This window comes from Burkholderia sp. CpTa8-5 (assembly GCF_017815045.1).
GTDB lineage: Bacteria > Pseudomonadota > Gammaproteobacteria > Burkholderiales > Burkholderiaceae > Burkholderia > Burkholderia sola.
This window is the reverse complement of the sequence record NZ_JAGIQD010000001.1, coordinates 340,455-398,125: the sequence shown is the minus strand read 5'-3', so window position 1 is coordinate 398,125 and position 57,671 is coordinate 340,455. Positions and strand designations below refer to the sequence as shown.

The following is a 57,671-nucleotide window of genomic DNA, read 5'->3' as shown; positions in this document are numbered from 1 at the left end:
CCCCTCCCGCACGACCAGCACCGGCCGGTCGGCGGTACGCACCAGCGATTCGGCGACGCTGCCGAGCAACGCGCGGCGCATGCCGCGACGGCCATGCGTGCCCATCACGATCAAGTCCGCGTCGCATTCGGCGGCCGCTCGCACGAGCACCGACGACACGTCCTCGCCGCACGCATCGATCGTATGCGCGGTGCCGCGGACGCCGCACAGGCGAAACGCCGTCTCGGCATCCGCCACCGCGATCGCGGCCTTGTCCGCATCCAGCCCGGCCGGGTCGCGCCGGTCGATATAGCCGCTGTCGACGTCCGTCAGCCGCGGCGCGTCCGATACCACGCACACGGCGACGACCAAGCCGCCCGACGCGCGGGCGAGCGCGATCGCCTCGTCGAGCGCGAGCCGCGCGCCGCGGCTGCCGTCGAGCGCCGCAAAGATTCGTGCATACATAAAGCCTCCCTGTTGCCGTTCGGTGTCGATTGGCCTGCCCAACCAGTCTGGGCTCGGCGCACACCGTCCGGTTGACGCCGGTCAAGCCCGCGCGGCGACGGCCGTCCGCATCGGTCCCGATTGGCGAATACCGGCAAAACGCGCACAATCTCGGCGCATCGGACGCGCTTTTGATGCGACCCTTTGAAGAGACATCGTCCGTTCATCGACGGCAGTCATCATGTCCGCCGTTCAGAATCGGCCGATTGCACCGTTCCGGTCGGAGCCGGATCGACGAACGCCGGCGGGCGCCTGCCCCGCGCGAGCCGGCAAAGGATGCACGCCATGATCCGGGTACTCATTGCTGACGATCACACGCTCGTCAGGGACGGCCTGCGGCACATCCTGCAGAACGCCCACGATTTCGTCGTGGCGGGAGAAGCCAGCGACAGTGCATCGACGATCGCGCTGACGCGCGGCACCGAGGCCGAGGTGCTGGTGCTCGACCTGTCGATGCCCGGCCGCAACGGCATCGAACTCATCAAGCAGATCAAGGACGAGAAACCGGCCCTGCACATCCTGGTGTTGACGATGCACGCCGAGCAGCAATATGCGGTGCGCGCGTTCCGCGCCGGCGCATCGGGCTACATGACCAAGGAAAGCGCGAGCGCGGAGCTGGTGGCCGCGCTGACGAAAATTGCCGGCGGCGGCGTGTATGTCAGCCTGTCGATGGCGGAGCAATTCGCGCAAAGCCTCAACGAGCCGACCGACCTGTTGCCGCATCAACGCTTGTCCGACCGCGAGTTCGACGTGTTCCGGCGCGTGACGTCCGGCGAGTCCATTTCCGAGATCGCGCAGGCGTTGTGCGTCAGCGTCAAGACCGTGAGCACCTACAAGACGCGAATCCTCGAGAAGATGCAGATGGCCAACGATACGGCGCTCGTCCGGTACGCGATGCGCCACCGGCTGTTCGACGACCCGGACGAACTCTGACCGCGACAACCTGCCGCACCCTTGTAGGAATCGTCCTACAAACCTTCCCTAACACCTACCGCATCTTCAATTTCCGCTGATTTCAATCAAGCGTCCGGCTGTCCATACTCCGATCAAGAACAACACACCGGCGTGCCTTCCGGAGCTGCCCGGCCTTGCCGTCCCGTCGCGACGGCTGCCGGCCCGCCGATCCGATGGGCGCCGATTCGACCAACCAGGCGGCGACGTTCGTGTCCGCCTGTACGACGGCCAGCGCAACCGCGACGATGCGACCCGCTGCCGCCCCAACCGGAGCAGATCATGCAGAGCCATGCCGACATCCCGACGACGGCGCCGTCGCGCCCGTTCATTCCGCTGCATCCCGTCACGCGGACGGACCAGCCGAAGCGCACGTCGTCGCGCTGCTCGTCCTGCACGTTGCGCACCGTTTGCATGCCGCGGGAAATGACGCCCGACGAGTTCGCCCGGGTGGACGCGATGATCTGCACGACGCGCCACGTCAAACGCGGTGAAACGCTGTTTCGCGCGGACGACGCGTTCCACAGCATCTATGCGGTCAGAACCGGGTCGTTCAAGACCGTGATGATGCATCGCGACGGCGACGAGCAGATCACCGGCTTCCAGATCGTCGGCGAAGCGCTCGGGCTGGACGGCGTGCACACCGGGCGGCACAACGGCGACGCGATCGCGCTCGAGGACAGCACGGTCTGCATCATTCCGTTCGGCCAGCTCGAGCAGATGTGTCGCGAAGTGCGGCCGATGCAGCATCATGTCTATCAGATGATGAGCGGCGAAATCGTCCGCGAATCCGCGCAGATGGTGCTGCTCGGCACGATGACCGCCGAGCAGCGCGTGGCCGCCTTCCTGCTGAACCTTTCCACCCGCTTCAAGGCGCGCGGTTACTCGGCCGCCGAATTCGTGCTGCGGATGACGCGCGACGAGATCGGCGAATATCTCGGGATGAAGCTCGAAACGGTCAGCCGGATGCTGTCGAAGTTCCAACGCAACGGGCTCGTCGCCGCGCAAGGCAAGCAGATCCGCATCGTGGATCCGGAAGGCCTCGGGCGCATCTGAGCAGAACGCGCGGATACCGGGCGGGATCAATCGCGCATGCCGAGCACGGCGGCGCCGGACACGCGCCCGCTGCGCAGATCGTCGAGTGCGCGATTCGCATCGGTCAGCGCGTAGCGCACGGCTTCGACCCGCAGCGGCATCGCGGCGGCGATCCGCATGAATTCGGCCGCATCCGCACGCGTCAGGTTGGCGACCGACGCGATCCGGCGCTCGCCCCACAGCCACGCGTACGGAAAGCTCGGGATATCGCTCATGTGAATGCCGCCGCATACGACGATCCCGCCTTTGCCCACGGCGCGCAGCGCGGCCCGCACCAGCGCGCCCGCCGGCGCGAAGATGAGCGCGGCGTCGAGCGTTTCCGGCGGCGTTTCGTCGCTGCCGCCGGCCCACGCGGCGCCGAGCGACAGCGCGAGCTGCTGTGCCGCGGTATCGCCGGGTTTCGTCAGCGCGAACACCTTGCGCCCCTCGAAACGCGCGACCTGCGCGACGAGATGAGCGGCCGCGCCGAAACCGTAGATGCCGATGCGACGCGCATCGCCGGCCATGCGCAAGGTTCGATAGCCGATCAGGCCGGCGCACAGCAGCGGCGCGGCCTCGAGATCTGAATAGCGTTGCGGCAGGTGCACGCAATACCGGTGGTCGGCGACCGCGCACTCGGCGTAGCCGCCGTCGATCGTATAGCCCGTGAAACCCGGGCTGTCGCACAGGTTCTCGCGGCCCGACGTGCAATACGCGCAATGCCCGCATGTCGAACCGAGCCAGGGAACCCCCACCCGGTCGCCGACGGAGAACCCCGTCACGCCATCGCCGAGCACGCGCACCGTTCCGACGATTTCGTGCCCCGGCACCAGCGGCAGCGTCGGGTGCGCGAGCTCGCCGTCGACGACGTGCAGATCGGTTCGACAGACGCCGCATGCATGCACGTCGATCAACAACTGGCCCGGCGCCGGCCGCGGATCCGGCACGCGCGCCTCGCGCAAATGCGGTGTCGTGCCGTCAAACATCATCGCAAGCATGCTCGCCTCCCGGCCGATCGTCTTCGTGCTTCGCTGTCCAAGACTAACCCCGGCGCATCGCGCGTGCATGGCCCGGTGACGGGCGCTTGATGTGGGTCAACGGCTGCCGGACGGTTGCTGACACGATGAGATGGCATGACGTCGCCCGCGCGCCGTGCCAGGAGATGATCAATGATGTCCGTTCCCCCGCTTGCCGCAAGCGCCCATGTCGACGATCAATTGAAGTCGCTGTTGGCGTACGCGGTGCTGGCCCCGTCCAGCCACAATTCCCAGCCGTGGCGGTTCATCGTCAACGGCGCCACGATCGCCGTCTGCGCGGACCGGGTCCGCGCATTGCCCGTGGTCGATCCGTTCGACCGCGAACTGATCATCAGTTGCGGCGCGGCATTGCTCAATCTGCGCGTCGCGCTCGATCACGCCGGCCTCGCCCACACGATCAGCACGTTTCCGTCCGAGGTCGACCCCGATCTCCTTGCGCTGGTCCGGGTCTGCGACGACGGCTATTCCGATCGGTCTCTCGGCGGGCTGTTCGACGCAATCCAGGCGCGCGTCACGACGCGCGCGCCGTTCGAATCCACCGCGGTGCCCGACGAGATTCAGCGCGAGCTGATCGCGGCCGGCGTCGCGGAAGGCGCCGAGGTCGCGTGCATCGACTCGATCGCGCATCGCGCACGGGTCGCCGAACTGGTTGCGCAGGCCGACCAGCAGCAGTTCGCCGATCCGCGCTTTCGCCGCGAACTGGCGAGCTGGATCGATCCGCGCCGGCGCGTCGACGGCATGCCGGCATTCGCGGCCGGCGTACCGACGCTGCTGGACTTCGCGGCGCCTGTCGTGACGATGGCGGTGCGGACGTTCGATCTCGGCAACGGGCTGGCCGCGCTCCATCACCAGCTCGTCGGCGCGTCGCCGTTGATCGTCTGCCTGTCGACCGTACGCGACGATCGCGAAGCGTGGCTGGCCGCGGGCCAGGCGCTGGAGCGAATCCTGCTCGTCGCGGCGCGCGCGGGCTATACGGCGTCGTACCTGAACCAGCCGATCGAGACGGCCGCGCTGCGTGCCGACCTCGGCCGGACGCTCGGGCTGCGCGGCGAGCCGCAGTTGCTGCTGCGAGTCGGCCGCGGCCCGCATACGCCGCATTCGCCCCGTCGCCCGCTCGGCGAAGTGATCTCGTGAGTGATCGCCTGAGCGCAACCGGCGGCGCGCTGCGCGCCTGCCGATCCGGACGAGAAAAACCATGAACATCACGCGTTGCTTCGCTTTCCTTCTGATCGCCGCCATTGCCGGCACGGCGGCCGCGCAAACGACCGTGCCCGAACCGACCGAGCTCGTCAACGCGCAGCACTGCATGTTCTGCCACACGCCCGACATGACGTTCCTCGGGCCGTCGTTCCACGATATCGCCACGCGCTACCGCGGCGATCCGCACGCGGCCGCCGAGCTGGAGCGCAAGTTGCGCGTCGGCGGCCCCACGCATTGGGGCGACACGCCGATGCCGTCCGCCATCGATCGCGGCGGGCCGCTCTCTGCCGACGACGCCCATCAGCTCGTCCAATGGGTGCTGAGTCAGTGACCGTGCCACTGCCTTCCCGCTCATGCCCACGATAGTCAAACGCGTTCCCGCCGGCACCGCGCGCGGCGGCGCGCACGGCAAGCGGATACGCGCCCGGCCCGAAGCGACCGCCGGCCTCGACGACATCCAGCGGCCGTCGCGTCGGGCGCGGCATCTCGCCGGCCATCCGAACTGCACGCCCGGCGACGCGGACACGACGTTGCTGCAACGCGCGACCATGCGCGGGATCCGGCTGCAACTCGACTACTGGAAAGCCGAGGCGCGTTTGCAACATGAGCGCATCGGCCATGCCGTCGTGATCTACGGCAGCACGCGCATCGTCGCCCCCGCTGTCGCGAACGCTCGGCTCGACGAAGCGAACCGCCTGCTCGCGCTGCGCCCGCGTGACCCGGGCCGGCGTCGGGCCGTCGCTCTCGCCAGCCGTCTTGTCGAGCACAGCGCGTACTACCGGGTCGCACGCGAATTCGGCCGTATCGTCGGCCATGCCGACCGGCGCACGCGTACCGCGCGCCTCGCGATCGTCACGGGCGGCGGCCCCGGCATCATGGAGGCCGCCAATCGCGGCGCCTATGAGCGCGGCGCGCCGAGCATCGGCTTCAATATCGAGCTGCCGCGCGAACAGGCGCCGAATCCGTACATCACGCCGGATCTGTGCTTCCGGTTCCACTACTTCGCGATTCGCAAGCTTCACCTGCTCGAGCGCGCCAAGGCCGCCGTGTTTTTCCCCGGCGGATACGGCACGTTCGACGAACTGTTCGAAGTACTGACGCTGCTGCAGACACGCAAGATCGCGCCGCTGCCGGTCGTCCTGGTCGGCGAAGCGTACTGGCGGCGCGCCGTCGATCTGGCGTTTCTCGCGGACGAAGGGATGATCGACCGCCGCGACCTCGAACTGTTCACCTACTGCGAATCGGCCGCCGACATCTGGCATGCGATCGGATCGTGGTACGCACGGTGCCGCGCCAGGCGGCCGGCCCGACGAAGCCCTTCGCCGAAGCCGTCCGCCGTGTAGGAATCCGCCGACGGCCGCCGCTCGATTCCTACTACAACTTCGGGACACGCCGATTGAATCGCGCATGCGCGCCGACGATACTGAAATCACGGATCACGGCTCCCGGCACACCGATCGCGGGCCATCAGGAGAGACGTCATGTCACACGCTACCCAGCTTGCCGATTCAGGCAATCCGTCCGGTCGGTCCGATGCAGCCGCGCTCGACACGCTGGCATTGGTCGCCCTCGCCCGCGACGCCGGCATGCTCGTGATCCTCGACGGCCAGATCGGACGGGAGCGGTACGAAAGCGTGACGGGATCGATCGCCACGCTGGCCCGTTTCGCGCAGGCGCTGCAACTTTCGGCGCTCAAGGCGGCATGAAGCCAGGCGCGGTCGTTTCCGTGCCGCGCGCTGCACCCATGCCGATGAACCTGCACCTGCCGGATCGATCAGTTCCTTTTTACCGGATATCCGCTGGATGAAGCGGCGATGAACCTGCCCCGTTCCGGACGCATCGCACGCATGTTCCCGGGTGTGGCGCTGCTCGCGAACTACCGGCGTGCATGGTTACCGCGCGATCTCTATGCGGGCATCGCGCTTTCCGCCGTGCTGGTTCCGGTCGGCATGAGCTACGCGCAGGCGGCCGGCCTGCCGGCCGTCACCGGGCTGTATGCGTCGATCGCGGCATTGCTCGCCTATGCGGTACTCGGCCCGAGCCGCATCCTCGTCCTGGGCCCCGATTCGGCATTGGCCGCGCTGATCGCCGGCGCGATCGCGCCGCTCGCCGGCCATGATCCGCAGCGGGCCATCGCGCTTGCCGGCGCATTGGCGCTGTTGGCCGGTACGATCTGCATCCTGCTCGGGACGCTCGGCCTCGGCTTCGTCACCGACCTGCTGTCGCGCCCGATCCAGTACGGGTATCTGAACGACATTGCGATCACGCTCGCGATCGGCCGCCTGCCCGAGCTGTTCGGCATGACCGCATCGGGCGGCGACGTGTTCGCCAGCGTCCCGCACATCGTGCATGCCCTCGTCGACCGCCGGTTTTCACCCGCTGCCTGCCTGCTCGGTGTCGGTGTTCTGGCGGCCATTTTCCTGATGAAGCGCGTGATACCTCGCTGGCCCGGCGTATTGATCGCCGTGCTCGCGGCGACCCTGGCCGCACGCGTGTTGCCGTTGCACGGCATCGCGACGGTCGGCGCCTTGCCGGCCGGTGCGCCCACCCCGCACCTTCCGGCTGTCTCGCTCGCCGACCTGAGCGCGCTCGCGTCCGGTGCGATCGCCGTGGCGCTGGTGTCGTTCGCCGACATCAGCATGCTGTCGCGTGCGCTTTCCGTGCGTGCGGGCGACACGCCGGACCGCAACCAGGAACTGATCGCATTGGGCGCGGCGAATCTGCTGGCGGGCGTGACGCAGGGCTGCGCGGTCAGCAGCAGCGCGTCCCGCACGCCGGTGGCGATCGCCGCCGGCGCGCAGAGCCAGGTCGCCCATCTCGTCGCGGCCGCATGCATCGCGATACTGCTCATTGCCGCGCCGACGCTGCTGACGGTCGTCCCGCGCGCGGCGCTGGCCGGAGTCGTGATCTACGCGGCGTTCGGCATCGCCGACGTCCGCAGCGTCGTCCGGCTGTACCGGATGCGCCGCGGCGAATGCCTGATTTCGGTCCTGTGCCTTGCCGGCGTGATCGGCGTGGGTGTCGTTCCCGGCATCCTGCTCGCCAGCGCGCTGTCGCTGCTGTCGTTCGTGTGGCGTGCCTGGCACCCGTACGATGCCGTGCTTGGTCGGCTGTCAGGCGTGCGCGGCTATCACGACATCACACGCCATCCGGACGCCGTGCAAATCCCGGGCCTCGTGCTGTTCCGCTGGGACGCACCGCTCTTCTATGCGAACGTCGAGATCTTCTGCGAGCATCTGCACGCGGCAATCGCGCGCTCGGCATGCCCGGTCGCGCGTATCGTCGTCGCCGCGGAGCCCGTCACCGATATCGACGTCAGCGCGGCAGACCGGCTCGTCGCGCTGTGCGAAGAACTCCGCGAGCAACGCATCGCGCTGAACTTCGCGGAAATGAAGGGGCCTGTGAAGGATCGCCTGCGCGCCTACGGGCTGTTCGATGTGTTCGGCGCGGCCAGCTTCTTTCCGACCGTGACCGATGCCGTGGCGCATCACGTCCAGCGGAAAGGCGAGCACGCGGGCGCGGGCGAACACCGCATGCGCCCGGCGTCATCGCCGCCCGCGCGGAAGAGGAAGGGCGGCTAGACGCTTGAAGACGGGCGGCCGCCGCGCGTATCGCATCCGGCCGGGAGGAGCGGCCGACTTCAGTCCGCCGGCCTTACTCGACGACCAGGTCGTCGACGACGGCGCGCACGCCACGCGCCGACCACGCCGCGCCACGCACGGCCTTGCGTTCGGAGAACGAGCCGACCTTGCCGGACAACCGAACGGTGCCGTCGCGCACCTCGACCGCGATGTGTTTCGCCTCGCGCTCCGCGTGGCGCATGATCGCGCGCTTGATGTTGCCGCCGATGTCGGCCGAGCCGACCGCCCCCTGCACGACGATGTGGTCGGTCACGCCGGTCACGCTGCGCATCTGCGAGATCGCGCGCACGGCCAGATGGCTCTGGTATGCCCATTCGACCTTGCCGGACAGCGTGATCCAGCCGTGTTCGACCTGCACCTTGACCGCGTCGTCATGCAGCCCGACCGTCCAGTGCAGCACCGAGCGCACGGCATTCGCGATGTCCTCGTCGGTACGGATGTCGTCGTTCGGCAGATGCACGGTCATGTCGACGACGAGCGCCTTGACACCGGCCACGCGGTTGGCCGCGCGCTCGATCGCGAGTTTCTCCGCATAGCTCGGCGGGTGACCCGAAAGCGTCACGATCCGGTCGGAGACCTCGACACCGATTCGTGTCGCATCGATTGCCGGGTCGGATTCCAGTTCGTCCTGAACGTCCTGCTTCAACTGCTTGTCGGTTTTCATCGTCTGTACTCCCGAGAGCCGCGGCGCGCTTGTCCGCCATACACGACCAGATTTGCACACACGCGGCCCCGCGGTGCTGATGCAGGTCAACGGATGCGTTGCAGTCGCCGCCGGGTTCGCACTTCGTCGAATGGCGGGCACGCGGCCCGCGCTTTCGTCCCGCCAGCGCGGCGCCCCGATGCGGATCGGACTCGCGCGACATCGCGTGTCGCACAACGGACGAAGGACGAAGGACGCTTCAGAAATCGGCGTATCCGCTCGCACCGTCACGCGCTTGATACGCGTCGACGACCCGGCGCGATCAGGTACAGAACCGGAAAAATCCGCTGTGAAGCAGGATCGGCCTGCCGTCCATCTCCTCGAGCAGGCAGCGCGCCGCGCGCTCGATCGCGGGGCGATGGCGTGCGAATGCATCGACGAGATCCTGTTCGCGCGACGATGCCGCCCGGAAGTGGTCTTCCAGCGCTTCCGCGGTGATCACGCAGCGCACGCGGCGGCCTTCGACCACGGCCGGAAAGGCCAACGCCGGGTCCAGGCCGCAATACGTCGGCGGTTCGGAAGGAAAAGTTATCGGCATGACGATCCCTTGGGCAGATGGCGGGCCGCCCCGGTATCGGGCGCGGCGACCCTAGGCTGCCGCGACGGCAGCAGGCGCGGCATCGTCGCCGCGTACGAGCAGGACCGGGCAACGCGATCCGCGCAGAAAGCGTTCGGCTACGCTGCCGAGGACCAGCCGACGGACGCCGCGCCGGCCGTGCGTGCCGACCACCGCGAGATCGATCGACCGTTCGACGACATAGCGTTGCAGCCGTTCGGCGATATCCTGGCCGGGTTCGGTCTCGACGATTTCGGTATCGCCGTTGACGGCCGCATGCGAGATGGCCCGTTCCGCGCTTCGCAGCACCGCCGCGCCATCGCGCCGGACTTCGTCGAGCAGCGCATCCGGGTTCATGCGTCCGGCGTACGTGATCAGAAGCGATTGGTCGACGACGAAAACGGCGAACACGCGCGCGCCGCAGGACCGGGCAACCTTCAGGCCCTCTTCAAGCGCCTGACTCGACGAAGGACTGCCGTCCACGGCGACCATGATGTTCGTGTACATACCTACCTCGCTGGATGACTGGACGCGCCGGTGACGTTCGGCGTTGTTTCATCATCAGCGCTCGCCGGAAACCTGCGTTGACCGAAGTCAACGGTTCGAAGCGGTATGCGCCGGCGCGGACGGCGCCGATTAGCGAGGGTCGACCGGCAGCGCCGGCGTGTCCGGCGGGCGCTCGTACGCCGCGAAGCCCCGCTCGATTTCAAGAATCTTCGACACGCATGCATCGTATTGCCAGCCGGGGCCGCCATCGGTGCCGTACATGCCCTTGCACATCGCCTTGAGCCGAATCACCGCGCCGCCGTCGCCCGATGCCGTGCGCGACGCCCACAGATAGACTTCTCCGGCGAAATGCGGTTGCGCGGTTTCGATCCGGTCCTCACTGAATCGCGTGATACGGGTCGACGAACGTGCGTCGACGTAGCGCCGTGCGAGCTGCCATGCACGGTCGCATCCGGGTGCCGTCGAACAGTGCAGCGCTGCAGCCTCTCGTGCCGCCAGCAATTGCGTCTCGGTCGACCGGAACGCCGCCTCCTGGCTCATACCGGCGCAAGCGCCCAGCGCGAGCGCGGCCCCGATCGCCCACGTCGGATGTTTCATTGCCCATGCCTCATCACGCGGCGACTTGCGCGCGCCATCGGGCGCCGCGTCATGCGAGCGCCGGAGTCCACTGTATTGCCGGCGGCGCGAATGCGGTTGACCTGCGTCAATCGCCGTCGTGCGGTGCACATCGCGGACGTCGCCTTCGTCGCCACGAGAACATACTTTTGACGATCCGCTGGCTTGAGCGGCGCGGCGCAGCCCGTGGCATGGTCGCGTCACCGATCCTCGGCGCCCGCCTCGCTTGCCGCGGACTGTTCAATTCCACGCATGCCGCGCCGGGCGTGCGCCGTTCAGATAGTAGTTGCCGACGAGGTGATATTTCCAGCGCACCGGATCGTGCAACGTATGCGTGCGCGCATTGCGCCAATGCCGGTCGAGGTTGTGCTCGGCGAGCGTCGACTGCGTGCCGGCCAGCTCGAACAGCTTCTCGCCGGCGAGCAACGCGACCTCGGTCGTCAGCACCTTCGCTTCGCCGACCGCGACGGACGCCCGCGCGACGTCGTCTTCGGTCACGTCACCCTTTGCCGCGATCTCGTCGAGCGTGCGCGCCGCGCGTTCGAGCAACGCGTCGGCCGCATGCAGCTGGATGTGCAGCCGGCCGATTTCGCGGATCGTCAGCGGATCGTCCACCGCCCGTTCGACGCCGCTGTCGACCCACGGCCGCGTGCGGGTCCGCACGAACGCGAGCGTATCGTCGATCGCCGCCTTCGCGATGCCCGAGTCGATCGCCGCCTGGATGATCTGCGACAGCGGGCCGTTGAGCGTCGGCACATCCGACACGCGCTGCGCGGGCAGCACGTGCGACGCGGGGATGCGCACCGCGTCGAGCACGACCGTGCCGCTCGCGGTCGTGCGCTGCCCGAATCCCGACCAGTCGTCGATCACGGTCAGCCCCGGCGTCGGTTGCGGCACGTACGCGAGCCAGGCCTGCTGCGCGTCGTCGAGCCCGAGCACCGGCACGTAGTGCGCGAACAGCGCGCCGGTCGAATAGAACTTCGTACCGTCGACCACATAGTCGTCGCCGTCGCGCCGCACGCGCGTCTTCAGGTCGAGCACGTGCTTCGTGCCCTTCTCCGAGAATCCGTTGCCGAACCGCTTGCCGCTCAGCACTTCGGCGAAGAAATGACGCTTCTGCGCGTCGGTGCCGACGAGCGTGATCACGTCGATCAACCCGAAATGATTCTGCGGAAGCTGCCCGAGCGACGCATCGGCCGCGGCGACGATCTTGATCACCTCGGTGAGCGTCACGTGCGACACGCCTGCGCCGCCGTACGCCTTCGGCACCGTGATCGCCCACAGCCCCGACTGCGAGAACCATTCGATTTCCTCACGCGGCAGCCGGCGTTCTCGATCGCGCTCGGCGGCCCCTTGCGCGAGACGTTGCGCCAGCGCATGCGCGACCGCGATCGCTTCCGCATCATCCGCAATCACACGGGCCAGCTGTGGTTGTGCTTCGGCCGGCCGATCCTGAATCGTCGCGCTCGTGTCTGACATCGGGTTCTCCTGTCGAATGGCGAAAGCATTCAATCTAGCAGCGCCGCGCGGACCGGAAAACCGAGCGATTCTCGAAACGATATTCCTTTGGAGAACAAACGACGTCGCAATGGATGCAGGTGAATCGGCGCTTCGACGTCGCAATGGACGCGAGAACGTCGATACGTCCCCGCGCGGGTCTCGGTAATACGCAGCGACGATAACGATCCGAGAATCCGTTATTGGAACGCTCGCGTCGCGCTTCCTATACTGGGCTCCCGGCGCACACGGCCCCGCCCTTCGAGGAAATCCGCATGACTTCGTCGCACGCAGCTCCCGACCTTTCCACCGGTACCGATTACGACGCGCTCGCGAGCCGGTTCCGGCCGATCTTCGAGCGTATCGCCGCCGGCACCGCCGAGCGCGAACGCAACCGCGAACTACCCCACGAGGCGATCGGCTGGCTGAAGTCGGCAGGCTTTGGCGCGATCCGGCTGCCGGCAAGCGCCGGCGGCGCAGGCGCATCGCTGCCGCAGTTGTTCCGGCTGCTGACCGAGCTCGCCGCCGCCGATTCCAATTTGCCGCAGGCGTTACGCGGGCATTTCGCGTTCGTCGAGGACTGGCTGAACGCGCCGGACAGCCCGCAGCGCACGACCTGGTTCGACCGCTTCGCAAGCGGCCAGCTCGTCGGCAATGCATGGTCGGAAGCCGGCGACGTACCGCTCGGCCAGACCGTCACGAAGGTGTCGGAGCAGAACGGCCGGCTCGTGCTGAACGGCCGGAAGTTCTACAGCACCGGCAGCCTGTTCGCCGACTGGATCGACGTGTTCGCGCAGCGCGCGCACGACGGCAGCGACGTGATCGTCGCCGTCGCGACCGCGCAGCCCGGCGTGATCCGCGACGACGACTGGGACGGCTTCGGCCAGACCACCACCGGCAGCGGCACGACACGTTTCGAGAATGCGGCGGTCGATGCCGACAACGTGATCGATTTCGCACGCCGCTTCAAATACCAGACCGCGTTCTACCAGTTGTTCCACGTCGCGACGCTGGCCGGCATCGGCCACGCGATCGTGCGCGATGCGGGCGAGCTCGTGCGCAACCGCACGCGCGTGTACAGCCACGGCAACGCGCAGCGTGCCGGCGACGACGCCCAGCTGCAGCAGGTGATCGGCGAGATCGCGTCATGGGCATACGCGGCCGACGCGCTCGCGCTGCGCGCCGCGCAACCGCTTCAGCACGCGTACGAAGCGCGCTTCGGCGGCGACGAAGCGGCCGAGCAGGCCGCAAACGTCGCGGCCGAAATCGAATCCGCGCAAAGCCAGCTCGTCGTGTCCGAACTCGTGCTGCGCGCGGCGACGCGCCTGTTCGACGCGCTCGGCGCATCCGCGACCCGCAGCACGACCGCGCTCGATCGCCACTGGCGCAACGCGCGCACGGTGTCGTCGCACAACCCGCTCGTGTACAAGGCGCGCATCGTCGGCGACTGGATCATCAACGGCCGTACGCCGCCGTTCGTCTGGCGCGTGGGCAGCGGTGCGGGCGCCAATACCGACGCCGCAGCGGAAACGAGGGTCGCGCAATGAGCAAGACCATTCGCTTCAACGCATTCGAGATGAATTGCGTGGGCCATCAATCGCCGGGCCTGTGGGCGCATCCGCGCGACCGCTCGTGGCAGTACAAGGATCTCGACTACTGGACCGACCTCGCGCGCGTGCTCGAACGCGGGATCTTCGATGCCATCTTCATCGCGGACGTGATCGGCTATTACGACGTATACAAGGGCAGCAACTATCACGCGCTGCACCAGGCCGCGCAGATCCCGGTCAACGATCCGCTGCAACTGGCCGCGCCGATCGCGATGGCGACCGAGCATCTCGGCATCGGCATCACCGCGTCGACGACGTTCGAGCATCCATACACGTTCGCGCGCCGGCTGTCGACCGCCGACCATCACACGAAGGGCCGGCTCGCGTGGAATATCGTCACGTCGTACCTGGAGAGCGGCGCGAAGAACGTCGGCGATCACGGGCTGCGCACGCACGACGACCGCTATGCGGTCGCGGCCGAATACGTCGAGGTGCTGTACAAGCTGTTCGAGGGCAGCTGGGAAGATGGCGCGGTGGTGCGCGATCGCGACGGCCGTGTGTTCACGCATCCGGAGAAAGTGCACGAGATCGGCCACAAGGGCCGCTTCTTCGACGTGCCCGGCTATCACCTGTGCGAGCCGTCGCCGCAGCGCACGCCGGTGCTGTTCCAGGCCGGCGCGTCGGGCCCCGGCAAGGCGTTCGCCGCGCAGCACGCCGAATGCGTGTTCGTCGCCGCGCCGACCCGCGACCAGCTCGCGCGCTACGTGGCCGACGTGCGTGCACAGGCCGCGGCCGCCGGGCGCGATCCGGCGAAGGTACTGATCTACAACCTCGTCACGGTGATCGTCGACGAGACCGACGAGAAGGCGCAGGCCAAGTTCGACGAGTATCGCCGCTATGTGTCGTACGACGGCTCGCTGGTGTTCATGTCGGGCTGGACCGGCATCGACTTCGGCCAGTACGCGCCGACCGATCCCGTCAGGCGCGTCGAAACGAATGCAATCGTGTCCGCGGTCGAACACCTGTCGGGCGGCGACACCGCGTGGACGATCGAGGCGCTGGCGGCGTGGGGCGGCATCGGCGGGATGGGCCCGGTGTTCGTCGGGTCGGCGGCGACCGTCGCGGACATCCTGCAGGAATGGGTCGCCGCGACCGACGTGGACGGCTTCAATCTCGCGTATGCGGTCGCGCATGAAACCTTCGAGGACGTCGTGCGCTATCTCGTGCCCGAACTGCAGCGCCGTGGCGCGTATCCGACCGCGTATGCGCCGGGCACGCTGCGCGAAAAACTGTTCGGCGGCTCGGCGCGGTTGCCGGACGAACATCCGGCCGCGCAGTTTCGCGATATCGAACAGGTCAAGCGCGCGGCCGAGCGGGAAGCGGTCAGCGCTTGACGCGTCATATATCGAAACCGGTCTGTCCGCATTCGCGCGGCGACCGGCTTCAGTACAAACGGCTTCGTGCGATTCGACGAAGCCGTTCGTGTTTTCCGAGGGGGCGGTAAACGCCCCCTCGGCGCTTACGCCACGCTTTCGTCGTCGACGTCATGCGCCGTCGGTTCGTACCGCACGATCAGCAGAAACACGATCGGCGTGACCGCACTGATCGCGACGACCCAGAACATGTCGGTGCCGAGACGGACCTGCAGGATCGGCAGCACGAACAGCGCCAGCGCCTGTCCGATGCCGCACAACGACCGCCCGAAGCCGACGCCGGTGCCGCGAATCGCGGCCGGATACGACAGCGTCGGATAGATCATCATCTGTGCGCCGGGGCCGAAGCCTTCGGCGAACAACCACGTACCGAGCATCAGCAACACGACGCCGACCGCGATCGCCCCGTGCGGATGGCCTGCGAGCGCCAGCGCGACGAGCGCGACCGTTTGGAGCGCGAACCCCGCGATCGCGACATGACGCGACGCATACCGATATGCGAGACGCATGCCGAGCAAGCCGCCGGTGAACGCGAACAGCACGTTCAATGCGAGCGATGCCGCGATCGTCTCGAACACGCCCGCACCGAGGAATTGCGACAGGATCGACGGCAGGAAGAACGCGATCGCCGTGTATTCGAACGGGATGCACAGGTTCATCACGCTGGCGACGATCGTGCGCCCCAGATACGGACGCTGGAACAGCACGCGAATCCGCACGGGCGGCGGGCTCGGCTCGCGTCGCGCATCGTCCGCTTCATGCGCGTGGATGCCATACGACTCGCGCAGGATGCGCGCGGCATTGGCCAGGTCGCCCTGATTCGCGGCCCACAGCGGCGATTCGTTCATGAAGCGGTTGCGGAACAGGATGATGACGAGCGCCGGCACCGCGCCGAAAATCAGCGATGCGCGCCACAGCCAGCCCGCATGCTCGGCCGGCAGCAGGAAATACAGGCCGAAGATCAACAGGAAGCACACCGACGACGCGACGTACCACATCGGGCACCACGCAGCGAGCCGCGACGCCTTGTTGCCGCGGCCGTTGAACTTCGAGAATTCCGCGAGAAACGCCATCGCGACGGGCAGGTCGATGCCGACGCCGAGCCCCATCACGAAGCGCGCGGCGATCAGCACCCAGACATTCGGCGCGAGCCCGGCCGCGATCGCCGCGACCACGAAGAACAGCATGTCGGCCATGAACACCTGGTAGCGGCCGATCCGGTCGGTCAGCCAGCCGCCGATCAGGCTACCGAAGATCGTGCCGATCATGATCGCCGACCCGACCAGCCCGGTCAGCGCGGGCGTCAGCCCGAATTCGCGCGCGACGTCGTCGATGCCGTACGACAGCGTCGTCAGGTCGTACGCGTCGAGAAACACGCCGCCGAGCGCCAGCAGCACGATCATCCGTGCGTGGCTGACCGAACTGTCCACCGTATTGATCAGGCGCGCGACGTCGCTGGCCGAGCGGATGGGAGAAGAAACCGGCGTGACCGGGCTCAGATCGATCGAACTCATCGGATTCCTTAGTTTGATGCCGCATGCATGGCAAGGTCGTCGTGAAGCCGGGAACCGGGCAAGTGCCTGCGCGACCATCGCGGCGTCGAACGAACGCGGCGCCGCTGTCGCCGGGTTCCGGCAGCGGAAATTCTGTTCCTCCGGTCCGGCAATCCCAAGCGATATAAACCGATAAATTAATCGGCGTGCGTCATAAAGTTGCGCGGGCGGCGCTTGGCAGCAGCACGCATGTGCAATCGCGAATGCCTTCGCTAACGGATCGCCCCGCGCTTCGTTACATTAGCCGGTCACGCCGGCCCCACCTCGCCGGCCCGCGCGGCACACGACTTCATTGCGCAGACGCCGACCGCACGAACGCGGCCAGATCGCGATTGAACCGCTCGGCCTCCTCGATGAACGGCGCGTGCCCCGACTCCGCGTACACCTTGCTGGCAATGCGCGGATTCAACTCGGCCGCGCGAGCCAGCGTCGCGTGCGTATCGACCAGCGCGTCGCGGCCGCCGTAGATGAAGAGCAGCGGCACACGCGCATTGCCGAGCCCCGCGGCGGCGAACACCGACATCGTCGGAATCGCCTTTTGCATGTCCCACGACGCCATCGCGGCGTTCGCGAGCAAGCGCTCGAACGTCACGGCATCCGGCCGACGGTTGAAGCACAGACCGACGAACGTACGCTCGCCGTCGAGATGCGTTTTCAGGTCCGGCGCATTCATGTCCCGGTACACGTCCGGATGATCGACGATCTGGCCCGGCGCAAGCTCGACCACGCCATCGACGTACACCGCGCCCGCGATCGCGCGATCGCCGTATTTGGCGAGGTAGTTCGAGATCACCACGCCGCCGAGCGACCAGCCGACCACGACGGGTTTGCGCGCATGCGCACCGTCGATGACCGCGGCGAGATCGTCGCCCCAGCGGGTTCCGTCGCGATACGGTTGCGCGCCGAGCGGCTTGTCCGACAGCCCGTGGCCGCGCAGGTCGTACGTGATGATCCGGAATCCGCGCAGGTCGGGGCTCCGGACCTGCGCGTCCCAGTTCAGCCGGCTGCCGAGCAGGCCGTGGATCAGGATGACCGGCACGCCGTCGGGGTCGCCGCTTTCCTGCACGGCCAGCTTCACGCCATCCGTCGACGTCACGGTATAGCTCAGCGGTGCGGCGGCCGCGTCATACGCCAACGCGAACGGCGTCGCCCACCAGATCACGGCCATCAGCGAGCGGATCAGCACTCGGGTCGTCACGATTTTTCCTCCAAGCATGAACGGACGCCCAGTCTCAACCCTCACACTGGTGTGAGAGTCAAGCGGATCGTGCTAACCTGCTTTCCATGAAAAACCCGCCTACCCAGCCCCTGCTGACCATCGGCAAACTCGCGCAGCTCACCGGCGCGAGCGTGCGCTCGATCCGGCACTACGACGAGCACGGCCTGCTCGCGTCGGTACGCGCGGCCAACGGCTATCGCCTGTTCGCCGACAACGCGGTGACGCAGGTCAAGCAGATTCAGCGCATGATCGCGACCGGCTTCACCCTCGACGACATTCGCGGCTTTCCGGACTGCATGCTGCTGATCGACGGCGCGCGGTCGTGCGACCAGATCACCGACGTCCAGCGCGCACGCCTCGAAGCGATCGACCGCCAGATCGCCGATCTCGAAAAGCGGCGCGCGCGGCTCGTCAAGATGTTGCGCGATGGCGCGGTGCCGCCGCTCGATTGACGCGCGGTTCGCCAGCCCGGCTCGGGCGCCGCCTCACCCGTCGGCCCACTCCATACCGGGATCGCGCGAGGATACGCGGCCGCCGCGCCACCACGAAAAACGCGCCTATTCAATGACGGTCGATTACAAACGCTTTTTATAAGCGCATCCTTGACATGCCGAATCGCGTGGTATTTACTCCCATTGCACTCGACGCAATACGCAATCGCAGCACGAAAAAACAACAGGACTGAGAGTTGCATTTGCATCGGCATGCAAGAAATGCGCGTCGGCGAAATGCAAGACGAAGAAGTAAAACAGACGTGATCCGAACGGGGGCCACATCCATGTCCGCTACCAGCAAACCGCCGCCTGGCGGTTGATTCCCGTCATTCAGCCATCCGACCACGCAGGTCCGCCGACGGTTTTTCGATAGAACCGGGGCGGCATCGTCACGTGCGTCGTCCGCCCGCATCGCGTCGCGCATGCGTCGGGTTTCAATGCGAGACGGCATGTTCGCGGAATACTCATTTCAAAAATCCGGTGAGTCCCGAATTTCACCGGTCGCGCAATATAAATTCGGGATTTCTTTAAAAAAGATGTGCCTCGATATTTCACATATTGATGAAGGAATGAAAATGAGTACCACGACGATCGAAAATGCCGGTTACGGGGTCTACAACTCGACCATCGATGTCACGACCCAGGTGGCGGCGGCCTACAAGAACGGCCAGCGCGTATTCACCGCCAGCAATCAATGGGGCGATCCGGCGCCGGGCGAGCGCAAGTACCTGTACATCTTCTGGACCCGCAACAGCGAATGGCAGTCGGGCGTGACCGGCGAGAACGATTCTCACGGCGTGACGCTGCCCTGAACCGTATTCCGCGCGCGGGACGGGTCGCCGCGTCGCGGCAGCGTGCAGTCGCCGTACGGCCCGTGCGCGTCATCCCGCGCGCAGCGTGTTTCCCCACCCTACCGATCGACAGGAGTCTTTCATGCCGTCCATCTACGTGCAGAACATCTCGATTCCCGTGAGCACCGCCACGCCGTCCGACTCGGGCGTCATCACGGCCCAGACCACCTACAGCTTCCCGACCAACGTGATTGCGGCCGGCGCGTCGGTGGCCAGTTACTCGGCCTCGTTCGGCAGCACCGACCACCACCTGCGCACGGTAGGCGCGAGCGTGCAGGTCCAGACGCAGAACAATTCGCCGACGGTGACCATCACGGGCTCGCTCCAACTGATCGACAACAGCAATAACGAACTCAACCCGAGCAGTTGCTCGTTGACCGCGTCGGTCATTGCCTGGGCGCAATAAGCGACGTTCGCCGCCGCATCGCCGCGATGCGCGGCGTCGTTCCATTGTCCGGTTTGCAGTCGTGCCTTTCATGGTCCTCCGCCCGCCGTTCGGGCCGAGGACCATTTTCTCGAGGAGTCGCCATGTCCACCAGCGCCAGCCAGCAAGCCGACATCCCCGCCCTGGGCGTGCTCCAGTTCGACGCCGGCAGCTTCGGTTCCGCCGTGAACCTGTTCCGCGGCAATCTCGCCTTTCCGCTCAAGCTGCTGACGCTGCCGGCACGTGGCGGGCTGGCGTTCGACCTGACCGTGCTGTACCAGAGCAACGTCGCGGACCAGGTCTCGCAATGGAACCTCACGAACCCGAGCGGCGCGCTCGGCGTGGGCTGGAGCATGCCGCTCGAACGCATCGTCGCGGAAACGCAGGGTACGGGCAGCCCGCTCGACGTCCAGTATTACCTGATGAGCCAGGGCCAGGCGATGCAGCTCGTGCCGATCCCGACGGCGTGGAGCCGCGGCACGCTGCCCGCCGACGCGTTCGACGACGCCGCGAACGCGGCGCTGTTCGCGAGCGACCGCGTGCCGGCGCCGCTCGCGTCCGCGCTGGAACGACACGGCTGGCGCCCGTCGGGGGACGCGCGTATCGCGTCCACCGGCCGCCCCGACGAGTGGCGTCTCGACGATGCGCCGCTGCGCCGCTCGCACCTGTTGCGCCGGCAACCGGACGGCACGATCACCGTGACCACCGACGGCCAGTCCTATGAAACGGCGCCCTACCAGTTCTGGCAGATCACGCACTACCCGGCCTGGGACAGCTGGGAAGTCGTCCGCCCGGACGGCACGGTCGCCACTTACGGCGGCTCGGATGCGGCCGCCGCCGCGCGCAACCTGATCCAGTGGGGCATCCGCTGGGGCAACTGGGTCGGCCCGAGCCGCCGCGCGGAAAACCAGCAGCGCTACGCGCTCGCGTGGAATCTCGCGCAGTTGCGCAATACGCTCGGGCACTGGATCGAATTTTCGTACAGCACGATCGAGCAGGCGGTCGGCGACGGCACGTTGACGTACACGCGCGAATGCCAGATCGCGAGCATGGAAAACGATCTCGGCTGGTCGTGCCGGTTCGCATGGCAGCCGATGACCTACGACACCCGCTCGCTCGACGCGCCGAAGGAATACCTGGCCGCGCACGGCGACCCTGCCCAGGCGCCGGGCGACCAGCCGAACGCATGGCAGGACCGTTACGAGACGCGCTATCTCGACCACGTCGACGTGATCGACGGCTCGGGCGCGCAGCAGACCCGGCTCGATTTCGACTGGTACGACCTGACCCTGCTCGCGCCGCGCGACGCAGCCAATCCGCTCGCCACCGGCGCCTGCTACAAACGCTATCTGAAAGGGGTGACCGATACCTTCAGCGGCGGCGCGGCCCGCCCCGGCATCGCATTCGACTACAACTTCGATGCCGACGGCGCGCCGAACCCGGGCGCGATGACGTCGATGACGCTGCCCACCGGCGGCGTGCTGCGCTACACGTACGCCGAGATCGACGTGGGCGCGGACGAGAACGTCGATCCGGGCTCGCGCAACCTCACCGTCGACAATCCGTTCGGCGCCAGCCGGCCGGGCGCGCCGCGCATCTGGTACGGCGCCGACTACGTGGTCGTCGCCTGGTACGAGGCCAGCGAGAACGCGCTGCTGGTGAACGTCTACACGTGGCTGGGCCGCTGGATTTCGGCCTGGACGGACTGGCAGCGCTTCGACGGCGCGCTCGATCTCGATCGGACGGTAGCCACGACCAGCGCCGACAGCTTCATGCTGCTGCTGGCCAACCTCGACGACACGCAATCGACGCTCTATCTCGCGTCGCGCCGGCCGGTCGCGAACGCGGACTGGCATTTCGCGGGCGAGCCCGGCTCGCCCACGCCGTACCGCTACGACAGCACGCAACTGCGGATCGCCAACGGCGCCGACTTCTTCGTCGTGATCGACGACGACGATCGCCGCGTCGACCGCTACGCGCTGAACTGGCAGACGCGCGACTGGGACGTCGCGCCCGCGCTCGCGAGCGGCACGTGCTGCCCGTCCGGCAGCGTCAACACGCAATCGTACGTGGCGGCGACCACCAATCACTATCTGGTGTTCTGCTATGACGAGGACACGGCGCGCGGCCGCTTCAGCCTGATGGTCCGCGATGCGGCGACGCTGGCGTGGCGGCTCGGCAGCACGCTGGACACCGACGCGATCACGATTCCGGCGGTCGGCGCCACGTCGTATTTCCAGCTGTCGATGGGCCAGGGCTTCGCGGCCGCCGCGTGGATCGACCGCTATGCGTCGTCGGGCGGCGTGGTGCAGGCTTTCGACTACCGCCTGGCCGTGCTCGCGTGGGACGACGACTACGGCAACCTCGCGTTGCGCCCGCTGCCCGACGTATTCGACGGCCCGGGCTTCACGAACCTGTCGCCGGCCTTCATGCAGACGCTCGGCCCGGTGATCACCGGCAACAGCCTGATCGGCTCGGGCCCGAACGTGCTGGTGTTCGACGGCGTGAGCTGGTCCTACCACTTCGCCGGCATCCAGTACGCGCCCGGCAGCGACGCGAACCGCCAGTTCTACTGGTACGCGTGGGATCAGCTCGGCGTGCTGAAGACGGAGAACACGACGTCGGCGCTCTACGCCGCGCTCGACAGTTTCGATCCCGACGCCGACACGCCGTGGGTCACCCAGGTGCTGCAGGACGAGGACCCGGCGCCCGCGGACCGCGAGACGCAGGGCTTCCCGACGCTGGCCGGCACGTTCCTGTCGCAGAACCGCGACCTCTACGGCCGGTCGGTCTGGCCCGCGTGGAACCCGCTCGCCGGCTTCCGGCTGGGCGAGATCACCGTCGATCGCTTCGACAGCACGACCGTCATCAACCAGGCGCCGGACTTCCTCGCGTTCATGACGCTCGACGCCGACGGTGCGCCGCTCGACACGCAGGTGCGCTTCTTCTGCAACGGCGGGCTGCTGCGCGACGCGCAAGGCGAGCCGGTGGTCGAGCGTTTTCCCGGGCAGCAGATGTTCCGCCTGCTCAACAGCACGCTGCACTACGAGACGGCCATTTCGGGCAAGCTGCCGGCGATTCCGTCGGGGTTCGTGACCTTCCCGTCGGGCAACGAGATCGACGCATCGACCCACATCACGCTGCACCGCTATGCGAATCACTCGCTGCATGCGCCGCTCGCGGCCTTCGTCGTGACCGCGCTCGCGATGGACAGCGGCTACGACACGATGCTGCGCTGCTACGCGTACGCGGACGTGTCGGCCAACACCGATCCGTCGGGCAGCATCGTGCAATTCTCGACGGTGTCCGAATACCAGGCGTGCGCGACGCCGCAGGCGCAGCGCTACGGCTGGACCACGAGCCATTTCTACAACGGCCTGCCCGCGCGGACGCTGCAGTTGCCGGACGATTGCCGCATCCGCGCCGGCGTACGCGGGACGGCCGCGCCCGTCGACGACGCGTACTCGCTGGCGGCCGGCCTGCTGCTGTCGAGTTCGGTGTACGACCGCGACGGCACGCTGCTGTCGTCCACCACCAGCGACTGGACCTACACCGACCAGGTCGCGAGCGACGCGAACGGCGCCACGCTGCGCAATCTCTACGACGCCGTGCCGCAGATCGCGACGTCGGTCGAGAGCCTGCAGGGCGTCGCGCGCACCATGACCTATGCGTACAACCCGGCGTCGGGCTATCCGGCCACGGTGCAGACCGCCTATTACGACAGCCGGGGCGAGCTCAACGTCACGCAGCGCACGTCGCTGTTCGGTTTCGAGGTCTACCCGGCGATGTGGAGCGCGCACATCCTCGCGCCGGTGGCCAGCGCATCGACGCGGGTGCAGGCGGACGGCGGCTGGCTGTTGCAGGCCGCGAAGGCGCAGACCTTCCGCAGCTGGGCGCACGACGACGGCACCACCTATCTCGCGGAAGCCGACAGCTGGGTCGCGGTCGACGAGAACGCGCCGCCGTTCGCCGCGTGGAACGGCGGTCAGCCCGGCGCGGGCTGGCTGCTGGAGGAGCGTATCGACACGCGCGACGGCGAGGGCAACGTGCTGCTCTCACACGACGTCACCGGCCGGCCGATGGCTTCGCTGTTCGACGATGCAGCGCGCTTTCGCATCGCCGGCTTCGTCAATTCGGCGGGCGGCAATGCGTACGACAGTTTCGAGGATTACCAGCGGCCGACCTGGAGCCTGCCGGCCGGCGCCGCCGTCTATCGCGACGACGCGGCCAGCGGCACCGCCTGCCTGCAGATCACCGCGTCGGCGACGCTCACCCGTGCCGTGACGCTGACCGACGGCCGCGCGCGGCAGTTGTTCGGCCTCTGGTTCAAGAGCCCGCCCGGCGCGACCGCGAGCGACTTCACCGTGACGTTGACGCTCACCGCACCGGGCGGCGCGCAGTTGAGCCGGCGCCTCGCGCCCACCGCCGGCCAGTGGCAACCGCAGCAATGGACCGTCGATCCGTCGTCGCTCGGCCTCGGCGCGAACGCCACCGTCACGCTCGGCATTCGGGCCGAACTGCCGGCAGGCGGCGCGGCGTGGCTGCGGCTCGACGACGTGTTCTTCACGCCGCTCGACTGCCAGTTCCAGTCGATCGCCTACGACGGCGCACGGCTGCGCACGCTCGGCACCACCGCGCCGAACGGCGTGCGCTCGCGCACGCTCTACAACCCGTTCGCCGAGCCGTCCGTGACGGTCGGCCCCTGGGACAATCCGAGCCTGATCAGCATGACCTGGTTCGCCGCGCAGGACACGACGATCGGACCGGCCGCGCCGTTTCCGCGCGCCACGCCGAACGCGGCGATCAACGTCAACGGCCAGGGGATGGGCATATACGACGGATTCTGCAACGGCGCGCTGGCGTTCTACACGGCCGCGTCGGGCAATGCGGCCGACTGGAGCACGGGCGGCGGGCTGCTCAGCTATCACGGCGAAGCGGCCGGGCCGCTCGGCGCGCGGCTCGAACGCACCGGTTTCGCGGCGGCGAGCATCGCCGCGCGCGTACTGGTCGACCGCGCCAGCCTCGGCGACGCGGTGCTCGGCACCGGCACCTGGTTCGTCGGCTTCAGCCCGGCGCAGGGCTGGCGTCTGTGGCGGCTCGACGGCGCGAACCCCGTGCTGCTTCAATCCGACAGCGGCGCGCCGGCCGCACGGGAATGGCTGCTGGTGGCCGTGACGGGCCGCGTGCTGTTCTTCGCCGACGGGCTCAAGGTGTTCGAATATGCGGACGCCGCGGTCGCCGCCCCGTTCGGCATCCAGCTCGGCATGACGCAGCCCGGCAGCTTCTCGGCGCTGGCCGTGGCCGAGGACGTCGGCCTGAGCGTCGAGTATCGGGATGGCCTCGCGCGCAGCCTGCAGACGCTGAAGCTCGAATCGGCCGATAGCGCGGTGCTCGACACCGGCGTGTACGACGATCGCGGCAACACCGCGATCCGGGCACTCACGAGCCGTGTCACGGTGTCCGGCGCACAGGCGTTGTTCGTCTACCAGGACGGGCTGGTGACCAACGGCGGCGCCGACGGCAGCCTCTGGCAAGGCGCGCCGCTCGAGGGCGCGCTCGCCGCGTGGCATCCCGACGCCGGCGGCTATCCGTTCGCGCGCACGGTCTACGAAAACGCCCCGCTCGGCCGACCGGTGGCGTTCGGTCAGCCCGGCTACGACTATGCGATCCGGCCCGGCAGCACGCATTACGCGACGCGCGGCTACGGCGTCAACGCCGACGCGGGGCGCTTCGCCTATCCGCTGCCGATCGGCGAGTATCACCTGACCACGGACGTCGATCCCAACGGCGCGGTCACGCAAAGCTGGTCGGACACGGCCGAACACCTGATCGGCCGCGTCGTGCAGAACGCGCTCACCGACGACAGCCTCGACTGGCGCATGAGCCAGATTTACGACGCGCAGGGCCGCACCATCGCGTCGGTGCCGCCCGCGTCGTACGCGGCAGGCGGCGCCGGCACGAAAGCCGTGCCGGCCGGCAGCAGCACCGCCGACTACGACTTCGCCGGGCACCGGCTCAGCTCGACCGATCCCGACAGCGGCACCACGCAGATCGTCTACAGCAGCGCCGGGCTGATGCGCTTCCTCGCCGACGGCAATGCATTGAACGGCGGCTACATCGCCTACCGGAAATACGACACGCTGAGCCGCGTGATCGAGGAAGGCACCTGTGCCGTCGCGTGGGACCGCGCGCAGCTTCAGCAGCATGCCGACGACCCCGAGTGGCCGCCGTCGTCGCCCACCTGGAGCGTGCGCCGCCACTACGACGGCGACGGATCGGATGCAACCCAGGACGACCACCTCGCCGGCCGGCTCTGGAAGGTCGAGGTCAACCAGGGCGACGCCGGGCAGGCCGGCTTGACCGAGACGGTCGCGTACGACCGGGCCGGGCGCGTGCTCGCGCGGCGCCGGCAATTCGCCGGGACGCCCGCGGGCGACTGCGTCATCGCGAATACGTGGTCGGCCGGCGGCAATCTGCTGTCGAGCACGGATTCGACCACGGGGCTCGTCAGCCTGCGCCGTTACGACGCGCTCGGCCGCGTGCTCGAGGTCGCGGCCGACACCGGCGGCACGACGACGGTGCTGATCGCGCACGAGTACGAGCCGAACGGCAAACCGGCGCTCACCCGCCTGTTGCCCGACGGCAAAGGCGCGTCGATGCTGTCCCGACGCTTCGCGTACACGCCGCCCGGCTGGCCCACCGTCAGCGATGCCGGGGGCGTGCTCAGGGAAACGCTCGCCTACGACACCGGCGCCTGTGAGGGCGGCGGCTATTACAACGGCGAAATCGCACGACAGACCGTCACGTCGGACGTGCCCGGCGGGTCGGTCGGGCCGGCCTGCACCACGATGGATTCGCTCGGCCAGCTGACCGCGTTCGGTTCCGGCGCCGACGCGCAACGCTGGGAGATCGACCTGAACGGCAACTTCGAGCGGCACACGCGCGGCGCCGATTCGGCCGGCTACACGTATGCGGCCGGCACCAACCGCCTGACCGGCTACACGGCCGCGCAGGACACCACCACGTTCGCGTACGACCATGCGGGCGGAATCGTCGGCGCGAGCGACGGCGCGGGTGCGACGTGCTGGCAGATCGGCTATGACGCCGGCACCGGACGGCCCGTCAGCTACGCCGGGCCGGGTGCGTCGCTATCGATCCTGCGCGACGCGGACGGCAATCGCGCGGCGCTGACCCGGACGAGCGGCGGCGCGACGTCGCAGCGCTTCCAGACGTCGATGCCCGACGGCGAACTCATGATCGACGCGGCAAACGGCGCGAGCGCGCCGACCCGCTTCATCGCCGCGCTCGACGTCCAGGTGGCATGGCACGACGGGCGCTTCTACTTCGCGCTGCTCGACCATCTCGGCAGCGTGCGCGTGCTGCTCGACGCGAGCGGCGAGACCGTCGGCGCGTGGCAGTACGACGTGTACGGCCAGCCCACCGTGCTGGTGGCCGCGCCGTTCGCGTGGCCGCGCCTGTTCACCGGCCACAACTACGACGCGGATTCCGGTTTCTACGACTGCAACGCGCGCTTCTACCACCCGGGTTACGGCCGTTACCTCAGCGTCGACCCGATGCTGGAAACGCCGTCGCCGTACGTCTATGTCGGCAACAACCCGCTCGTCTTCACCGATCCGAGCGGCATGAATGTGTGGGGCATCATCGTCGGCGCGCTGGTCACGCTGGCGGTGGGTGTGGCCGGCGTGCTGCTGCTCGGCACCGGCATCGGCGCGGCGATCCTGGTGGGCGTCGTGGCCGGCGCGGTCGGGTCGATGGCCGGCGACCTCATGAGCATGGCCACCGGCGACCAGATCAGCTGGAAACAGTTCGGCATCGATGCGCTGGCCGGTGCGGCGGCCGGCGCGGCCGGCGCGCTCGCGGGCGGCGGCGCCGGCGCACTGACCGCGCGCGCGGCGCTCGGCCTGAGCGCGGGCAAGGTAGCCACCACGCTGTCGGTGTCGCTCGTCTCCGGCATCGCGGGCGGCGTGGCCGGCGGCGCGGCCGGGGCCGGCGTGACGGCCGGCATGACCGGGCAGCCGTTCTTCAGCCGCGCGACCGCGCTGAACATCGCGATCGGCGCGGTGGCGGGCGGCGGCGCCGGGCTGATGGCGGCGGGCGCGCACCTCACCTTCTTCACCGGCAAGGCGTCGGTCGGCGTGAACCCGACGCCCCTGGAGAACGCCGGCGAAATCCCGAACTATCCGCCGCCGAACGCGCCCGGCTTGCCGAGCGAACCCGGCCAGAGCGGCCTGGTCGGCAAGGTGCGGATCCTGATGCCGAACGATCCGGTCACGGCCAGCGTGAAAGCCCGGTGGGATGCGTTCACCACCGATCTGCAGCGGCAGCAGTTCGCGCAGAATCTCACGCGGGTCGGCAACCTCGACGTCGACGTCGTCGCGACGCACGGTATTTCGCGCAGCGCGATGGTCGAGTGGACGGCCAAGAACGGCGTGCCGATCAACCGGCCGACCTCCGCGTCCACGCTGGCGCGGTTCCTGCGCGCGCAGGGCTATGGCGCGGCCGATACGAACTTTCCCGCCGCGTCGGGCAGGCCGATCAAGCTCGTTACCTGCTTCGCCGGGATGGCCGGCCGCTTCAGTTTCGCGCAGGCGCTGGCCAACGAGCTGCAAGTCGACGTGTACGCGCACTGGTGGGTCGTCTATCCGACCAACAATGCGACGCCATGGATCCGCTTTCAGCCGCGCTGACGGCGCGGCGCATCGCGACAGGCGACGACGGCCGCGCGGCGGCCGTCGCGGATCGGGCACGCTACGCGGCTCTATTTTTATGCCCGTGGGGCGGATTTCCCCGATCCGCTTGTTCCGACGTCAATCGTCGAAGGTGCCCCGATATTCCGGCGCGGCGTCCGCGCGCGTGTTCAGTTCGAACATCACGCCACCCGGCGCGCGGCAAAAGAAGCGGGAGCCGCGCCCGTTGTTGAAGACGTCCGTCTCCATCGCGACGCCCTCCTCCTTGAAGCGCGCGAACAACGCTTGCACGGCCTCGAGGCTCGGCAGTTCGAAGCCGACGTGGAAATGGGTCGGCCACGCGGGCACGCCGTCGCCGACGTGATCGATCACGACGTCGAAGCCCGGGCGTTTGAGAATCCACGATTTGTCCCAGCTTCCCGCGATCGTGAAGCCGAGGTATCGCTCGAAGAATCGGGCCGTCGCCAGCGTGTCGGCAGAGGGGAAGCTCAGGTGGTTGAGTTTCATCGTGTGGGTCGTGTCGGTCATGGTCGCGCGCTCTGATGCGGTGAAGGGCGAAGGCTCCATGCCATGCCGCCCGAGGACTTCAGAATACGAGCGCGGGCTCGCATTCCACAACTCGCATTGGACGTTCCGCCGGATGCGCGTGGAACCCTTGCCGCGCCGTCGGTTGCGGGATGGCGACGATCGCGGCGGATAGTGTGACTCGCATTCGCGACGGCATCGTCGATGCGCGGTGCCCGATCGACTGGCGACATCAAACGACGACGGCCCGGGATTCGCGAACGAACCCCGGGCCTTCGATCGACAGCGGATGGTGCCGGGCTGAGTATCCATTGCCCGGCACCGCGCGTCGCTCAACGCGACGCGGCCTGCATCAGAACTGATAACCCGCGCCGACCACCGCACCGAAGTCCGACCGCGTGTTGCCCGTCACCGATGCCTTGACGACCCAGCGGTTGCTCTCCGTCACATACGAGTAGCCGGCCGCGAAGCCCTGCTGGCCGTGATAGTTCGACGTCGCCGCCGACACCATCGAACGCCCCGCGCCGGTCGGCTGCGGCAAGCCCGCCACCGCCATCGCCGACGCGACGCCGCCGTACATGTCCTTCTTCAGGTCGTTGAACGAGTTGTACACCTGCCCGATGCGCTGGTCGGTATAGCCCTTCGCCTGCGTCGACGCGGTCGCGAGGTTGTCGTTCAGCTGCTGCACGTTCACCGCGTCGGTCGGCGCCGTGCCGGCCGCGACGTTCGTGACCTGGCGCTCGCTGCCCTTCGCGCCGACCGAGAACGAATTGTCGCGATCGGCGACCGAGCCCTGGCCGACCGCCACCGCGTTCTTGCCGGTTGCGGTCGCCGTCGACCCGATCGCACCCGCATCGGCGCGCGCGATCCACGTGGTGTTCGCATCGGTCGCGGTCGCACGGATCCGGTCGTTGACCGCGACATTCTGCAGCGCGGCGTTGAACTGGCCCATGTTGACCGCGTCGTTGGCGTTCACGCCCGCCGCCACGCCGGTCAGCACGCGATCGCCCGCCGTGCCGGAGAAGTTCACGCTCGTGCCGCCCGACTCCTTGCCGACCGTGATCGCGCCGTTCGGGTCCTGCTGCTGCACGAGGCCGGCCTTGCCGTTCGCGATGTTGGTCACGCTCCCTTGCAGGCTCGAGATGTCGGTGGTGTTCTTCGACACCTGCTGGTTGGTCGCGTAGAGCTGCGAGCCGTTCACCGCGTCGGTGCTGGTCGCGCCGAGCGTGCCGGCCTGCACGTTGGTGATGCGCGTGCCGCCCGCGCCGCCGAGCGTGATCGTGCTCTTCGAGCTGTCGTCGTACTGCACCGCGAGCGCGCCGAGCTGGTTCAGGTTCGACTGCACGTCCTTCAGCTGCTTCACGTTCACCGCGTCGGTATCGCTGGTGCCGGCCGCGACGTTCTTCAGCACGACCGCCGACGTGGCGTCGCCGCCGACGAGCGACACCGAATTCAGCCGGTTGCCGCTCGGGTCGACGTCGTACTTGACGACGTTCTTCACCGCTTCGCCGGCCTGGTTCGACACGTTCGTGATCTGCTGTTCGAGCGCGGTCTTCACGCCCGACAACTGGCCGCCGTTGACCGCGTCCGTGCTGCCCGCGGCGAGGTTGCCGTCGGCCACGTTCGTCAGCTTCGTCGGCGCACCGCCGCGCGCGGCGTTGAACGCGCCGAGCGTCGGGTCGAATTGCAGCGCATCCTGCTGCAGCCCGGCAATCGCGGCCGTGTTGTTCGTGATATTGGTTTCGGCGTTGCCGAGGCGCGTTTCGTGATTCGCGAGCGTCGTCGTGTTGCTGCCGACGCGGCCGTCGAGGTTCGTCAGCGCGTCGCCGACGTTGTTGAACGCGCTGCCGCCGATCTTGTAGTTCGGTGCGCCGATCGAGCCGTCCGGGTTCGCCGTCGCGCCGCCGCCGAGCGCGGCCGCGGCGCCGTCGGTCGCGCGACGCAGTTGCGCGCCGTTCACCGCATCGGTGCTGCCGGCCGCCACGTTGCCTTCCGCGACGTTGGTCACGCGCACCGGATTCCCGCCGTTGCCTGCGCCGAGCGACACCTGCTGCTTGCTCGCATCGTCGTATTTGACGGCGAGCGCGTCGAGCTGGCTCGTCCCGTCGTGAATCGCCGCGGTCAGCTGATCGACGTTGACCGCGTCCGTGCCGCGCTTGCCGGCCGCGACGTTGCTGATCAGCTGCGGGCCGTGGCCGCCGTGGCTTGCATCGTATGCACCGAGGCCCGGGTTCCACTGCAGCGCGTCCTGCTGAAGCGCCGCGATGTTGCCGGTGTTCGTCGTCACCTGGTTGCCGACGGCCGTGATCGACTGGTTCAGCGTGTCGGTCGCCTTGCCAAGCTGGCCGACGTTCACCGCGTCGTTCGCGGCCACGCCGTCCGCGACGTTGTGCAGCGTCGTGCCGTTGGGGCCGGCGAACGTCACCGAGTCGAAGCCGCTCGCGCCGTCGTACTTGACGTTGCGCGTATCGGCCGCCCGCAGGTTGACGATGTTCGACGCCGCGGTGCTCAACGATCCGTTGATGCCGGTCACGCTGTTCTGCAGGTTCGTGATGTTCGACGCCGCCGTCGACAGGGACGTCTGCAACGGCGCGACGCTGCCCTTCAACTGGCCGACGTTGACCGCGTCGGTATCGGCAACGCCCGCAGCCACGCCGCCGATCGTCGTGCCGGTCGCGCCGTCGAGCGCGATCGCCGCATGCGAGTCGTCGGTGTATTTGACGACGTTCTGCGTCGCCGTGACGATGCTCGTGCTCAAGCTGTTGCCGACGCTGGTCACGCGCTGGTCGACGTTCGAGATCGTGGTCGACAGCGAATTGCCGACCGACGTCACGCGTGCGTCGACATTGCCGATGCCCGTGCTCAGCGTGTTGTTCACGTTCTTCAGCTGCTGGACGTTGACCGCATCGGTATCGGCCGCGCCCGCCGCGACGTTCTTGAGCTGGCGTTCGCTGCCGAGCGCGCCGAACGATACCGCGCCGCCGACCGGTGCGGCCGTGCCGCCGAATACCGGCGTACCGCCGTTGTTCGCGCCGACGCTGCCCGAGCCGATCGCCACCTGGTTGTTGTCGTTCGTCTGCGCGCCGGCGCCGATCGCCACCGACTGGGTGCCGGCGGCACGCGTCTGCGTGGCCGCGTCGTACGATGCACCGGCCGATACGCCGTCGCTCGACGTCGGGTTCGCGCCGCCGATCGCGACCGAGCGGTCGCCGCTGGCGAGCGCCGAGTGGCCGAGCGCAATCGAGCTCGTGCCGTGCGCGTCCGCGACGTTGCCGAGCGCCATCGAGAAATCGCCGACCGCCGCCGACTGGCGGCCGATCGCCAGCGCGGTGTTGCCCTGTGCGACAGCGACCGTGCCGATCGCCATCGCCGAATTCGCCAGCGCCTGCGAGCCGACGCCGATCGCAATCGCACCGCCGCTGCTGGAACCGCCCTTGCTGCTCGCGTTCGACTGGTCGCCGATCGCGATACCGCTGGTGCCGGCCTTCGCGTTGGTGCCTTGCGTCACGTTGGTGGTGCTGACTGCCACGTAGCTGCCGTTCTTGGTCGCCACGCACAGCGGGTTGGTCCCGTCGATGCACTGGCCGTTCAGCGCGTTGTCCGGGTTGCCGCGGTCGACGAAATTGTCCGCGTGGGCGCCGCCGGCGATCAGCACACCCGCGCCCGTGAACATCGCGGCGGCGAGCGCCGAAATCTGCTTCCTCTTCATGGTCTTCTGCTCCGTTGTGTAGCGTCTGGTTTGAATACGGACTACTTACTTTTATTGACAGCTTCGACTTCGATTGCGACTTCGTTTCGGAAGCGGATTCCGCTACCGGGCCACCATATCGACACGACACGCATCGAGCACCCGTTTCGGCAGGGCGTTCGAAAGCCGCGGGCATGTCGTCGTCCCGACGTCCCGTTCCGTTAATTCGACAATTGCATTAGGAATACGTATTGTTTCTCATGGACGAGTTTTCCCCCGACTGAATCCGGAGATTCAACCCGTCGTCATGTGCATCCCCGATTTGTCGTCGCGCGAACCGCGACCCACCACGCTTCTTTTATTTCATCCCGGGCAACAACCGGGGTTTCGTTTCCGTGCAGCAAGCACGGGCCTGGACAGTCATCAATTGATGCGCCGGCCCCGGGTCAGGCAACGTCCGTCACCGCTTGCGGCGCCTCCGCTGCCCTGCTCCACCCGTCGCTCAAAGTTCGGACGAATTATGAGACACGAGCCCGAGTTATTAAAGACGGCATTCTTTATAGATTGTAAAATTCCAAATATTCAACGGCTTAGGTAAAACATATCCATTGCGCAAACGATTTCGCGCCGACGCCGTTATTAACAATCTTTTACCGAGCGGATAAATACTTTGCCAAAGCGGATTCCAATAACATCTTTCTTCAAAAAGACCATCGCGAAACTGCCCGGCTGTGCGATTTCTCACTCGATATACGCGTAAACCATGAATATTGACGCACGTCGACGCCTTACGTTCCTGTCGCAAACCGCCATTTTCGATAATCGAGAAGATTGAATGGTGCGAATAGCGTCGTCATGGCTGGCCGGATTCGAAATATGCTCCTACAATTCCGCTCGCATCGATTCCGGCAGTCGCGATCGTTCTCCACGCGCTCACGGCAATCCGTCGCGTGTCGACCGGCTCCGTGATTAAAACGACGAACGCCGTGCGATGCGTCGTCACAGAGCGGCTTCCGACGTTTCCACCGCACCGGGCAGGCCACCCGCGGAAACGCAGCCAACCGCCTTTTCACCACAGGTGCACGATGTCTTCACCGATCTCCGCGTTGAGCGACGCGCATATCCTGATCGTCGACGATCAACCCGACCAGCTCCGTTTGCTGATCGAGATCCTGCGCAGCACGGGATGCCGGATCAGCATCGCATTCGACGGCACGCAAGCGTGCCAGCGCGCGCAGGCGCTGATGCCCGACCTGATCCTGATGGACGTGCGCATGCCGCACATGGACGGCTTCACCGCATGCCGCCTGCTGGCCGCCGATCCGCTGACGAGCGCGATCCCGGTCATCTTCCTGACCGTGGCCGACGCGTTGCACGAACGGCTCGAGGGGCTCGAGATCGGCGGCGTCGACTATGTGGTGAAGCCATTCGAGCCGGCGGAGGTGATCGCGCGGATTCGCGTGCAGTTGTCCCGGACGAAGCGCGAACGGCCCGCCGTGACGGAGCACGCGGAACGCCCGCCCGCGGGCGGCAAGGAAGACGACATCATCGTGCGCGCGGCCATCCGCCACCTGTCGCGCACGCTGAACGATCCGCCGACGGTGGAGGAACTGGCGCGCGCGGTCGGCACGCACGAAAAGCGCCTGTCGCGCGCGTTTCGCGACAATCTCGGCCAGACCGTGTTCGAGTATCTGCGCTACGAACGGCTGCGGATCGCGCAGGATCTGCTGGATTCCACGTCGCTCAGCATCGCCAGCATCGCGAAGGAAATCGGCTTTTCCACGCCGGCCAATTTCGCGACCGCCTTTCGCGAACGGTTCGGCATCACGCCGACCGAATGGCGGCGCCAGGGCCATGCGGGCGCGCGCACCGCCGCCCGGGAGCCGCAACGCCGCGCGTAGGCCGCATGCGACGCGCTCGCGCCTACCAGTTGTATTTCGCGCTGGCCAGCACGGTCCGCTCGTTGCCGAACACGCACACCGCGTACGATTGGCAGCCGCTCACGTAGCGCCGGTCGAACAGGTTCGCGACGTTCACCGCGAAACGCCAGCGCGGCAGTTCGTAATGGATCGCGAGGTCGTAAAGCGTCGCGCTCGGCACCGTCAGCGAGTTGTCCGGCGCGCCCGCCGATGCGCTCTGGTAGCGCACGCCGCCGCCGACGCCGAGGCCCGCCAGCGCGCCCGTATGCCAGGTCCAGTCGGCCCACATCGACGCGATCTGCCGCGGCAGCGGCACGGACACCGGCCAGTGGTTCAGCGACGCGTCGTTCGCCTGCACGTTCTTGACGTCCTGATACGCATACGACGCGACGATCGACAGCTCGCGCGTCAGCTTGCCGACCGCGCTCAACTCGATGCCGCGCGAGCGCACCTTGCCGGTCTGCACCGACGTCGTGCCGGTCGGGTCGAGATTGACCGGCGTCGGCGTCACGACGTTGGTCTGGTCGATCCGATACACGGCCGCGTTCAGCATCAGGTTCCGGCCGGGCGGCTCCCAGCGCAGCCCGGCCTCCGTCTGCGCGCCGCGAGTCGGTTTCGGCAGGCCGCCGCCGAACATCCGCACGCCGATGACCGGATCGAACGACGTCGAATAGCCGACGTACGGCGACAGCCCGGCGTCGCCGCGATAGGTGAGCCCGACGCGCCCGGAGAACGCACTGACGTCCTGCTGCGCGTGCGTGCCGGCGGCGCGGTCGTCGAACCGCGCATTCACGACATCCTCGCGGCCGCCGAGCGTCAGCGTCCAGCGCTGCCAGCGGATCTGGTCCTGCGCGTACACGCCGACCCCGTTCATCGCCGTGTACTGATCGACGTGGCCGAGCGACGTCGGGCCGGAGAAGATCGCGGCCGTCACCGGCCGATAAACCGGGTGGTACAGGTCGAGCGACGGCGCGAGCGCGAGGTACACGCTGTTGGTCGTCGTCTGCCGGTCGAACTGCACGCCGAACAGCAGCGTGTGTTCGAGCGGCCCCGTGCCGAAGCGCGCCTGCGCGTGGTTGTCGATGTCGAGCCGGCTGTAGTTGAGCTGGAACAGCCCCGCGAAACGCATCATGTTCGTCGTGCTGCGCGGCGCGAGGCCGTTGCCGAACACCGTCGCATCGTCGAGCGACAGGTGCGACCAGCGCACGTCCTGATGCAGCGTCCAGATCGCGTTCACGCGGTGTTCCAGCGCATAGCCGAGCGACCATTGCTTCTTGCGGTAGTCGTTGAACGACGGGTCGCCCATGTAGCGGTCCTGCGACAGGCGGCCGTTCGGGTTCGGCAGCACCGTGCCAGACGCGGGCAGGAAGTTCGACGAGATGTCGCCGCTGTCCTGCAGGAACGTCGCGGAAACCGTCAGCGACGTGTCCGCGTTCGGCCGCCAGCGGAACGACGGCGCGAGCGCGACGCGCCGGTCGCCGTTCGGGCCGGTCACCGCATTGCCGTCACGCGCGACGCCGACGAAGCGGTACGCATACTTGCGGTCGGGGTCGAGCGTGTCGCCGACATCGAGCATCGCCTGCTTGCGCGCATCGTTGCCGATCTGCACGCCGGCTTCGCGCACGCGCTCGCCGTCGGCCAGCTTCGTGTGCGCGTCGACGATCGCGCCCGGCTCGCCCGCGCCGTACAGCACCGACGTGGGCCCGCGCAGCACCGCGATCGAATCGATCGTGTACGGATCGACGCGCCAGTTCGCGATCACGGCCGTATCCGGCGCCGGCAGGCCGTCGACGTACAGCGTCGGCGTGAAGCCGCGCAGCGCCGCATACCAGTCGGTGCGGCTGTCGGCGCCGAACGTCGCGAAACCCGGCACGTAGCGCAACGCCTGGTTCAGGTCGGTCGCGCCGGTCATGTCGATCTGTTGCGCGGTCACGAGGTTGACCGTTTGCGGAATCTCGTCGATCGGCGTGTCGGTCTTGGTGCCGGCGGCGGTGCGCCGCCCGACGAGCCCGATCGACGACGCATCGGTCGGCCCTCGCACGTCGATGGCCGGCAGCACGGCCGCTGTCGCCGATGCCTGCGCGTGCGCGCCGGCCGCGGCGGCCACGCACAATGCTCCGCCGGCCGCGATCGCTGTCGCGCGCCGCCCCGCCCCTGTCTCCGTCCACATCGTGTCGATACTCCGTCGTGCTGGGTTGGCCCGTTCGGCCGGATCGGCGAACCGCGTGTCGCCGCGGTCCATCCGGTGATGTCGTGTTTGCCGTGCCGGCGAAGGCTGTGACGCACGGATCGCCGGGATGTACCGGCCGATCGCGCCGTTCGCGAGCGCAGCGATGATACCGGCCGAACGTGGCGCGGTCTTTAAAAAAAATCGGCTCGGCGACGGCGGCGGCACGCGGATTGCTCGTCGCCCGAACCGCATCAGGAACCCGGCGCAGCCGGGCATCGACGTGACACGCACATCCGGCAGGATTCACATCGGCATTTCGGGCTGGCGCTACCCCGGCTGGCGGGGAACCTTCTACCCGCCCGACCTGAAGCAGGCCAAGGAGCTGCGGTATGCCTCGGGCCACATGCAGACGATCGAAATCAACGGCACGCACTACAGCTTGCAAGCACCTGACAGCTGGCGGCGCTGGTACGCCGACACGCCGCCCGGGTTCGTGTTCAGCGTGAAAGGGTCGCGCTACCTGACGCACATGCTGCGCTTTCGCGACGAAACGGCCACGATCGCATGCGCGAATTTTTTCGCGCAGGGGCTGTTCGCGCTGAAGGACAAGCTCGGGCCGCTGCTGTGGCAATTCCCGCCGTCGCTGCGGTTCGACCCGGCGCACATGGAGCGCTTCCTGAGCCGGCTGCCGCACGACACGGAAGCCGCGCTCGCGCTCGCCCGGCGGCACGATGCGCGCGTGCGCGAGCCCTATCTGCAGATCGACCGCAAGCGCGCGTTGCGTCATGCGGTGGAAGTACGGCACGACAGCTTCGTGGATCCGGCGTTCGTGAAGCTGCTGCGCCGCCACAAGGTCGCGCTCGTCGTGTCGGATTCGACCGAGGCGTGGCCGCAGTTCGAGGATCTGAGCGCGCGGTTCGTCTATATCCGGCTGCACGGCACCGAAACGAAGTATTCGGGCGAATACGTCGATGCGGCGCTCGAACGATGGGCGCGCAGAATCGAAGCGTGGAACCGGGGCGCGCAGCCCGACGATGCGCGTCTCGCCGCACCGGCGCTGAAACCGCCGCGTGCGGCGACGCGCGACGTGTACTGCTATTTCGACAACGACACGAAAACGCAGGCGCCGTTCGATGCCGGGCGGCTCATGACGCGGCTCGGGCTGCAGGCGCACGATGCGGCGCCGGAATGAAACGTGCGGCCAAATGCGACCATCGGGACGCCGGTCCGGCCCCGCATGCCCGGGCCCGGAATATGCTCGTCCACTCGCGAATCGCGCCTCCATCGCGCCCCCGCGCGGCCGGTAAATTTTGCACGGCCGGTCACCCGCGCCATGGGCCAATACTGCAAGGAGAAAAACGATGACCCTGCTTATCTACCTGGTCGGATGGATCATCTTCATCGGCGGCGTCGCGTGGGGTTTGATGACGCTGCACGTCGCGCAATACGTCATCGAGATCGTGGCCGTCATCCTGTTCGGGATCGCGGTCATCACGGGCGCGACGCGCGCGCGGAATCGCGACCGGTCGTAGCGCGGCGCGGATGCCGCGATCCCTGCGGACAGCAGGGTGGCCGCGCAACAGGCCGGCGGCTTCCCGCGCACATGTTGCAGCCGCAACTGCCGCATGAAGCCCATCGAGCCAGTCAATCGAGGTGTTCCGAATCGCCTGCGAGCCGCTCGTTCAGCACGCGCGCGTCGGCCTGCCGGTCCAGCGACAGGCACATGTCGCTCAACGCGTCGACGCGCGCACCGTCGAACGCCGTGCTTGCCAGCGCACGATATTTGGCCAGCAGCGCCGCATCCGGTAGCGGATTGCGCGGATCGCCGAGGGCGATCGGCACGTGCCGCGATTCGCGCGTCCCGTTCGCGCGCTGCAGGATCACGGTCGGCTCGTCGAGATCGCCGAGCGCCGGATCGACATCGACCGTGATGCGCGCGAGCAGCGCAGTCACGCTCGGATCGGTGCGCCGGTCCGCACGATAAGCGTCGATCCCGGTGTCGCCGAACACGAGCGCCGCCGCAACCGCGTACGGCAAGCTCATCTGCGCGGACGACAGCGTCGACAGGTCGCGGCCGCCGCACATCCGCGCGACGAACGCGCTCGCGCGCACCGTCACCCGTTCGATCTCGCCGGCCGCGAACGTGCGGCCGTCCGCGAGTTGCAGCGCCGCGTCGACCGCCGCATGCGCGCTGCGGCACGACGCGTGCGGCTTGATCGAGCAGCGCATCAGCTTCCAGTGCGTGCCGAGGCCGTCGGTCAACGCGTCGGGCGCATGCGACGGCGCGGCGAACGTGTTGAAGAAGCCGCCCCACACGTCGTCGAACACGCGTGCGGGGCCGCTCACGCCCTCCCGGGCAAGCAACGCCGCCAGCACGCCGCCTTCCGCCGCACGCCCGGCGTGCAGCCGCTTGGTCTGCGATCCGTCGTGAATGAAGCTCCACAGGCCGCCGGCGAAGCTCGCCGCATGGCCCAATGCGTCACGCGTGCGCACGGCGTCGAGTCCGAGCACGCGCGCGCTCGCGGCGGCCGCGCCGAACACGCCGCAACTGAGCGTCGAATGCCAGCCCGCGCCGTTATGGGCCGAGTAGCCGCCCGCCGCCTCGAGCACGCGCCGACCGACGTCGTATCCGAGCACGATCGCCATCACGCATTCTCGGCCCGCGACCGGTTGGCTGGCGCACGACAGCGCGGCCAGCACGGCTGGCAGCACGACCGCGCCCGAATGATCGCAGCCGCCCGAATCGTCGAGCTCGAGTGCGTGCGCGGCAATGCCGTTGACGAACGCCGCGTCGCGCGCACTCGCACGCCGTCGCGTGCCCCATAGCGACGCACCGCCGCATCCAACGGCGCCGGTCAGCGCACGGGCGCTGCGCGTCTCGACAGCCGACGCGCCCGCCAGCGCGGCGCCGAACGTGTCGAGAACATGACGCGTGGCTTTCGCGACGACGTCGTCCGGCAATACATCGACGGAAGTCCGTGCGACGAATGCCGCGAGTCGCGTCGCGCGCGCTTGCGTGTCCGTCGTCATCGTGCCGCCTCGTCTGCCACGCAGCGTGCGAACACGTCGACCGGATGGCCCGGGTCGTTGACGGGTGCCTGTGCATGCCACCAGCGCGCGATGTCGTGCCCCGTCGCGAACCACGCATCGCCGGTGCCGCGCAAGTGCGCGAGCAACGCGTGCAGCAAAGCGATCCGGCCGGCCGTGCCGATGATCTCGGGATGCAGGCGCAACACGCAGCACAGCCCGAAACGCCTGAACCCGTCGACGTCGCGCCGCCAGTTGTCGAGCACGTCGCGGTACGCGGCGATGCGCGGCTGGCCTGCCGGCACGGGCGGCGACAGGTTGAACTCGAAATACGGTTCGTCCTCGAGCTCGTAGTGCAGCGGCAGTTCGACGAGCCGTGCGCCCTTCACGTCGCCGCCGCTACGCGGATGCACGTAAGGCAGATCGTCGCCGCGCCAGGACGACGACCACGTGAAACCTTCCGCGACGAGAAATTCGGCGAAGCCGTCGGCCCAGTTGCCGGTGAACGAGCGAAAGCCGTGTGCGTCGCGACCGGTCGCGTCCGCGAGCGCCGCACGCCCCGCGCGGCACGCGTCGATCTGGGCAGCGAGCGGCAATGCATCGAAATCCTCGCAGCGATAGCCGCTCACGCCGAGCTCGTGGCCGGCCGCGGCAATCTCGCATACCGTGCCCCGATGCGTTTCGGCGACGGCACCGGGCACGAACCAGCTCGTCGGTACGCCGAACGCATCGAACGCCGCAAGCAGCCGGTCGACACCGCGCGTCGCGCCGTAACGCCAGACCGACAGCGATTTCTCGCGGCCGACGATACGCGGTTCGCGCGTCTGGATGCCATGAATGTCGTTGAAGTCGACCGTGATCGCGACCGCGTATCGCGCGCCGCCCGGCCATGCAGGAAGGTGGGTCACGTGCCGCTCCGTTGCGTGGGCGCCGCCTCCCGCGCGGCCTGCCCGAGCCACCAGTCGGCGACATCGCGGCAGCGCGCGAACCATACGCCGTCCTGCGCGCACATGTGGTCGAGCCAGGCCTCCAGCAGCGCGATGCGTCCCGGCTTGCCGCACACCTTGGGATGAAGAAGCGTCGTCAGGCACAGCCCTTCACGGTATACGCCGTCGAATTCGCGCGTCCAGTTGTCGAGCGTCGCGCCGTAGCCCGCGATCCGGTCGAGCCCGGCCGGGTAGTCGGGATTGCGGTGATACGCGAGCGACGCGTAGTCGTCGGTCTCCCAGCGGCCGGGAATCTCGACGAGCGGCGGCTCGCCGTCCTCGCCGTGCAGCAGGTACGGCCGGTCGTCGCCGCGCATCGAGCTCGAATAGCGCACGCCCGCTTCGCGCAGCACGGCCACCGTCGCGGCGCTCCAGTCGCCGGACGGCGTGCGGAACCCGACCGGCCGCACGCCGAGCGTGCGCGCGAAGATCTCGGCCGATTGCGCCATGATCTCGCGCTGCCGATCGGGTTCGAGTGTCCAGAACGCTTCGTGCCGGTAGCCGTGATAGCCGATCTCGTGGCCGCGCTCGACGATCGCCGCGCATTGCGCGGGCCACGTTCGCGCGACCCAGGCGGGCACGAAGAACGTCGCGGGCAACGCGAAAGACGCGAGCAGGTCGAGCAGCCGGCCGAGCGCGCGCCACGGCCCGTAGCTGCCGAGCGTGAAATACGCGGGGTTGCGCCAGATCGACCCGTTCAGCATCGCGTCGCCGGTCGGGCCGTCGAGATCGAACGCGAGCGCGACGCATGCGCGCTTCGCGTCGGGCCAGCGGGGCGCCAGGTCCGTCATCGCGCGCTCAGTGGGTGCCGTTGATCATCGCCTTCGCCACCGCGTGTTCCTGCAGCCCCCATTTCGCGAGCAGCTTCCGGTACGAGCCGTCCGCGATCAGCTGGTCGAGCGCCGCCGTCAGCGCGCTGCTCAGCGCCGTGTTGCTCTTCGCGACGCCAATGCCCGTGTATTGCGACAGGAACGGCTTGCCGACCGGCGCATACGCGTTCTGCTCGAGGCTGTTCTGGTACGGCAGCGTCTCGCCGCCCTGCACCGCCGCGTCGATGCGGTTCTGGCGCAGCTGCATCCGCGCATCCGACGAGCCGTCGGTCCCCACCACCACGATCGGCGGCTTGCCGGCCTTCACGCAGTTCTCCGCGCTCCATGCGGTCGTATTGTCCGGGAACGACGTGCGCCGGCTCGACCCCACGCGCTTGCCGCACAGCGCGCTCATCTGCGCGAACTCGCCGGCGCGTGCCTTCAGCACGTAGAACTGCGGGCCCGTCTCGATGTAGTCGACGAACGTCACCGCATCGCGGCGCGTCGGCAGGTCGGTCATCCCGGACAGGATCATGTCGACGCGTTGCGTCGCGACCGCGCTCATCATCTGGTCGAAGCTCGTCTCGACCCAGTTGAGTTTCGCGCCCATCTTCGCGGCAAGCGCCTCGCCGAGATCGACGTCGAAGCCCGCGAGCTTGTCGGTCGCCGGATCCTTGTATTCGAACGGCGGATAGTTCGGCACGATCGCGACGTTCAGCGTGCGTTTCGCGGCCGCGGGGGCGGATTGCGCGACCGAGAACGTCGCATGAAGCGCGAGCGCGCCGAATGCGGCGGCGGCCAGCGTGCGGGTCAGGACGGATGCTTTCATGGGGTGTCGCCTTGTCGTTGTGGGCTTGTATCGTTGACGGAGGAATCGTTCGGGCGCTTCTGCACGGGGCGCCCGACCCGCTCAAGCAATCACCGCCGAAATGAAGTCGCGCGTGCGCGCATGGGTCGGCGCGGACAGCACCTGGTCCGGCGGCCCGCTTTCGACGATCCGGCCGCCGTCCATGAACACGACGCGGTCGGCCACCTCGCGCGCGAAGCCGAGCTCGTGCGTGACGACGATCATCGTCATCCCGCTCTTCGCGAGATCGCGCATCACGGCCAGCACTTCGCCGACGAGTTCGGGATCGAGCGCCGACGTCGGTTCGTCGAACAGGATCAGTTGCGGATGCATCGCAAGCGCCCGCGCGATCGCGACGCGCTGCTGCTGGCCGCCCGACAGCTCGACCGGAAACGCGTCGCATTTGTGGGCGAGCCCGACGCGGGCGAGCAGCGCGCGCGCCTCCTCCTCCGCTTGCGCACGGCGGCGCTTGAGCACCTGCACGGGGCCCTCGATCACGTTCTCGAGCGCCGTCTTGTGCGGAAACAGGTTGAAGCGCTGGAACACCATGCTCGTCGCCAGCCGCTGGCGCGCGACCTGGCGCTCGGACAGCGCGTGGAGCCGGTTGCCCGTGCGCCGGTAACCGGCCAGTTCGCCGTTGACCCACAGCGCGCCCGCGCTGATCGTCTCGAGTTGATTGATGCAGCGCAGGAACGTGCTCTTGCCCGAGCCCGACGGGCCGATGACGCACAGCACTTCGCCCTGTTCGACGTCGAGCGTGATGCCGTGCAGCGCCTGGAAATCGCCGTACGACTTGCGCACGTCGACCGCGCGAACGACTGCATTCGTCATGACGTTCTCCCGATAGTTGTGGATCGTGTCGTTCATTTTCGGCCCGCCGCGCGCCCCGCACCGCGTGCGAAGCGCCGTTCGACGCGGGCCTGCGCGAGCGACAGCACGGTGACGACCGCGAGATACCAGATGCCGGCGACGATCAGCAGTTCGATCACGCGGGCATTCGCGTAATAGATGTTCTGCGCGTTGTGCAGCATCTCCGCGTACTGCACGACGCTCGCGAGCGACGTCAGCTTGACCATGCCGATCAGCTCGTTGCCGATCGGCGGCACGATCACGCGCATCGCCTGCGGCAGGATGATCCGGCGCAGCGCCTGCAGGCGCGGCATGCCGATCGATTTCGCGGCCTCGTACTGGCCTGTATCGACCGATAGCAGCCCGGCCCGCACGACTTCCGACGTATACGCGCCCTGGTTGATGCCGAGTCCGAGCACGGCCGCGAGGAACGGCGTCATCACGTCGACGGTCCGGTATTCGGCGATGCCCGGGATGCCGAGCGTCGGAAACACCAGCGCCAGGTTGAACCACAGCAGCAACTGCAGAATCACCGGCGTGCCGCGGAACAGCCAGATATAGCCCTGCGCGATCGCCCCGAGCACCGGGTTCGACGACAGCCGCATCACCGCGGTGACGACCCCGAGCACGACACCGACCGTCATCGCGAGGACGGTCATCACGATCGTGTTGGCGAGCCCCGTCAGGATCGAGCGCGCGGTCAGGAACTGGCCGACGACACGCCATTCGATCTGTCCGCGCGCGAACGCGGCGGCGATATAGGCAAGCGCGGCAACGATCGCGACCGATGCGACGTAGCGGCCCCAGTAGCGCCGGCGCACGCGCACGAGGGCGGCCGTGTCGTCCGCGACCGCATCGGCCGCCGCCGGTGCGCCGTCGAGACGGCGGGAATCGGATGCGCTCAGCATGACGGCCCCCGATAATCGGCCGCCCACGCGGCCTGGCGCTCGATTGCCTCGCTCAGGCGGTCGATCTGTTCGCGCACGCGTACGGGCGACGTGCCGCCCGCCCCGCCGCGTGCGGCGACGGCCGCGTCGAGCGTCAGATGCGCGCGCACCGCCGGTGCGAGGCGCGTGTCGACGGCCTGCAACTGTTCGGCGCTCGCGTCGGCCAGCTCGATGCCGTCCCGCTCGCACGCGCGCACGAGCGTGCCGGTGATCTCGTGCGCCTCGCTGAACGGCACGCCCGTCAGCGCGAGCCAGTCGGCGACCTCGGTGGCGAGCGTGAAGCCGAGCGGCGCCTGGCGACGCATCTCGTCGACGTTCACGCGCATCGTGCGGATCATCCCCGCCATCGCCGGCAGCACGAGTTCGAGCGTGTCGATCGAATCGAACGCGGCGATCTTGTCTTCCGCGAGATCGCGGTTGTACGCGAGCGGCAGCGACTTCAGCGTCGCGAGCAGCCCCGTCAGGTTGCCGATCAGGCGCCCCGCCTTGCCGCGCGTGAGCTCCGCGATGTCCGGGTTCTTCTTCTGCGGCATGATCGAGCTGCCGGTCGCGTAGCCGTCGTCGAGTTCCACCCAGCGGAATTGTCGCGACGTCCACAGGATCACTTCTTCCGACAGGCGAGACAGGTTCACGGCGAGCATGCTGGCGACGAACACGAATTCGGCGACGTGGTCGCGCGCGGCCACCGCGTCGATCGAGTTCTCGCACGGCGCGTCGTAACCCAGCTCCCGCGCCGACAGCTCGGGCCGCACGCAGATCGCCGAGCCCGCGAGCGCGGCCGCGCCGAGCGGCGAACGCGCGGTGCGACGGTCCCAGTCGACCAGGCGATCGGCGTCGCGATACAGCGACTGCGCGTGGGCAAGCAATTGATGGCCGAACACGATCGGCTGCGCGGGCTGCAGGTGGGTGAATCCGGCCGTCACCGTGTCGACATGCCGGCTCGCCTGGCCGATCAGCGCATCCTGCAGGTCGAGCACGCCGCGCACGAGCCGGCGCGCCTTGTCGCGCAGATACAGGCGCAGGTCGTTCGCCGCCTGGTCGTTGCGCGAGCGCCCGGCGCGCAGCTTGCCGCCGAGCGCCGGCAGCCGCTGCGTGAGCACGCGCTCGAGGAACGTGTGCACGTCCTCGTCGGCGAGCGATGGCGCGATCGCGCCGGCGGCATAGTCGCGCGCGATGCCGTCCATCGCGTCCAGCAGTTGCGCGAGGTCGTCGTCGTTCAGGATACCCGCGCGGTTCAGTTCGCGCGCATGGGCCCGGGAGCCCGCCAGGTCGTACGGCACGAGACGGAAGAAACTCGGATCGGAGCGGGACAGGTTCTGCAGCGCGTCGGACGGCGCCGACTGGAAGCGGCCGCCCCACAGGCGTTCGATCGGTTCGGTAAGGCTCATTGCGGTCGACCTCGGCTCGGTTGGATTGCTCCCACTGTAGGCATTCAATTTTTTTTGTTGTAGCGAGAAATTGAATCCGTTTTAATGAAATTTTTCTCAGTATCGTCGCCCGCGACGCGCCCCGCCGATGCGCAACCGCCTGCCTCCGCTGAACCCGCTTCGCGCATTCGAAGCCGCCGCCCGGTGCGGCAGCGTGTCGGCCGCCGCCGATGAACTGCACGTGACCGCCAGCGCGGTCAGCCACCAGATCCGCATTCTCGAGAACACGCTCGGCATCGCGCTATTCGTCCGATCAAAGGCCCGCGTGAAGCTCACGCCCGAAGGTGAGGCGCTGCTCGAACCGGTCGGTACCGCGTTCGACATGATCGCGAACGCCACCATCAGGCTCGATTCGCCGGCCGCCGCCGGCGATCTCGTCGTGTCGACGCCGCTGTCGCTGACGTCGCGCTGGCTCGCCCGGCACATCGGCGATTTTCTGGAGCGTTATCCGGGTATCCATCTGAAAGTGATTCCGTCGAACGACGATCGCGAAACCTATTCGGCGGACGTCGACGTCTGCATTCGCTACGGGGAAGGCAATTGGCGCAACCGGCGCGTCGAGTTGCTCGCGCATCCGGCGCTGTTCCCGGTCGTGAGCCCGGCGTTGATGAACGGGCCCGATGCGATCCGCAAGGTGCAGGATCTCGCGGGGCGGACGCTGTTCTGCGAGCATGCGGGCTCGTGGACGCGGTGGCTCGCGCAAGCGAACGCCGACAAGCTGCCGGGCATCCGCATTCTCGAAATCGGCAACGCGCACATCGGCGTCGAAGCCGCGGTGCACGGCCAGGGCGTCGCACTCGGCGACAGCCTGTCGGTGCGCGACGACCTGATCGACGGCACGCTCGTGCGGCCGTTCAGCGCCACGGTGCCGTCACGCCACGCGTACTATCTCGTCACGCGTCATGAACTGGCCGAGTCGCCGCTCGTGGCCGCGTTCACGTCGTGGCTGCGGGCACGCCTCGCGTGATACGCGTCGCCGCGCGCGGTGTGCTCACGCACCAAGGCTCGCGAGGTCGTCCCACACCATCACGATGTTGCGCGATCGCCAGACCGGCCCCGGATCGATGTATTCGCCGGCAGGCCGGCCATGCAGCGCCGCATAAAACGCGATCGCCGCGTCGTTGCCGTCGACGACGCTCAACGCCGCGCCCGGATACCGCAACCGGCCCAAATGCGTCGCGAGCCGCGCGAGCAGCTGGCGGCCGATGCCGCGACGCTGGAATCGGGGATCGACATACAGAAACTTGATCTCGCCACGGCCGTTGAATACCGGATCGGACGGCGCGCCGGCGGCCCCGATGCCGACGATCCTGCCGTCGATCTCCGCCACCAGCACGAGCGGGTTCCCGTCGTTCGACGACAGCTTTTCATTCCATTGTCTGCGGCGATAGTGTTCGTCGAGAACGGCGTGCGCGTCGGCCGGCGCGAGATCCCGATAGGTGTGCCGCCAGACCTTGACATGAAAATCGGCGATCGCCTGCGCATCGCCGATCGTGGCGGACCGGATGGATAGGCCAGTCATTGAGGACGCTCCCGGAGGCATCGCGTCGACGGGCGCGATGTGCACGACGGATTGTCGACGATCCGCGCAACGCTGTCGAACGACCTTCGTCGCCGCGCGATCGAGCGGGCCGACCCAACGCGCCGCCCTCACCCCCGTCCGCGCCGCATCCTGAGCGTCGCCGACGGCGATTCGCCGAACGCCCGCTTGTATTCGATCGCGAACCGCCCGAGGTGCGCGAAGCCCCATTTCAACGCGACGTCGGTAACCGACGCGAGCCCCGGCGTGTCGTCGGCCAGCAGTTCGTCGCGCACATGTTGCAGCCGCAACTGTCGGACGAAGCCCATCGGCGTGATCCCGTGGCGATTGCGGAAGCCGGCGAACAGCGTGCTCGGGCTGACGCCGGCGAGTTCGGCGAGCCGTTCGATCGTCAGCGGCTCGTCGAGATGCGCGCGGATGTATTCCTCGACGCGCCGCACGTAGAACGGCGCGAGCGGCGCCGGCGCGGAACGGGTGCCGTTGCGCGCGGTGTTCGGGTGGCCGTACAGCAGCAGGTTCAGCAGCGTCGATTCGAGCTGCTCGAACGCGAGCGGATGACGCAGCGGATGCGCGTCCGTCGCGATCGCGCCGGCGAGCACCGGCAGCAATTGCGCGAGACAGACGCCTTGCGGCGACGACAGGTCGAACGCCGGTTCGAATTCGACGCTCGCGCGCCGGTCCCCGCCGAAATGCCGCTGCGCATGCCGTTCCATCACGTCGCGCTCGATACGCAGGATGACTTGCGGACACGCTTCGCCCCATCGCATCCGGAGCGGCAGCGTGGGCGACAGCAGCGACGCCGTGTCGGGCGACGACACGAAGCGCGTCGCGCCGCATTCGATCTGGGCGTCGCCGCGCAGCGGAATCTGCAACAGATAGAAATGCTCGAGCGGCCCCGGTTCGATCGACACCTCGCCACCGTAATCGAGCAGGTTCAGCGACAGGTTGCCCCAGCGCGCATGGTGCATGCAGCTGTGCAGCACGCGCGATTCGCCGGTGGGCGTGAGTCGATGCGGCTTGAAGACGTCCGCCACGCGCGCACGCACCTCGTCGACGTCGTTCGACTCCAGCAGCAGCGTGCCGTGATTGAAACAGGCGGCTTCACCCAGCCAGCCGGTTTCGGAAAATTGCGCCATCGAAGTTCTCCCGTCGTGCTCGATCGCACTCGCGCCGTGCATGCATTCCCGATCTCGGGGAATGCGTCGCACGATCCGGACAGCGCCCGGAGCATCCGGACAATCCGTCCCACGAAACACGCAAGTCCCGCGCAAGCCACGCAAGAAGCGGACCGTTCGCGCATCGTAGAAAACTGTGCGGGCTGTCCGCATCCGCACATACCCGCAGTCGCCCGCGGCCCGCCGGCTCGCGGCGGCCGCTGCCGCAGGTTTCCGTAATTCGCGGATACCGGCCGAAGAAAGCGGATAGAAACGCCCATTTCGGCCGCCAATACTGGGCCCATCACCGAAACCAACAGCACGGAGGGACAGATGAACGGACGTCACATCGAGATTCCATCGCCGGACGGCGGCGCGTTTCGCGCGTACCTGAGCACGCCGGCCGGCGGCACGGGGCCGGGCATCGTGCTCTGTCACGAGATCTTCGGCGCGAACGCGACGATGCGGGACGTGGCCGACTACTACGCCGAGGAAGGCTACACGGTGCTCGTGCCGGACCTGTTCTGGCGCCAGTCGCCCGGCATCGAGCTCGGGTATGCGGCGGCCGATGTCGAGCGCGCGATGGCCCTTTATCGCGAATTCGACGAAAACAACGGTGTCGACGACGTCGGCGCCGCGCTGGACGCGCTCCGCCAGCGGCCGGAATGCACGGGCGAGGCCGGCGTGCTCGGCTACTGCCTCGGCGGCAAGCTCGCGTATCTCGCCGCATGCCGGCTGCCGGGCGTGGCGGCGGCGGTCAGCTACTACGGCGTGGGCATCGAGCATGCGCTGGACGAAGCGGCGCACCTGCACGGGCGGCTCGTGCTGCAGATCGCCGCGCAGGACCGTTTCTGCCCGCCCGACGCGCAGCAGCGCATCGCGGCTGCGCTGGCCGGCCGCGACGGCGTCGAAGTCTACGTCTACCCCGGCGTCGACCACGCGTTCGCCCGCGCCGGCGGCGATCATTACGACCAGGCCGCCGCGGTCATGGCCCACCAGCGCGCGATCGCCGCGTTCCGCGCCGCGCTCGGCCCGCGCTACGACCTGTCCGCGCTGTGGGAAACGCATCTGCAGCACGAGTTCGACACGCGCAACGTCGACGCGACGATGGCCACGATGGTCGCCGAGCCGTACGTCAACCATATTCCGACGCTGACGGGCGGCGTCGGCCATGACGAGCTCAAGCGCTTCTACACGCATCACTTCGTGCATGCGAACCCGCCCGACACGACGATCACGCCGATCTCGCGCACGATCGGCGCGAGCCAGATCGTCGACGAGCTGCTGTTCTGCTTCACGCACACCACCGAGATCGACTGGATGCTGCCGGGCGTCGCGCCGACCGGCAAGCGCGTCGAGATTCCGCTCGTCGCAATCGTCAAGTTTCGCGGCGACAAGCTCTATCACGAGCACATCTACTGGGATCAGGCGAGCGTGCTCGTGCAGATCGGCCTGCTCGACCCGTCAGGCCTGCCGGTCGCGGGCGTCGACACGGCCCGCAAGCTGCTCGACGTCACCGTGCCGTCGAACGGCCTGATGCGCCGCTGGCGCGACAGTGCGCCGTCCACCGGTGCGCACTGACGCGGCCCCACCCTCACCCCATGATTCCCGGAGACACCCCATGAATGCCCTTGCTGGCAAAGTCGCGCTCGTCACCGGCGGCGCCACGCTGATCGGCGCCGCGGTTGCACAGGACCTGAGCCGCGCCGGTGCGTGCGTCGCGATCCTCGATCTCGATGCGGACAACGGCGCACGCGTGGCCGCATCGCTCGGCGAACGGGCGCTGTTCATCGCGCTCGACATCACGGACGACCGTGCGATCGAGCGCGCGATCGCGACGATCGTCGAACGATTCGGCGCGATCGACGTGCTCGTCAACCTCGCGTGCAGCTATGTCGACAACGGCATCCACGCGACCCGCAACGACTGGCTCGCGGCGATGGACGTCAACGTCGTGTCGGCGGCGATGCTCGCGAAGGCCGTGCATCCGCACATGGCGCGGCGCGGCGGCGGCGCGATCGTGAATTTCAGCTCGATCTCCGCGCAGTGCGCGCAAACCGGCCGCTGGCTGTATCCGACCTCCAAGGCCGCAATCCGTCAGCTCACGCGCAGCATGGCGATGGATCTCGCGCCCGACCGGATTCGCGTCAACTCGGTGTCGCCCGGGTGGACCTGGTCGCGCCTGATGGACGAGCTCACGCACGGCGACCGTGCGAAGACCGATCGCGTCGCCGCGCCGTTCCACCTGCTCGGCCGCGTCGGCGATCCGTCGGAAGTCGCGCAGGTCGTCACGTTCCTGTGCAGCGACGCGGCGAGCTTCGTGACGGGCGCCGACTACGCGGTGGACGGCGGCTATGCCGCGATGGGCCCCGAACAGGCGGTGCCGGCGATTCCGCGGCTCGCGGAGTGACCGCGCGTCGCCGCTGCTTCCCTCGATCACTACGGCCGCTACACGACCAACCAAGGAATTTCCCATGAGACGCATCGCTATCGTCGGCGCCGGCCAGTCCGGCCTGCAACTCGCCTTCGCCCTGCTCGACCAGGGCTACCACGTCACGCTCGCGACCAACCGCGACGCGGAGCAGATCCGCTCCGGCAAGGTCATGTCGAGCCAGTGCATGTTTCACACGTCGTTGCAGATCGAGCGCGATCTCGGCCTGAATACGTGGGAGGAAGCATGCCCGTCCGTCGAAGGCATCGGCATCGCGGTGCCGCACCCGGACGGCCACGGCCGCAAGGCGATCGACTGGTCGTCGCGGCTGACCCGCTACGCGCAGTCGGTCGACCAGCGCGTGAAGATGGCCAACTGGCTCGACGGCGTGCGCCGCCGCGGCGCGGACGTACGGATCGGCGACATCGGCGTGCCCGAACTCGAGGCACTCGCGCGCAGCCACGACCTCGTGCTGCTCGCGGCCGGCAAGGGCGACATCGTGAACCTGCTCGGCCGCGACGATGCGCGCAGCCCGTTCGATCGTCCGCAGCGCGCGCTGGCGCTGACCTACGTGACAGGGATGACGCCGAGCGAGCCGTATTCGCGCGTGCGCTTCAACCTGCTGCCGGGCATCGGCGAGTACTTCGTGTTTCCCGCGCTGACCACTACCGGCCCGTGCGAAATCATGGTGTTCGAAGGCATCCCGGGCGGCCCGCTCGACTGCTGGGCCGACGTAAAGACGCCCGAGCAGCATCTGGACCGCAGCCTGTCGTTCCTGCAGCAGTACGTACCGTGGGAATACGAGCGCTGCCGCGACGTCGCGCTCACCGATCCGAACGGCACGCTGGCCGGGCGCTTCGCGCCGACCGTGCGCAAGCCGTTCTTCCGGCTGCCGTCGGGCCGCACCGTGTTCGGGATGGCCGATGCGGTGGTGGTCAACGATCCGATCACCGGCCAGGGCTCGAACAACGCCGCGAAATGCGCGAACGCGTATTTCGACGCGATCGTCGCGCGCGGCGCCGCACCGTTCGGCGAAGACTGGATGCACCAGACGTTCGAAGGCTACTGGGCGTATGCGCGGCACGTCGTGCGCTGGACCAACTCGCTGCTCACCCCGCCGCCGCCGCACATCCTCGAACTGTTCGGCGCGGCCGGCCAGTTGCCGTCGCTCGCGAAAACGATCGTCGACGGTTTCGACGATCCGCGCCGGTTCGCGCCGTGGTGGTTCGAGCCGTCGGCGTGCGCGGCGCTGATCCGCGAACACAGCGTGCGTGCGGAGTGAGCGCCATGGACACGACCGTTACCGACCGTCCGGCCCTCGACCCGATGCAGTTGCGCGCCGCGTTCGGGCAGTTCCCGACCGGCGTGACCGTGATCACCACGTGCGCGGCCGACGGCCGCAAGGTGGGCCTCACCGCCAATTCGTTCTCGTCGCTGTCGCTCGATCCGCCGCTCGTGTTGTGGAGCCTGCGCAAGCTCGCGCCGAGCCGCCCGGATTTCGTCGCGGCGACCCACTTCGCGATCAACATCCTCGCGCACGACCAGATCGACCTGTCGCGCCGCTTCGCGACGCCCAGCGCCGACAAGTTCGACGGCGTGCCGCACGCGGATTCGGAGAACGGCGGCGTGCCGTGCCTCGACGGCGCGAGCGCGCGCTTCGTGTGCCGCAACGTCGGCCACTACGAAGGCGGCGACCACCTGCTGTTCATCGGCGAGATCGAGCAGTTCGACGCCTTCGGCAAGGCGCCGCTCGTGTTCCATGCGGGCCAGTATCGCGCGATCGCCGATCATCCCGATCTTTCACGTTCCATTTAATTAGTACATACAAGTAAACAACCAAGAGGTGGTGAACATGAAAATCGGCTCTCGCCTGCTCGTCGCCGCAGGCTTCGCACTCGCCGGCCTCGTCGGCCTCGCCGGTCATACGTCGGCCCATGCGGCCGACCTGCCGGCGGTCAACCTCGGCATGACCAGTTTCCTCGACGGCATGCCGCCGGCCGGCGCCGGCTGGTACGGCACGCAGTACCTGCAGTACTACACGGCCGGCCGCGTCAACGACAATGCTGGCAACAAGGTCGGGCTGCCGAAGCAGGACATCGACCTGTTCGCGGGCTTGAGTCAGCTCGTCTATCAGTCCCCGCTGACGTTTGCCGGCATGCATCCGGGCCTCGACGTGATCCTGCCGTGGATCGCGTCCGCGCGGACCGACGACGGCATCGGCAACGTCGCGCTGAATGCGCGCGCCGGCTTCGGCGATCTGCTGATCGGCCCGTTCGTCCAGTTCGACCCGGTGATGGGCGCGCAGGGCCCGCGCTTCGCGCAGCGCGTCGAATTCCAGTTCGTCGTGCCGACCGGCGCGTACGATCCGGCGCGCGCGATCAATCCGGGCAGCCATTTCTGGTCGTTCGATCCGTACTGGGCCGCGACGCTGTGGCTCACGCCGAAATGGACCGTATCGTGGCGGCTGCACTATCTGTGGAACGCGACCAACCATCAACCGGCGACGGCACTCGGCCCGGACGTGACGTCGGCGCAAGCGGGCCAGGCGATCCACGTGAACTTCGCGACCGAGTACGAAGTGCGGCCCGGCCTGCGGCTGGGGCTCAACGGCTACTGGCTACGTCAGACCACCGACATGAAGGCCAACGGGCAGGACGTGCCGGGCACGCGGGAAGCCGTGTTCGCGATCGGGCCGGGCGCCATGTATAGCTTCTCGCCGCACGATCACCTGCTGTTCAACGCGTACTTCGAGACCTATGCGCGCAACCGGCCGCAGGGGACGCGGATGGTGCTGCGCTACGTGCATCACTTTCAGTGATACACCGGGCGTCGGCCGTCCCGATACGCAGCACGCCGGCTCGGCGGTTAGCCGCAGGGGGCAGCCGTGAAGGCGGTGGACTACGGCTCGTTCCATGATCGACCATGGGTCCAGGATGCATCGACGCCGCTATGGTCGACCTGTCTCGCGGCGCCGCCTGGGGAGGGAGCCTCCATGAAGCCTGTTGCCGCGCCGGCCGCCGAATCGCCCCGGGGCCGGCACGTCGAGCCTGAATCGATGCGCGTGAAGCCGCATCCGCGCGCCGCTTACGGCGCGACGCCGACGAACGTGGGCAGCAGCACGCGATAGACGTGGATCATCGCCGGCCCGAGCAGCACCATCATCAGCGCGGGGAAGATGCAGAAGATCAGCGGAAACAGCAGCTTCAGCGCGATCTTCGCCGCGCGTTCCTCCGCGCGCATCCGGCGCCGCGTACGCAGCATGTCCGACAGCACGCGCAGCGATTCGCCGATGCTCGTGCCGAACCGGTCCGCCTGGATCAGCATCGCGCAGAACGATTCGATGTCCTCGACGCCGGTGCGCAGCGCGAGATTGCGCAGCGCCGTCTCCTTCGTGAAGCCGGAGCGCATCTCGAGCAGCAGCAGATCGAGTTCGCTCGCGACCACCTCGCTGCGAAACCGCAGCTCCTCGCTCACCTTCATCAGCGCCGCATCGAGCCCGAGCCCCGCCTCGACGCACACCGTCAGCAGGTCGAGCGCGTCCGGGAAATCCTCGAAGATCTTCTGCTGGCGCACCTTGACCCGCTGCGACAGTACGATGTTCGGGATGTAGTAGCCGATGCCGGCGAGCGCCACGAGAATCAGCGACAGCACCGCGCGCTCGTCGCCGAGCGACGTCGTGATCAGCGCCAGCAGCGCCGCGCACGGCAGGCCGAGCGCGAGTATCGTCTTCGCGGTGAAATACAGCGCGGCCGCGCTCTGGTTGCGCCAGCCGGCATTCATCAGCCGGATGCGCAGCGGCGAATTCTCCCAGCCCTCCTTCGGCACCGACAGCTTCGAGATCGGCGTGGACAGCTCGACCAGCTTCGCGACCCAGCGCGACGCCATGTCGTCGCCGTCGCCCGGGCCGGCGACGCCGCCCGCCCCGGTCCCGCCGGCCTGCTGGAGCCGGCGCTGGATGCCGCGCGGCGCGAACAGCAGCATCGCGACGAGCACGCCGCCGGCCACGAAGATGAACAAGCCGCCCAGCATCACGGCCTGGACCACGCTCAGGTTTTGCATGACAACCTCGCAACGGTTCGTTATTCGGCTCGCGCGTCAGACGCGAATGCGCACGATTCGGCGGATCCAGAACAGGCCGAACAGCATCGACACCAGCATCGTGCCGACCATCCGGATCCCGGCCGGATCCTCCCAGAGCACCGACAGGAATTCGCGGTTCAGCAGCGCCATCACCGCCGCGGTGCCGAACGGCAAGAGCCCGAGAATCCACGCCGACAGCCGCCCTTCCGCCGACAGCACGCGCACCTTGTCGAACAGCTTGAAGCGCTCGCGGATCAGCGCGGCGATGCTGTCGAGCAACTCGGCCAGGTTGCCGCCCGTCTCGCGCTGGATCAGCACCGCGATCACGAAGTAGCGCAGGTCCTGCACCGGCACGCGCGTCGCGAGGTTCATCAGCGCGTCGTGCAGCGACACGCCGTAGTTGACCTCGTCGAACGTGACGCGGAATTCGCCGCCCATCGGCTCGGAAAACTCGTCACCGACCATCCCGAGCGTGCTCGTGAACGAATGACCGGAGCGCAGCGCGCGCGCGATCATGTCGCAGATCTCCGGCAACTGCCGTTCGAGCTTGCGCATCCGCCGGGCGCGGCGGCGCAACACGTACATCATCGGCCACCACCCGGCGAACAGCGCGAGCGGCACCGCGGCGAGCTGCGGCGCTCGCGCGAAACTCGCCGCGAACCACGTGAGCGCCGCGAACGTCGCGCTGAGCGTGATCAGTTTCGGCAGCGTCCAGTCGAGGCCCGACTGCTGGATCACGAGATCGAGCGCGTGCACGCGCGGCAGGCGCAGCAGCAGCCGGTCGAACGGCTTCGACTCGTCGAGCATGCGCTTTTTCAGGATCGACAGCCGCTCCTGCTGCACGTTGCCGCCGGCCGACATCGCGCGAATGCGCGATTCGATCCGGCGCGCGGCGGCGCCGTGCCGCGCGTTCCACCATTGATAGATGCCTTCGATCGACAGCACGACCGCGACGAAGGTAAGAATCACAAAACCGTAAAAGATCGCATTCATGAGCCTCTCCCCGGCAGCACAGGACGCCCTGGCGTCAGTCCGCCTCGTACCGCATGGACGGGTCGTACAGCGAATCCGGCAGGTTGATGCCGAACGCCTGCAGCCGCTCGACGAACTTCGGCCGCACGCCGGTCGCGCAGAAGTGGCCGCGCACCGCGCCGTCGCGGTCCACGCCCGTGCGCTTGAACGTGAAGATCTCCTGCATGTTGATGATGTCGCCTTCCATTCCGGTCAGTTCCTGGATGCTGATGATCTTGCGCTTGCCGTCCGTGAGCCGCGCCGCCTGCACGACCACCGAGATCGCCGACGCGATCTGCTGACGCATCGTCTTCGGCGGCAGCGTCAGGCCGGACACGCTGACCATGTTCTCGAGCCGCGTCAGCGCGTCGCGCGGCGTGTTCGCGTGGATCGTCGCGAGCGAGCCTTCGTGGCCGGTATTCATTGCGTTGAGCATGTCGAGCGCTTCGGCGCCGCGCACTTCGCCGAGGATGATCCGGTCCGGGCGCATCCGCAGCGCGTTGCGCACCAGCGTGCGCTGCGTGATCTCGCCCTTGCCCTCGATGTTCGGCGGGCGCGTTTCGAGCCGCAGCACGTGCGGCTGCTGCAGTTGCAGTTCGGCCGCGTCCTCGATCGTCACGATCCGCTCGTTGCGCGGAATGAAGCCGGACAGGATGTTGAGCAGCGTCGTCTTGCCGCTGCCGGTGCCGCCCGACACCAGCACGTTCACCTTCGCGCGCGACAGCGCGTCGAGCAGCTCGGCCATCGGCGGCGTCAGGCTGTGGTAGCGCACGAGGTCGTCCATCTTCAGCGGGTTGACCGCGAAACGCCGGATCGACATCAGCGGCCCGTCGATCGCGGACGGCGGGATGATCGCGTTCACGCGCGACCCGTCCGGCAGCCGCGCGTCGACCATCGGGCTCGATTCGTCGATGCGGCGCCCGACGCGCGACACGATCTTCTCGATCACCTTCATCAGGTGCGCATCGTCGTAGAACGTCACGTCGGTCAGTTCGAGCTGCCCGCAGCGCTCGACGTAGACCTGCCGGTACGTGTTCACGAGGATGTCGGAAATGCCGGGGTCGCGCAGCAACGCTTCGAGCGGGCCGAAGCCGAACATCTCGTCGTACACGTCGATCGCGAGCTGGCGCCGCTCGATGTCGTTCGCCGGCATCCGCTCCTCGTCGAGGATGCGTGCGATCAGCGAGCCGATCTCCATGCGGACCTGGTCCTGATGCAGTCGCGACAGGCGCTCGAGCTCGACGCGCTCGAGCACGGCCAGGTGAATTTCGCGGCGCAGCTTCTGGTATGCGTCGCGCACCGACGAATGCGCCGGGCCGACCGGTTCGCCGCCCGCCGCCGCCGGCTGGGCCCGATGCAAGGACATCTGTTCGCGCAATGACATGATGGTTCCCCGTAAGAATTACATCGACTTGAGCTTCGGCGTGGCCTTGCGGCCGAACAGCCGGGACATCAACGGCTCGCTGTGCGTCGCGCTGCGTCCCGCGCGCACCTCGCCGTCGACGAGTTGTTTCGCATGGCCCTGCAACGCCCGTGCAACCGCCGAGCCGCGCGCGAGCCGCGACACCGGATGGCCCTGGTTGATCGCTTCGAGCACGGTGTCGGCGTCGTCGGGAATCGTGCAGGCCGCCTGCAGCCCGAGCACTTCCTCGAGCGCGGTGCGGGTCCGCTCGCTCGCGCGCGTCGCGCGGTTCACGATCAGCCGCAACTGGTCGGTCGAATAGCCGAGCGACACGAGGATCTCCAGCAGCCGGCGGCCGGCGCG

At 68.0% G+C, this 57,671-nt stretch carries 47 protein-coding genes (2 of these 47 cut by a window edge); 22 read left to right on the top strand and 25 right to left on the bottom strand.

Features of this window, described 5'->3' with window-relative positions; translation table 11 throughout:
• Window positions 1-444, bottom strand: partial view of a universal stress protein gene (locus J8I35_RS01800; RefSeq protein WP_124555413.1) — the 5' portion only. It extends 27 nt beyond the left edge of the window; the window shows 444 of its 471 coding nt (coding positions 1-444); it begins with the start codon at window positions 442-444; its stop codon lies beyond the left edge, outside the window.
• Between the two features lie 324 nt (window positions 445-768).
• On the opposite strand from J8I35_RS01800, the gene J8I35_RS01795 reads away from it, so the two are divergent.
• Both J8I35_RS01795 and fnr read left to right on the top strand, forming a co-directional pair.
• Window positions 769-1,416: a response regulator transcription factor gene (locus J8I35_RS01795; RefSeq protein WP_089490178.1), complete on the top strand. Its 648-nt coding sequence runs from the start codon at window positions 769-771 to the stop codon at window positions 1,414-1,416.
• Between the two features lie 300 nt (window positions 1,417-1,716).
• Window positions 1,717-2,490, top strand: a complete 774-nt coding sequence (gene fnr / locus J8I35_RS01790; RefSeq protein WP_050015252.1) for a fumarate/nitrate reduction transcriptional regulator Fnr — start codon at window positions 1,717-1,719, stop codon at window positions 2,488-2,490.
• A gap of 26 nt (window positions 2,491-2,516) precedes the next feature.
• Here fnr and J8I35_RS01785 read toward each other — a convergent pair whose 3' ends face one another.
• Window positions 2,517-3,506 (bottom strand): zinc-dependent alcohol dehydrogenase family protein, encoded by a 990-nt coding sequence (locus tag J8I35_RS01785; RefSeq protein ID WP_209924297.1) that lies wholly within the window; start codon window positions 3,504-3,506, stop codon window positions 2,517-2,519.
• A 171-nt stretch (window positions 3,507-3,677) separates the two neighbouring features.
• On the opposite strand from J8I35_RS01785, the gene J8I35_RS01780 reads away from it, so the two are divergent.
• From J8I35_RS01780 to J8I35_RS01760, 5 genes are all read left to right on the top strand, one after another.
• Window positions 3,678-4,679 (top strand): nitroreductase family protein, encoded by a 1,002-nt coding sequence (locus J8I35_RS01780; RefSeq protein WP_050015256.1) that lies wholly within the window; start codon window positions 3,678-3,680, stop codon window positions 4,677-4,679.
• A 61-nt stretch (window positions 4,680-4,740) separates the two neighbouring features.
• Window positions 4,741-5,076 carry a c-type cytochrome gene (locus J8I35_RS01775; protein ID WP_050015257.1) on the top strand — a complete coding sequence of 112 codons (336 nt, stop codon included), beginning with the start codon at window positions 4,741-4,743 and terminating at the stop codon, window positions 5,074-5,076.
• Window positions 5,077-5,098: 22 nt separating this feature from the next.
• A complete protein-coding gene (locus J8I35_RS01770; RefSeq protein ID WP_209924296.1) occupies window positions 5,099-6,088 on the top strand; it encodes a TIGR00730 family Rossman fold protein in 990 nt (329 codons plus the stop codon).
• A gap of 138 nt (window positions 6,089-6,226) precedes the next feature.
• A complete protein-coding gene (locus tag J8I35_RS01765) occupies window positions 6,227-6,451 on the top strand; it encodes a hypothetical protein (protein WP_050015261.1) in 225 nt (74 codons plus the stop codon).
• 108 nt (window positions 6,452-6,559) lie between these two features.
• Entirely contained in the window at window positions 6,560-8,326 is a 1,767-nt protein-coding gene (locus J8I35_RS01760; RefSeq protein ID WP_209924295.1) for a SulP family inorganic anion transporter, read from the top strand.
• Between the two features lie 73 nt (window positions 8,327-8,399).
• Here J8I35_RS01760 and J8I35_RS01755 read toward each other — a convergent pair whose 3' ends face one another.
• The 5 genes from J8I35_RS01755 to J8I35_RS01735 all read right to left on the bottom strand — a co-directional run bounded on the left by J8I35_RS01755 (window position 8,400) and on the right by J8I35_RS01735 (window position 12,246).
• Entirely contained in the window at window positions 8,400-9,050 is a 651-nt protein-coding gene (locus J8I35_RS01755) for a BON domain-containing protein (protein ID WP_050015409.1), read from the bottom strand.
• 301 nt (window positions 9,051-9,351) lie between these two features.
• Window positions 9,352-9,627, bottom strand: a complete 276-nt coding sequence (locus tag J8I35_RS01750; protein ID WP_209924294.1) for a DUF1488 domain-containing protein — start codon at window positions 9,625-9,627, stop codon at window positions 9,352-9,354.
• Between the two features lie 51 nt (window positions 9,628-9,678).
• The gene (locus J8I35_RS01745; RefSeq protein ID WP_050015267.1) at window positions 9,679-10,152 is read right to left on the bottom strand and encodes a universal stress protein; all 474 of its coding nucleotides are present in this window, start codon (window positions 10,150-10,152) and stop codon (window positions 9,679-9,681) included.
• Between the two features lie 129 nt (window positions 10,153-10,281).
• Entirely contained in the window at window positions 10,282-10,971 is a 690-nt protein-coding gene (locus J8I35_RS01740; RefSeq protein WP_245170046.1) for a hypothetical protein, read from the bottom strand.
• Between the two features lie 36 nt (window positions 10,972-11,007).
• Window positions 11,008-12,246, bottom strand: a complete 1,239-nt coding sequence (locus J8I35_RS01735) for an SfnB family sulfur acquisition oxidoreductase (protein ID WP_209924293.1) — start codon at window positions 12,244-12,246, stop codon at window positions 11,008-11,010.
• Window positions 12,247-12,539: 293 nt separating this feature from the next.
• Between J8I35_RS01735 and J8I35_RS01730 the strand changes: the two genes are divergently transcribed.
• Window positions 12,540-13,811, top strand: coding sequence for an acyl-CoA dehydrogenase family protein (locus tag J8I35_RS01730; RefSeq protein ID WP_209924292.1), 1,272 nt, complete (start codon window positions 12,540-12,542; stop codon window positions 13,809-13,811).
• The gene (locus tag J8I35_RS01725; RefSeq protein WP_089490034.1) at window positions 13,808-15,208 is read left to right on the top strand and encodes an LLM class flavin-dependent oxidoreductase; all 1,401 of its coding nucleotides are present in this window, start codon (window positions 13,808-13,810) and stop codon (window positions 15,206-15,208) included. The genes J8I35_RS01730 and J8I35_RS01725 overlap by 4 nt, the downstream gene beginning before the upstream one ends.
• 125 nt (window positions 15,209-15,333) lie before the next feature.
• On the opposite strand, the gene J8I35_RS01720 is transcribed toward J8I35_RS01725, so the two are convergent.
• Window positions 15,334-16,761: an MFS transporter gene (locus tag J8I35_RS01720; protein WP_209924291.1), complete on the bottom strand. Its 1,428-nt coding sequence runs from the start codon at window positions 16,759-16,761 to the stop codon at window positions 15,334-15,336.
• 328 nt (window positions 16,762-17,089) lie between these two features.
• The gene (locus tag J8I35_RS01715; protein ID WP_209924290.1) at window positions 17,090-17,998 is read right to left on the bottom strand and encodes an alpha/beta hydrolase; all 909 of its coding nucleotides are present in this window, start codon (window positions 17,996-17,998) and stop codon (window positions 17,090-17,092) included.
• 86 nt (window positions 17,999-18,084) lie between these two features.
• Here J8I35_RS01715 and J8I35_RS01710 point away from each other — a divergent pair, with 86 nt between their 5' ends.
• From J8I35_RS01710 to J8I35_RS01695, 4 genes are all read left to right on the top strand, one after another.
• On the top strand, window positions 18,085-18,471 hold the full coding sequence (locus J8I35_RS01710; protein ID WP_050015280.1) for a MerR family transcriptional regulator: 387 nt from the start codon (window positions 18,085-18,087) through the stop codon (window positions 18,469-18,471).
• Between the two features lie 491 nt (window positions 18,472-18,962).
• Complete coding sequence (locus J8I35_RS01705) at window positions 18,963-19,325, top strand: hypothetical protein (protein WP_124630135.1); 363 nt, start codon at window positions 18,963-18,965, stop codon at window positions 19,323-19,325.
• A gap of 121 nt (window positions 19,326-19,446) precedes the next feature.
• Window positions 19,447-19,770, top strand: a complete 324-nt coding sequence (locus tag J8I35_RS01700) for a hypothetical protein (protein ID WP_050015283.1) — start codon at window positions 19,447-19,449, stop codon at window positions 19,768-19,770.
• Between the two features lie 122 nt (window positions 19,771-19,892).
• Complete coding sequence (locus tag J8I35_RS01695; RefSeq protein ID WP_209924289.1) at window positions 19,893-28,496, top strand: RHS repeat-associated core domain-containing protein; 8,604 nt, start codon at window positions 19,893-19,895, stop codon at window positions 28,494-28,496.
• Window positions 28,497-28,616: 120 nt separating this feature from the next.
• Here the strand turns inward: J8I35_RS01695 and J8I35_RS01690 are convergent, their stop codons facing one another.
• Together J8I35_RS01690 and J8I35_RS01685 are read right to left on the bottom strand one after the other, a co-directional pair.
• Window positions 28,617-29,024 (bottom strand): VOC family protein, encoded by a 408-nt coding sequence (locus J8I35_RS01690; RefSeq protein ID WP_185731848.1) that lies wholly within the window; start codon window positions 29,022-29,024, stop codon window positions 28,617-28,619.
• Between the two features lie 349 nt (window positions 29,025-29,373).
• Window positions 29,374-32,730 carry a YadA-like family protein gene (locus tag J8I35_RS01685; protein WP_209924288.1) on the bottom strand — a complete coding sequence of 1,119 codons (3,357 nt, stop codon included), beginning with the start codon at window positions 32,728-32,730 and terminating at the stop codon, window positions 29,374-29,376.
• 1,064 nt (window positions 32,731-33,794) lie between these two features.
• Here J8I35_RS01685 and J8I35_RS01680 point away from each other — a divergent pair.
• Complete coding sequence (locus tag J8I35_RS01680) at window positions 33,795-34,610, top strand: response regulator (protein ID WP_050015289.1); 816 nt, start codon at window positions 33,795-33,797, stop codon at window positions 34,608-34,610.
• A gap of 22 nt (window positions 34,611-34,632) precedes the next feature.
• Here the strand turns inward: J8I35_RS01680 and J8I35_RS01675 are convergent, their stop codons facing one another.
• Window positions 34,633-36,798, bottom strand: coding sequence for a TonB-dependent siderophore receptor (locus J8I35_RS01675; RefSeq protein WP_209924287.1), 2,166 nt, complete (start codon window positions 36,796-36,798; stop codon window positions 34,633-34,635).
• Window positions 36,799-37,078: 280 nt separating this feature from the next.
• Between J8I35_RS01675 and J8I35_RS01670 the strand changes: the two genes are divergently transcribed.
• Complete coding sequence (locus J8I35_RS01670; protein ID WP_209924286.1) at window positions 37,079-37,990, top strand: DUF72 domain-containing protein; 912 nt, start codon at window positions 37,079-37,081, stop codon at window positions 37,988-37,990.
• A gap of 169 nt (window positions 37,991-38,159) precedes the next feature.
• On the top strand, window positions 38,160-38,330 hold the full coding sequence (locus tag J8I35_RS01665) for a hypothetical protein (RefSeq protein WP_167351632.1): 171 nt from the start codon (window positions 38,160-38,162) through the stop codon (window positions 38,328-38,330).
• 112 nt (window positions 38,331-38,442) lie between these two features.
• Here J8I35_RS01665 and J8I35_RS01660 read toward each other — a convergent pair whose 3' ends face one another.
• The 7 genes from J8I35_RS01660 to argH all read right to left on the bottom strand — a co-directional run bounded on the left by J8I35_RS01660 (window position 38,443) and on the right by argH (window position 45,651).
• Window positions 38,443-39,828, bottom strand: a complete 1,386-nt coding sequence (locus J8I35_RS01660) for an MmgE/PrpD family protein (protein ID WP_209924285.1) — start codon at window positions 39,826-39,828, stop codon at window positions 38,443-38,445.
• Window positions 39,825-40,733, bottom strand: coding sequence for a polysaccharide deacetylase (locus J8I35_RS01655; protein WP_252996705.1), 909 nt, complete (start codon window positions 40,731-40,733; stop codon window positions 39,825-39,827). The genes J8I35_RS01660 and J8I35_RS01655 overlap by 4 nt, the downstream gene beginning before the upstream one ends.
• Window positions 40,730-41,602, bottom strand: coding sequence for a polysaccharide deacetylase (locus J8I35_RS01650; RefSeq protein ID WP_209924283.1), 873 nt, complete (start codon window positions 41,600-41,602; stop codon window positions 40,730-40,732). The genes J8I35_RS01655 and J8I35_RS01650 overlap by 4 nt, the downstream gene beginning before the upstream one ends.
• 7 nt (window positions 41,603-41,609) lie before the next feature.
• Window positions 41,610-42,449, bottom strand: coding sequence for an ABC transporter substrate-binding protein (locus J8I35_RS01645; RefSeq protein WP_050015299.1), 840 nt, complete (start codon window positions 42,447-42,449; stop codon window positions 41,610-41,612).
• Window positions 42,450-42,530: 81 nt separating this feature from the next.
• Window positions 42,531-43,334, bottom strand: coding sequence for an amino acid ABC transporter ATP-binding protein (locus J8I35_RS01640; RefSeq protein WP_280883586.1), 804 nt, complete (start codon window positions 43,332-43,334; stop codon window positions 42,531-42,533).
• Window positions 43,331-44,224: an amino acid ABC transporter permease gene (locus J8I35_RS01635; RefSeq protein ID WP_050015303.1), complete on the bottom strand. Its 894-nt coding sequence runs from the start codon at window positions 44,222-44,224 to the stop codon at window positions 43,331-43,333. Before J8I35_RS01635 ends, J8I35_RS01640 begins: the two co-directional genes overlap by 4 nt.
• Entirely contained in the window at window positions 44,218-45,651 is a 1,434-nt protein-coding gene (argH, locus tag J8I35_RS01630; RefSeq protein WP_209924282.1) for an argininosuccinate lyase, read from the bottom strand. The genes J8I35_RS01635 and argH overlap by 7 nt, the downstream gene beginning before the upstream one ends.
• Window positions 45,652-45,778: 127 nt before the next feature.
• Between argH and gcvA the strand changes: the two genes are divergently transcribed.
• Window positions 45,779-46,657, top strand: coding sequence for a transcriptional regulator GcvA (gene gcvA / locus J8I35_RS01625; protein WP_209924281.1), 879 nt, complete (start codon window positions 45,779-45,781; stop codon window positions 46,655-46,657).
• Between the two features lie 24 nt (window positions 46,658-46,681).
• Here the strand turns inward: gcvA and J8I35_RS01620 are convergent, their stop codons facing one another.
• Together J8I35_RS01620 and J8I35_RS01615 are read right to left on the bottom strand one after the other, a co-directional pair.
• The gene (locus J8I35_RS01620) at window positions 46,682-47,212 is read right to left on the bottom strand and encodes a GNAT family N-acetyltransferase (RefSeq protein ID WP_209924280.1); all 531 of its coding nucleotides are present in this window, start codon (window positions 47,210-47,212) and stop codon (window positions 46,682-46,684) included.
• A gap of 128 nt (window positions 47,213-47,340) precedes the next feature.
• Window positions 47,341-48,366 (bottom strand): AraC family transcriptional regulator, encoded by a 1,026-nt coding sequence (locus J8I35_RS01615; protein ID WP_209924279.1) that lies wholly within the window; start codon window positions 48,364-48,366, stop codon window positions 47,341-47,343.
• 351 nt (window positions 48,367-48,717) lie between these two features.
• Here J8I35_RS01615 and J8I35_RS01610 point away from each other — a divergent pair, with 351 nt between their 5' ends.
• From J8I35_RS01610 to J8I35_RS01590, 5 genes are all read left to right on the top strand, one after another.
• Window positions 48,718-49,965: a dienelactone hydrolase family protein gene (locus J8I35_RS01610; protein WP_050015313.1), complete on the top strand. Its 1,248-nt coding sequence runs from the start codon at window positions 48,718-48,720 to the stop codon at window positions 49,963-49,965.
• 40 nt (window positions 49,966-50,005) lie between these two features.
• Window positions 50,006-50,794 (top strand): SDR family oxidoreductase, encoded by a 789-nt coding sequence (locus tag J8I35_RS01605; RefSeq protein ID WP_209924278.1) that lies wholly within the window; start codon window positions 50,006-50,008, stop codon window positions 50,792-50,794.
• Between the two features lie 64 nt (window positions 50,795-50,858).
• Window positions 50,859-52,097, top strand: a complete 1,239-nt coding sequence (locus J8I35_RS01600) for a styrene monooxygenase/indole monooxygenase family protein (RefSeq protein WP_209924277.1) — start codon at window positions 50,859-50,861, stop codon at window positions 52,095-52,097.
• Window positions 52,098-52,102: 5 nt separating this feature from the next.
• Window positions 52,103-52,630 carry a flavin reductase family protein gene (locus J8I35_RS01595; RefSeq protein WP_050015318.1) on the top strand — a complete coding sequence of 176 codons (528 nt, stop codon included), beginning with the start codon at window positions 52,103-52,105 and terminating at the stop codon, window positions 52,628-52,630.
• A gap of 37 nt (window positions 52,631-52,667) precedes the next feature.
• Complete coding sequence (locus J8I35_RS01590; protein WP_209924276.1) at window positions 52,668-53,633, top strand: transporter; 966 nt, start codon at window positions 52,668-52,670, stop codon at window positions 53,631-53,633.
• Window positions 53,634-53,899: 266 nt separating this feature from the next.
• Here the strand turns inward: J8I35_RS01590 and J8I35_RS01585 are convergent, their stop codons facing one another.
• The 4 genes in view from J8I35_RS01585 to J8I35_RS01570 are tightly spaced (at most 36 nt apart) and all read right to left on the bottom strand, a layout consistent with a single transcriptional unit that may run on beyond the window.
• Window positions 53,900-54,874: a type II secretion system F family protein gene (locus J8I35_RS01585; protein ID WP_050015320.1), complete on the bottom strand. Its 975-nt coding sequence runs from the start codon at window positions 54,872-54,874 to the stop codon at window positions 53,900-53,902.
• Between the two features lie 36 nt (window positions 54,875-54,910).
• On the bottom strand, window positions 54,911-55,888 hold the full coding sequence (locus J8I35_RS01580) for a type II secretion system F family protein (RefSeq protein WP_050015321.1): 978 nt from the start codon (window positions 55,886-55,888) through the stop codon (window positions 54,911-54,913).
• A gap of 34 nt (window positions 55,889-55,922) precedes the next feature.
• Window positions 55,923-57,290 (bottom strand): CpaF family protein, encoded by a 1,368-nt coding sequence (locus tag J8I35_RS01575; protein ID WP_050015323.1) that lies wholly within the window; start codon window positions 57,288-57,290, stop codon window positions 55,923-55,925.
• An 18-nt stretch (window positions 57,291-57,308) separates the two neighbouring features.
• Window positions 57,309-57,671, bottom strand: the final stretch of a protein-coding gene (locus J8I35_RS01570) for an AAA family ATPase (protein WP_050015325.1). 846 nt of this gene lie beyond the right edge of the window; 363 of the gene's 1,209 nt are visible here — the last part of the coding sequence; its start codon lies beyond the right edge, outside the window; its stop codon occupies window positions 57,309-57,311.

Coding starts and splice junctions, on each gene's coding strand:
- J8I35_RS01795 (WP_089490178.1), top strand. CDS start 769: ATGATCCGGGTACTCATTGCTGACGATCACACGCTCGTCAGGGACGGC.
- fnr (WP_050015252.1), top strand. CDS start 1,717: ATGCAGAGCCATGCCGACATCCCGACGACGGCGCCGTCGCGCCCGTTC.
- J8I35_RS01785 (WP_209924297.1), bottom strand. CDS start 3,506: ATGCTTGCGATGATGTTTGACGGCACGACACCGCATTTGCGCGAGGCG.
- J8I35_RS01780 (WP_050015256.1), top strand. CDS start 3,678: ATGATGTCCGTTCCCCCGCTTGCCGCAAGCGCCCATGTCGACGATCAA.
- J8I35_RS01775 (WP_050015257.1), top strand. CDS start 4,741: ATGAACATCACGCGTTGCTTCGCTTTCCTTCTGATCGCCGCCATTGCC.
- J8I35_RS01770 (WP_209924296.1), top strand. CDS start 5,099: ATGCCCACGATAGTCAAACGCGTTCCCGCCGGCACCGCGCGCGGCGGC.
- J8I35_RS01765 (WP_050015261.1), top strand. CDS start 6,227: ATGTCACACGCTACCCAGCTTGCCGATTCAGGCAATCCGTCCGGTCGG.
- J8I35_RS01760 (WP_209924295.1), top strand. CDS start 6,560: ATGAACCTGCCCCGTTCCGGACGCATCGCACGCATGTTCCCGGGTGTG.
- J8I35_RS01755 (WP_050015409.1), bottom strand. CDS start 9,050: ATGAAAACCGACAAGCAGTTGAAGCAGGACGTTCAGGACGAACTGGAA.
- J8I35_RS01750 (WP_209924294.1), bottom strand. CDS start 9,627: ATGCCGATAACTTTTCCTTCCGAACCGCCGACGTATTGCGGCCTGGAC.
- J8I35_RS01745 (WP_050015267.1), bottom strand. CDS start 10,152: ATGTACACGAACATCATGGTCGCCGTGGACGGCAGTCCTTCGTCGAGT.
- J8I35_RS01735 (WP_209924293.1), bottom strand. CDS start 12,246: ATGTCAGACACGAGCGCGACGATTCAGGATCGGCCGGCCGAAGCACAA.
- J8I35_RS01730 (WP_209924292.1), top strand. CDS start 12,540: ATGACTTCGTCGCACGCAGCTCCCGACCTTTCCACCGGTACCGATTAC.
- J8I35_RS01725 (WP_089490034.1), top strand. CDS start 13,808: ATGAGCAAGACCATTCGCTTCAACGCATTCGAGATGAATTGCGTGGGC.
- J8I35_RS01720 (WP_209924291.1), bottom strand. CDS start 16,761: ATGAGTTCGATCGATCTGAGCCCGGTCACGCCGGTTTCTTCTCCCATC.
- J8I35_RS01710 (WP_050015280.1), top strand. CDS start 18,085: ATGAAAAACCCGCCTACCCAGCCCCTGCTGACCATCGGCAAACTCGCG.
- J8I35_RS01705 (WP_124630135.1), top strand. CDS start 18,963: ATGTTCGCGGAATACTCATTTCAAAAATCCGGTGAGTCCCGAATTTCA.
- J8I35_RS01700 (WP_050015283.1), top strand. CDS start 19,447: ATGCCGTCCATCTACGTGCAGAACATCTCGATTCCCGTGAGCACCGCC.
- J8I35_RS01695 (WP_209924289.1), top strand. CDS start 19,893: ATGTCCACCAGCGCCAGCCAGCAAGCCGACATCCCCGCCCTGGGCGTG.
- J8I35_RS01690 (WP_185731848.1), bottom strand. CDS start 29,024: ATGACCGACACGACCCACACGATGAAACTCAACCACCTGAGCTTCCCC.
- J8I35_RS01685 (WP_209924288.1), bottom strand. CDS start 32,730: ATGAAGAGGAAGCAGATTTCGGCGCTCGCCGCCGCGATGTTCACGGGC.
- J8I35_RS01680 (WP_050015289.1), top strand. CDS start 33,795: ATGTCTTCACCGATCTCCGCGTTGAGCGACGCGCATATCCTGATCGTC.
- J8I35_RS01675 (WP_209924287.1), bottom strand. CDS start 36,798: ATGTGGACGGAGACAGGGGCGGGGCGGCGCGCGACAGCGATCGCGGCC.
- J8I35_RS01665 (WP_167351632.1), top strand. CDS start 38,160: ATGACCCTGCTTATCTACCTGGTCGGATGGATCATCTTCATCGGCGGC.
- J8I35_RS01660 (WP_209924285.1), bottom strand. CDS start 39,828: ATGACGACGGACACGCAAGCGCGCGCGACGCGACTCGCGGCATTCGTC.
- J8I35_RS01650 (WP_209924283.1), bottom strand. CDS start 41,602: ATGACGGACCTGGCGCCCCGCTGGCCCGACGCGAAGCGCGCATGCGTC.
- J8I35_RS01645 (WP_050015299.1), bottom strand. CDS start 42,449: ATGAAAGCATCCGTCCTGACCCGCACGCTGGCCGCCGCCGCATTCGGC.
- J8I35_RS01640 (WP_280883586.1), bottom strand. CDS start 43,334: ATGAACGACACGATCCACAACTATCGGGAGAACGTCATGACGAATGCA.
- J8I35_RS01635 (WP_050015303.1), bottom strand. CDS start 44,224: ATGCTGAGCGCATCCGATTCCCGCCGTCTCGACGGCGCACCGGCGGCG.
- argH (WP_209924282.1), bottom strand. CDS start 45,651: ATGAGCCTTACCGAACCGATCGAACGCCTGTGGGGCGGCCGCTTCCAG.
- gcvA (WP_209924281.1), top strand. CDS start 45,779: ATGCGCAACCGCCTGCCTCCGCTGAACCCGCTTCGCGCATTCGAAGCC.
- J8I35_RS01620 (WP_209924280.1), bottom strand. CDS start 47,212: ATGACTGGCCTATCCATCCGGTCCGCCACGATCGGCGATGCGCAGGCG.
- J8I35_RS01615 (WP_209924279.1), bottom strand. CDS start 48,366: ATGGCGCAATTTTCCGAAACCGGCTGGCTGGGTGAAGCCGCCTGTTTC.
- J8I35_RS01610 (WP_050015313.1), top strand. CDS start 48,718: ATGAACGGACGTCACATCGAGATTCCATCGCCGGACGGCGGCGCGTTT.
- J8I35_RS01605 (WP_209924278.1), top strand. CDS start 50,006: ATGAATGCCCTTGCTGGCAAAGTCGCGCTCGTCACCGGCGGCGCCACG.
- J8I35_RS01600 (WP_209924277.1), top strand. CDS start 50,859: ATGAGACGCATCGCTATCGTCGGCGCCGGCCAGTCCGGCCTGCAACTC.
- J8I35_RS01595 (WP_050015318.1), top strand. CDS start 52,103: ATGGACACGACCGTTACCGACCGTCCGGCCCTCGACCCGATGCAGTTG.
- J8I35_RS01590 (WP_209924276.1), top strand. CDS start 52,668: ATGAAAATCGGCTCTCGCCTGCTCGTCGCCGCAGGCTTCGCACTCGCC.
- J8I35_RS01585 (WP_050015320.1), bottom strand. CDS start 54,874: ATGCAAAACCTGAGCGTGGTCCAGGCCGTGATGCTGGGCGGCTTGTTC.
- J8I35_RS01580 (WP_050015321.1), bottom strand. CDS start 55,888: ATGAATGCGATCTTTTACGGTTTTGTGATTCTTACCTTCGTCGCGGTC.
- J8I35_RS01575 (WP_050015323.1), bottom strand. CDS start 57,290: ATGTCATTGCGCGAACAGATGTCCTTGCATCGGGCCCAGCCGGCGGCG.